This is a genomic window from Halopseudomonas sp. Lyrl_26 (assembly GCF_051948695.1).
GTDB lineage: Bacteria > Pseudomonadota > Gammaproteobacteria > Pseudomonadales > Pseudomonadaceae > Halopseudomonas > Halopseudomonas formosensis.
In genome coordinates, this window is record NZ_JAYJLH010000006.1 from 57,672 (window position 1) to 115,342 (window position 57,671).

A 57,671-nucleotide genomic window follows, 5' to 3' on the forward strand; every position below is an offset into this window, starting at 1 on the left:
TAACCGTGGCCGATGTGCTGCGCGCCACCGAAGGGGTCATGGCCTGCTTCGAGATTGTCGATTCGCGTATCCGCGATTGGCAGATCAGGATCCAGGATACGGTGGCGGATAACGCCTCCTGCGGCCTGTTCGTACTGGGCGACCGGCTGGTCGATCCGCGTGGGCTGGACCTGTACAGCACCGGCATGGTGCTGGAGAAGAATGGCGCCATCGTCGGTACCGGCGCGGGTGCGGCAACCATGGGCTCCCCGGCGATTGCGGTGGCCTGGCTGGCCAATACTCTGGGGCGGTTGGGCATGAGTCTGAAGGCCGGGGAGGTGATTCTGTCCGGTGCCCTGTCGGGCATGGTGCCGGTCGCCGCCGGTGACAACCTCAGCGTGACCATCGCTGGCCTGGGCAGCTGCAGCGTGCGCTTTGCCTGACCCCCTTCGAGGAACACAACCATGAGCAAGAAACTCAAAGCCGCGATCATCGGTTCGGGCAACATCGGCACCGACCTGATGATCAAGATCCTGCGCAATGCGCAACATATCGAGATGTCGGTGATGGTCGGTATCGACCCGGCCTCTGATGGTTTGGCCCGCGCCCAGCGCATGGGCGTGGCGACCACCCATCAGGGTGTGGACGGCCTAGCGCAGATGCCTGAATTTGCCGACATCGATTTCGTCTTCGACGCCACCAGTGCCGGCGCCCATGTGCGCAACGACGCCCTGCTGCGCCAGCTCAGACCCGGCATCCGCATGATCGATCTGACCCCGGCGGCCATTGGCCCGTACTGCGTGCCGGTGGTCAATCTGGAGGAGCACCTCAACCAGACCAACGTCAACATGGTCACCTGCGGCGGGCAGGCGACCATTCCCATGGTCGCGGCCGTCTCCCGGGTAGCGAAAGTGCATTACGGCGAGATCGTGGCATCCATTGCCAGCAAGTCCGCCGGCCCCGGTACCCGGGCCAATATCGATGAGTTCACCGAGACCACCTCCCAGGCCATCGAGGTAATCGGTGGGGCGCAGAAGGGCAAGGCGATCATCATCATGAACCCGGCCGAGCCGCCGATGATCATGCGTGACACCGTGTTCGTGCTGTCGGAGCCGGTGGAGCAGGACAAGGTGGCCGCCTCGGTCGAGGAAATGGCCGCCGCGGTGCAGCGCTATGTGCCTGGCTATCACCTCAAGCAGAAGGTGCAGTTCGATGTCATTCCCGAGTCCGCACCGCTGAACATTCCCGGCGTCGGCCTGCGCAGCGGGCTGAAGACCTCAATCTTCCTCGAAGTGGAAGGGGCCGCCCATTACTTGCCGGCCTACGCCGGCAATCTCGATATCATGACGTCCGCCGCGCTGGCTACGGCCGAGCGCATGGCCCAGTCCATGCTCAATGCTGGAGGTGCCGCATGAGCTTCGATCCGCAACGCAAACTCTATATTTCCGACGTGACCCTGCGCGATGGCAGTCACGCCATCCGCCATCAGTACTCGCTCCAGAACGCTGTGGATATTGCCCGGGCGCTGGATCAGGCCCGGGTGGACTCCATCGAAGTGGCCCACGGTGACGGCCTGCAGGGCTCGACCTTCAACTACGGCTTTGCCGCCCACACCGACCTGGAATACATCGAGGCGGTAGCCGATGTGGTCAAGCACGCGAAGATCGCCACCCTGCTGTTGCCGGGCATCGGCACCGTGCACGACCTCAAGGCAGCCTACGATGCCGGGGCACGGGTAGTGCGCGTGGCCACCCATTGCACCGAGGCGGATGTATCGAAACAGCACATCGAATACGCCCGGGAGCTGGGCATGGACACCGTGGGCTTTCTGATGATGAGCCACATGATTCCGGCGCAGCAGCTGGCCGAGCAGGGCAAGCTGATGGAGAGCTACGGTGCTACCTGCATCTACATGGCCGACTCCGGTGGCGCGATGAACATGCAGGACGTGCGCGACCGCATGCGAGCCTTCAAGGATGTACTCGACCCGGCTACTCACACCGGCATGCACGCCCATCACAACCTGAGCCTGGGCGTGGCCAATTCAATCACCGCCGTGGAAGAGGGCTGTGACCGAGTGGATGCCAGCCTTGCCGGCATGGGCGCCGGTGCCGGTAACGCGCCGCTGGAAGTCTTTATCGCTGCAGCCGAACGCATGGGCTGGAACCACGGTACCGATCTGTACACGCTGATGGACGCGGCCGATGACATCGTCCGCCCGCTGCAGGATCGTCCGGTGCGGGTGGACCGGGAAACCCTGGGACTGGGGTATGCCGGGGTGTATTCCAGTTTCCTGCGCCATGCCGAAGTGGCCGCTGATAAATACGGCCTCAAGGCCCTGGATATCCTCGTCGAGCTGGGCAAGCGCCATATGGTCGGCGGCCAGGAAGACATGATCGTGGACGTGGCGCTGGATCTGCTGGCGGCACGACAAGCCTGACACCTATAACAAATCACTACTGAAACAGGAAAACAATAATGAAGACCCATACCAACGAAGCCACCAGCAAGTTCGTCCAGACTGAAGAGTGGAGATTGCACTATAACGATGCGGGAGAAGGCGAGGTGATCCTGATGATCCATGGCTCCGGTGCCGGTGCCACTGGCTGGGCCAACTTCCACCGCAATATCGATCCGCTGGTGGCGGCGGGCTACCGGGTGGTCCTGATGGACTGCCCGGGCTGGGGCAAATCCGACCCCATCGTTACCGGCGAGCCGCGTTTTGATGTCAACGGTCGCGCCATCAAGCAGCTGATGGACGCGCTGGAGATCGACAAGGCGCACCTGATCGGTAACTCCATGGGTGGCGGCAGCGCACTGTCGTTCGTCAAGGATTACCCCGAGCGTGTTGGCAAGCTGATCCTGATGGGCTCCGGTGGCGTCGGCAAGACCAGTATCTTCACACCCTTGCCAATGGAAGGCATCAAGTTGCTGTTCGATGTTTACAAGAGCCCGAGCCCGGAAAGCCTGCGCAAGATGCTGGACGTGTTCGTCTACGATCCCAGCGCGCTGACCGATGAACTGATCCAGTTGCGCTACGACGCCATGATGGAGAACAGCCACCACTTGGACAACTTCCTGCAGAGCGTTGCCCAGAGTCAGTTCAACATGGGCGATTACACCGATGACCTCCCGAACATCCCCAATAAGACGCTGATCGTCTGGGGGCGTGATGACCGCTTTGTGCCCATCGACTGGAGTCTGAAGCTGCTGAACATGATCCCCAACTCCACGCTGCACGTGTTCAGCCAGTGCGGCCACTGGGCGCAATGGGAACATGCTGACGACTTCAACCGTCTGGTACTGGACTTTATCAAGCACTGATCCCTCATGGCAGGCACCCCAGCGTGGGGTGCTCTGCCATCGATATAACAATGGTTGCGATAAAAGAATCATAAAAAGGGAATGGTGATGTGGTTTCGTCTGATTCTGATACTGTTGCTGGTGTTGCCGAATATCGCCGGAGCGCAACTTGCGCCTGTTCAGTGGTACGACATCCGGATTCAGGCTTTCAGTGTATGCAGTCACCTGCTGGCTTATTACAACCCTAACCAGGAGGGGGTTGATTTACGCCATGCCGAGGTCTACCGCGAGCGACTTGGGGTGTTGAAACAACAGGTAGCTCAAGAGCCGGAACTGTCCCGAATCGTTGCGCAGATGACTGACTCGGTGGATGAGCTGGAAACAGTGCCGGTGCAACAGCCGGAACTGCATCCCGAGTGGCTGACCCTCGTGCTGATGGCCCAGGCTGAACTGGATCAGCAGCTTGCCGAACGGGCGGAGGCAGTCGCGCCTCCTTCATCCGGCATCGCTGTTGTTCAGGAGCTGAAGCTGGATATAGAGCGATTCCTGTTGCTATACCAATCCCGGGCGTTTGGCCTGCTCGGCATGTATGGGATGGTAGTGGATGAGGACACGGTAAAGCAGCTGGATGCAGCCATTCTGCACGGCTTCGACGTGTTGCAGGCGCAGCGTGACGAGCATGAGCCGGAGTTGGCGAGACTGAACAGCTACTACAACTTCATCCGCCCGCATTTGCTGGAACAGCAGCGTGGCTGGGTTCCCGGCAGCGCAGCCTATTATCTGCGGCAGACCAGCGAGGGACTGGCGCATCTCTTGCCCAGTCTGGCGCAAACCGCTGCCAGTACCGTTTATTAGAGAATGAGCATGTCCGATAACCTTCGCATCAGTTGGTTGATGCTATTGGGTGCGCTGACCGCCATCGCCCCCATGTCCACCGATATGTACCTGCCGGCACTACTGGCTATCACCCTGGATCTAGGGCTGCTGCCGGGGCAGGTGGAACTGACCTTTTCTGGCTATTTCATCGGCATGCTGCTGGGCATGCTGTGCTACGGGCCGCTGAGCGACCGCTTTGGGCGTCGCCCGCCGTTATTGTTCGGGCTGGGCTTGTACAGCCTGGCCTCCTTTCTTATTGCCAGCAGCGAGTCGCTGGATAGCCTGGTTCTGCTGCGCTTTCTGCAGGGGCTGGGTGGCTGTGCCGGTGCGGTACTTACCGTGGCCATTGTCCGCGATTTGTGCCAGCCGCTGCAGGCGGCAAGGGTGATGAGCATGATTACCCTGGTGATGGGCATGGCACCGGTTCTGGCGCCCTTGCTAGGTGGCTTCATGATGGAGCTCTGGCATTGGCAGAGCATCTTTCTGCTGCTGACAGCCTTCGGCGGGCTGTGCCTGCTGGGCGTCGCTGTGTCGTTGCCGGAAAGTCTGGCACAGCCGGCCTCTTGCTTGGCGCTGGGGCCGGTTTTTCGTGGTTATCTGGGGTTGCTCAAGGATCGTTCCTTTATCGGATTTTCCCTGTGCCAGGCCTGCACCACAGGGGCAATGTTCGCCTACATTGTCGGCTCGCCCTTTGTATTGATCGGACTGCATGGCATTCCGGCAGCACAGTTCGGCTGGTTCTTCGGCATCAATGCCATCGGCCTGGTGGCTGCCAGTCAGGTGAATCGCTGGCTGCTGCGTCGACACAGTCCAGGCTATTTGCTGGCGCGCATGCTATGGGTGCCCTTACTGGCTGGTATGCTGTTGATGCTGAATCTGGTATCGGGCTACGCCGGCCTTTGGCTGATTTTGCCTGCATTCTTCATTCTGGTTTCCAGCGTCGGTCTTGTGGGTCCCAATGCCACCGCTCTGGCGCTGGCAGAGCAGGGTGAAAGGGTTGGCCTGGCCTCAGCGTTGCACGTCAGTCTGACGTTCGGTATGGGTATGTGCGCCAGTCTGTTGGTGGCGGTGTTGCAGGATGGTAGCGTGCGACCGCTGTCCCTGGTGATCTTCAGCTTTGCCATCGCCGGCCTGCTGGTCTACCCGCGGCTGACCGCCGCGCAACCGGGGACGACGCAGGGCGAGACGGTATGAGCCGTTTCTCTGCAGTTGTTCACTGTAGTGGATAAGGATGGTCAATTGCGACGGGTACTGGTTATGGTTATTTGCCAACCGAGAGTAGCTGACCGCCATCCACGGGGATGCAGGTGCCGGTAACCCAGCGGGCCTTCTCGGAGGCGAGGAACACCGCTACGCTGGTAACCTCCTCGGGACGACCGAAGCGGCCGGAAGGGATGCGGTTCAGGGTGCTGTGATAACGCTCTGGCTGTTCCTGGCGCGCGTTATCCCATACTCCACCAGGAAACTCGATCGAGCCCGGAGCCAAGCAGTTGACGCGGATGCCATGGGGTGCCAGCTTGCTTCACTGCCATCGCCTTGGCATAGCTGATCAGCGCGGCCTTGGCGGTAACATAGGTGGGCGCTCCGGCACCGCGTAAGGCAGCGATGGAAGACAGCAGAATGATGCTACCGCTGCCGGCCTGCTGCATCCAGGGTGTGACCTGTTGCACGGCCTGAACTGAGCTGAGCAGGTCCAGACCGATACTGCGACGCCAGCCTCCCCGGTCAGCTCCGACACCCATGGCCGAGGCGTTGCAGATCAGGATATCGACACTGCCAAAGCGCTCGCGCACCTGATCGAGAAAGTGCTCCAGCGCCGCTTCGTCTGCGATGTCACAGCTATGCGCCATGGCTTCGACGCCGGTTGCCTGCAAGTCCTTCAGGGTTTCATCGAGGGCCGGTTGCGAACGGGCACAGATCGCCTCGCCATGGCGCGACCCAGACCGCGACTGCCGCCGGTAACCACTGCGGTCTTGCCGCGGATCTTCAGTTCCATGAGTCGTTCCTCAGCGTTTGCTGACCACCAGTTTCAGGGCTTTCTTAAATACTTCCAGCTCGCCCTCGCTTAGCTCAGCAAAGATTTCATCCTGCGCTTGGTGCAGCATGTTCCACAGTTCCTGCAACTTGGCGTGGCCGGCACTGGTAACCCAGCGCTGGTTGCCCTTGATGTCCAGATAACCCTTGAGCTGCAGATTCTGCATCGCATCTGCCAGTTCCCGCGCCGGAATGGCAACGGCCTGCTGCAACTCGGCGGCGCTGGCATTGGGGGCGCTGTCGAGTACCAGAAGCAGACGCGATTCGCTGTTACGCATGCCCAGCTTCAGATGTTGCTGGACGAAACGCGGATGGCTGGCGCTGACTGCCTGGATCATCAGGTAGAACAGGTTGTCACCGAGCCGGGTGTGCAACAGATCGGCCGACTCGTTATGTTCGATTACCTCGGGCTTACGGCCGCGCGGATGCGGCAGCACCATGGCGTAACTGCCCTGGTGGTAGGCCAGCGGGGGCTGACTGAAGTCCTCGAAGTGCTCTACCTGACCGATGATCAGCCAGTGATCCCCAGCGTCAATATGCTGGTAGGTCGCGCACTGAAAGTTACCGGCACAGCCGTGGAAGATCGGCGCGCCGCCGACACCTGACAGGTGTTCGATACCTGAAAACTTGTCTTCCTGTGGGCGGGCGAAATGGTTGGACAGCTCAATCTGGTTCGAGGCGAGAATGTTTACCGCAAAATGCTCTGCCTGCTGGAACACGTTCCAGGCGCTGGAGCGCTTGTCGAGACTCCAGAGAATCAACGGCGGATCCAATGAGACCGAGTTGAAGCTGTTAGCGGTTACTCCGACCTTGCGCCCATCGGCGTCGCAGGCGGTGACTATGGTCACGCCACAGGCGAAGTTGCCCAGTGCACGGCGGAGCTGACGAGGATCGAGGGTGGGTTGTACGTTTTCCATGGAGACTCCAGCGGCCCTTGAGTTTCGGGCTGGTGATGGGATTCACAGCCTCATACTGGCAACCGTGTGCAGCAGAGTCATTGGCCATAAATTGAATGGGTTGTTCGGTTGAGTTGACTGCTGCAGCCTGCTCGGTGTTGCTAGGATTGGGCTCCTGATAATGATAAGACCAACAAGGAACAACCCATGAAGATGCCATCTTCCCCCTCGCGCCATGGCCTGCCTGTCGCGCTGCTGCTGACTGTTTGTGGCGTGCAGGCTGATCAGGCTCCAGCCTGCACCGCCGGTGACCACTATCAACCGGTATGCGGCATCGCTCCGCCGGAGGATCTGGAGCTGTCCAGCGATGGTACTCAACTGTTCATGAGCGTGACCCCGGGGCTCGCCGGGCAACACCAGTCACGTCTGCGGGTAATGGATCTGGCCACCCAGCAGGCCACGGATCTGGAGTTGAGCTATGCCGCGCAGGACGGCTGGGGCGAGGCCGCCTGTAACGCTCCCGAGCAGGGCATCGGCGCCCATGGCATACACCTGTCTGAACGCAGCGACGGTCGCCAGCAGTTGCTGGTGGTCAATCACGGCGAACGTGAGGCTATCGAGTTTGTCGAGCTGCAGCCGGGCGAAGATGGCTGGCAGGCAATCTGGCGCGGCTGCGTCGAGAACACCGGCCAGGGCAAGTTCAACGACGTGGCGGCCACCCCCAACGGCGGATTTGTCGCCACCGTGATGTTTGTGTCAGACAGCTTGGCGCCGCCGATACCGCTGGAACAGTTGCTCGATGGTCGAGATACCGGCTATCTGATGCACTGGGCTGAGGGGCAGCCGCTGAGCAAGCTGGAAGGCTCGGACGCGCCGTTTCCCAATGGCGTGCAGATAACCCCGGATGGCAAAAGCGCATGGTTCGCGGCCTGGACCGTCAATCAAATATGGCGCTATGACCTTCAGGCAGCCGCCGTCGATGTCAGGGTGGACACCGGTTACATGGTCGACAACATCAATTGGGCCACCGATGGCCGCCTGCTGGGCGCAGGTGTACCGGACGCTGCGGCTTTCATCAGCTGCTTCCAGCAGCATGTCGAACACTGCCCCATGGGTGTTCGGGTCTCGGCACTGGATACCAACTCACAGGAACATGAGCTGCTGTTCAGCACCGACCCCGGGGTGATGTCCGGCGCGTCGGCAGCTACACAGGTGGGCGATGAGCTGTATGTGGGCACCTTTACCGGCGACCGTCTGTTGCGGGTAAAGATGTCGGGTGCAGAGCAGGACGCGCAGGAGTGATGGAATGCTGAGGATTATGGTGGTATCACTGGCGCTGTGGTGCGGCGCGGCGCTGGCCGAGTCGCGACCGAACATTCTGCTGATCATGGCCGATGACCTCGGGTTCTCGGATCTGGGCAGCTACGGCGGTGAAATCGACACGCCCAATCTGGATGAGCTGGCCGAGCAGGGGCTGCGCATGTCCAGCTTTTATACAGCCCCTACCTGTTCGCCGACCCGGTCCATGGTCATGACCGGTACCGACAACCATCTGGTGGGGCTGGGCACCATGGAGGAAGTGTTGCCCTTTCTGCCGGCGCTGCAGGGCCGGCCGGGTTATGAAGGCCACCTCAATGGGCGTGGTCATTCGCTGGCCGCGCTACTTCGCGAAGCGGGATACAACACCTATCTGAGTGGTAAGTGGCATCTGGGTAGAGCGCCCGAGCAGGATCCCCTGCAATTGGGGTTCGACCGGGCGTTTGCCCTGCTGGATGGCGGGGCCAGTCACTTCCAGCCCGTGCCAGGCAGCCAGGTCCGGGTCGAGAAGCCGACCTACCGGGAAGATGGCAGGACGGTTGAAGTGGAGGGAACATTCTTTTCCTCCGACTTCTATACCGACAAACTGATTGGTTATCTGGAAGAGGGGCGAGCCAGTGGCAAGCCGTTCTTCGCCTGGGCGGCCTACACCGCGCCGCATTGGCCGCTGCACGCCCCGGCGGACTATATCGCCAAGTACCAGGGCCGTTATGACGCCGGCTACGAGGCGATCCGCGAGCAGCGGCTGGCCCGGCTGCGCGACAGTGGTCTGTTTCCGGGCGGTGTCTCGGCAGCGAAGCCGGCGCAAGTGCCCAGCCCATTGTGGGATCAATTGAGTGAGCAGGAACGGGCCCTGCAGGCGCGCAAGATGGAGGTGTACGCCGCCATGGTCGACCATCTGGACATGAACATTGGTCGCCTGCTCGATTACCTCAAACGCAGCAATCAGTACGACAATACGCTGATCCTGTTTGTCTCGGATAACGGTGCGGCCGGGGAAGATCATGCCCGGGGCTATTCGCCGGGGGATGCCCTGACCGATGACTCGCTGGCCAACATCGGCCGACGGGGTTCCAATATCAACTATGGCTTCCGCTGGGCCGAGGTCAGTGCCACGCCTTTCAGTCTGGTCAAGGGTACTACGGGTGAAGGGGGCATCAGCTCACCGGCCATCGTCAAGCTGCCGGCGGCTCTGCAAGGCCTGGCAGCTGGGCAGATCGTGCATGAGACAGGCCGGGTGGACGACCTGTTGCCCACCTTCCTCGACCTGGCCGGCATTGCCGATCCCGGTGACCGCTTTGCCGGAGAGCGCAAGCAACCGATCACCGGTATATCCCTGCTACCTGCCTGGCTGGGGCAATCGCTGCAGCGCAGCAGACCGCTTGCCGGTGAGATGTTCGGCCAGACATACATCCGCATCGACGACTGGAAACTCCGTGCCGCCTCCGTGCCGGACAGCAGCCCCGCAAGCCTGAGCGCACCACGGCAAGGGCAACTGTTCAACCTGAGACAGGATCGAGGCGAAACCCGTGATCTATCCGGCGAGTTTCCGCACAAGGTAGCGGAGCTCAAACAGGCCTGGGAGCAATACGCGCGCTGGGCGGGACTGCCCGAGGCGGATTGAACAGGCCGCCGCCGGATTCGGTTCACGGTTTTCGCTCAGGATGACCGTGCAGTGGCGGGTTAAGGGTACGTACAAGCGGGCCAGAGGCGGCCCGCTTGGTGTCAGGAGTCCAATGTGTCCATCAACACCCGCACCTTGGTCAGGGCTTCCTCATACTCGGCCCCACCATTGGAATCGGCGACTATGCCGCCACCTCCCCAGCAGTACAGACGCTCGTTCTGATGCACCAGGCTGCGGATGGCGATGTTCAGGTCCATCTGGCCTTCGCAGCCGATGTACCCGATGCTGCCGCAGTAGAGGCTGCGCCGTACCGGCTCCAGTTCCTCGATGATCTGCATGGCGCGGATCTTGGGGGCGCCGGTGATGGAGCCGCCGGGGAAGGCGCCGGCAACCAGATCGAGGGCATCCAGGTCGGGCTTCAGGGCGCCGGTGATGCTGCTGACCAGATGGTGCACATTGGGGTAGCTCTCGATGCTGAACAGCTCGGGTACCCGAACGCTGCCGAAGGCGCAGCTGCGGCCCAGGTCGTTGCGCAGCAGATCGACGATCATCAGGTTCTCTGCGCGGTCCTTGGGGCTGTTGCGCAGCTCTTCGGCCAGTCGGCTGTCCGTTTCGGCATCGATGCCCCTGGGGCGGGTGCCCTTGATCGGGCGGGTTTCCACCTGACTGTCGCGGACCTTGAGGAAGCGTTCGGGGGACAGGCTGAGCAGGCTGTAGTCCGGCGCTTCGAGATAGGCGGCAAAGGGGGTGGGGCAGGCCTGGCGCAGCCGTTGGTAGGCGCTCAGGGGGTCGCCCTGGCAGGGTGCGCTGAAACGCTGGGCCAGATTGACCTGGTAGCAGTCTCCGGCGCGGATGTAGTGCTGGATGCGCTCAAAGGACTGCAGATACTGCTGCCGACTCTGCTCGGCGGAGAAGGGCGCTCGCAGGGCGAAATTGCCGGGCCCTGTTGAGGTGTTCTGCAGCCGTTCCAGCAGCTCGCGCTCCCGGGCTGCGGTCAGGCTCGGGTGGCAGACCAGCCAGCGCTGCTGCCGGCGATGGTCTGTGACCAGGCTCCACAGGTAGAGGCCCATGTGCAGGCCGGGCAGCCGTATGTCGGCCAGCGCCTGTGCCGGAATGCGTTCCAGCGCCCGGCCGAAGTCGTAACTGATGAAGCCCAGAGCGCCTGCGCCGAAGGGCAGGCCGGTGCCCGTCGGCCAACTGGCCGGCTCGATTGCCGCCAGCGCCGCGCGCAGGCGCTGGATTGTCGACAACCCCGATTCGTTGTCCGCAGCGCTGATCAACTGAATCGGCCCTGCGGCCAGGATGCTGTAGTGTCCGCGCGGGTCTTCGCTGGCGGCCGAATCCAGCAGCACGGGGTGGCCGAGGTCGCGAATGGCAAGCAGCCCCGGCAGCGGATCAGCCTGCCAGGGCAGTGGGGTCAGACGGTAGGGGAGGGTCATGCGTCGGGGGCGGGTGTGTCCGGTTCGACGGGGGGTTCTTCCACGGGGGCTTCATCCGCGCTGAGGAACACCGGCTTGCCGAAATGCTGCTGGGAAAACGCCATGCGCTCCTCCACGGTTTCGGTGCGGCCGGCCTTCTTCAGTTCGGCAACATGCCGTTCCACAGCGTGGCAGCGGTGGGTCAGGCCGGCATCGTTGGCGATCTGGATGTTCAGGCCGGGACGGGCGTTGAGCTCGAGGATCAGCGGCCCCTTCCTCTCGTCCAGTACCAGATCCACGCCGATATAGCCGAGCCCGGACAGCTCATAACAGGAGGTGGCCAGGCGCATGAAGCCGTCCCAGTCGGGCAGTTGTACGCCAGCTACCTCGTTGGCGGTATCCGGGTGCTTGCTGATCTTGTTGTTCAGCCAGGTGCCCTTGAGGGTGACGCCGGTGGTCAGATCCACGCCCACACCAATCGCCCCCTGGTGCAGGTTGGCCTTGCCGCCGGACTGGCGTGTGGGCAGGCGCAGCATGGCCATGACCGGGTAACCCAGCAGGACGATGATGCGGATGTCCGGCACCCCTTCATAGCTGATGCTCTTGAAGATGGGGTCGGGCTTGACCCGATATTCGATCAGCGCCCGGTCCCGGTGACCGCCCAGCGAGTACAGCCCGGAGATGATGTTGGACAGGTGGTGCTCGATCTCGTCGTGGCTGACGATCTTGCCCGATACCGTGCGATAGCGGCCTTCGTAGCGGTCGCCGATCACCAGGATGCCGTCACCGCCGGCGCCCTGGGCCGGCTTGATGACGAAGTCCTTGTGGTTCTCCACCAGCTGGGTGAACTTGCCGATGTCCTTTTCGGTATCAATGATGCCGTACAGGTCGGGCACGTTGATCTTGGCGGCGATGGCCCGTTCCTTGGTCAGGATCTTGTCATCGACCACCGGATACAGGTGCCGCTTGTTGTACTTGAGCACATAGTCGGCGTTGCGACGGTTGATGCCCATCACGCCGGCTTCGCTCAGGGCCTTCCAGGTTTTCCAGAAAAGCATGCGGCTGCCCTCAACCCTGTTTGGTCAGCGCCTTGAAGCGCATCAGTTCGGTGAGACGGTAGCCGCGGTAGCGACCCATCGCCAGCATGAAGCCCACCAGTACCAGCAGCACGCCGGGGAAGGTGAAGACGAAGTAGGTCAGCTCCGGAATCGTCATCAGCAGGTGCGACAGGGTGGCGGCAATCAGGGTGCCCAGGGCGACCTTGAAGGAGTGGCCACCGCCACGCTCTTCCCAGGTGATGGACAGGCGCTCGATGGTCATGGTCAGGATCACCATCGGGAACAGGGACACCGACAGGGCCCGCTCGATGCCCAGCTTGTGACTGAACAGGCTGATTACCGCAATGATGATGACCACGAAGGTCAGCACGATCGACAGGCGCGGCAGCATCTGCAGTTTGAGATGCTCGAGATAGGAGCGCAGCGACAGACCCAGTGCGGTGATCAGAGTGAACAGCACTATGCCCCAGCCGACCTGGGTCTCACGGAATGCCAGGGCGATCAGGACCGGGGTGAAGGTACCCAGGGTCTGGATGCCGATCAGGTTGCGCAGGACCAGGATCACCAGTACCCCGATCGGGATCATGATCATCACCTGGTAGACCTGCTGGGCCTGCAGCGGCAGGCCGTACAGGGAGTATTCGAGCAGCGCCGAGGGGCTGGCCTCGGTGGTCATCTTGGCCAGGCGCAGGGCGTTCATTTCACTGTTGTTGATGGTGAAGCTGACGGTGCCGGCGCGGCCACCCTCCAGTTGCAGCAGCGGCAGATTGCCGGTCCACCACACCAGACGGTTGTCCGGAATGCCCTGCTGGCCGGTTTCCGGGTGGAAGTACAGCCAGCGCTCGCCGTTGTGGCTGCGCAGCCACAGCTCGGGCTCCTGATTGGTGGAGGGTTCCAGGCGGATGGTGTGTACCAGCTCCAGCGGGATGCGGGCGTTGGACAGCAGCAGATCTATTACCCGCGCCTTGTTCAGCGGGGTGGGCTGGCCGTCCAGCAGCAGCCGTACGTTGTCGTCGGTGATGTCGTTGACGCGGCGGATGGTCTCGCTGATGAAGGTCTCGATATCCGCCGAATGCTGCCGAATCGGGTTGATCAGGGCGTCTGCAGCGATCTGTTCCGGACCGTCCAGGGCGATCGGCTGTCGGGCCGCCGGGGGACGGGACTCGATCGGCTCGGCGCCATAGCGCTTGGTCAGTACCAGACGGTAGTAGAGACTCTGGGTGCCGCTGGCCCGACGGGCGGACCAGGTGACACGGCGGTTGCCGTTCAGCTGGTTGACGCTGACACCATAGTTGTTGGAGATGAAGCTCTCGTTGAGCGTCACGTATTCCTGGTTGAGAGGGGGGATGAACAACTGCGCCTTGACCGGAACGCCGGCGGTGGCTCGGAAATCGACCTTCGCATCCAGACTCCAGATATCGTCGGTTTCGTCCTCGCGGATGGGAATCTCAAGTACCCAGATCTGGTAACCGGTAACCAGCAGACCCAGACTGACCATGATGAAAATCAGTATTTTGAGATGCGTATTGATCGATTGCATGGCGTTCTCAGCGGCAGTTTCAGACTGCTGCTCCATTCCCTGGATCGTTCTGGAACAGGCAGCGATTGGACGGGTGCGATAGTAGCACGGCAAACCGACCGGCACCCAGTGTCCAAAGTTCCCTGCATCAGTGTAGACAGGACTTTGGTCTATTGATGGATTGTTGACAATTCATCGGTCTCGCTGGCAGTATCTCCCTCAGATACGCGGTTTCTGGCGCCGGATTTCTCCGAGGTTGTATACAATTGGCTGGATCTGATACTCACACACCTGCTGCTACACTGTCGGATGGGGCTTTTCAGCGCCTGCAGAAAGCGATAGTGGAAGGGGAGATTGCGCCGGGCAGCCGGATCAGTGAGCAGTTCCTTTCCAGTACCTACGGCATCAGCCGAGGACCGCTGCGCGAGGCGATCCGTCGACTGGAGGGTCGTCGGCTGGTGGTACGGGTGCCCCATGCCGGCGTGCGCGTGGTGTCGCTCAGCTATGAGGAGCTGATCGAGCTGTACCATGTGCGCGAAGCGCTGGAGGGGATGGCCTGCCGTCTGGCGGCGCAGAATATGACCGACGAGGAAATCGTCAATCTGCGCGAGGTGCTGGCGACCCACGAGCGTCATGCCGGTCTGCAGGCCAACCAGTCCTACTATCAGCAGGAGGGCGACCTGGATATCCACTTCGTGATCATCCAGGGCTCCAGGAATCGCACCCTCAGCGACATGCTCTGCGCCGATCTCTATCACCTGGTGCGCATGTACCGTTACCGGTTTTCCTCGGCCCCCAAACGCCCGCAGAAAGCCTTTGCCGAGCACCATCGAATCGTTGAAGCCATCGCCGACCGTGATGGCGAACTCGCGGAAATGCTGATGCGCCGTCATATCAGCGCATCTCGCCGCAACATCGAGCGTCGCATGCTGGAACAGCGCGACGCCATCACATCCTCAGGAGGGAGCAAGCAATGAACAAGACCCCGGGCCAACGTTTCCGTCAGGCACTGGCAGAAGAGAAACCCTTGCAGGTGATCGGCGCCATCAACGCCAACCATGCGCTGCTGGCCAAGCGTGCCGGTTTCAAGGCCATCTACCTGTCCGGCGGCGGTGTGGCTGCCGGCTCGCTGGGTCTGCCTGATCTGGGTATCAACACCCTTGAGGATGTGCTGATCGACGTGCGCCGGATCACCGACGTCTGCGATCTGCCGCTGCTGGTGGACATCGATACCGGTTTCGGTCCCAGCGCCTTCAATATCGAGCGTACCGTCAAGAGTCTGATCAAGGCCGGCGCCGCAGCAGCCCACATCGAGGATCAGGTCGGTGCCAAGCGTTGCGGCCACCGTCCCGGCAAGGAAATCGTCTCCACCGAGGAGATGGTGGACAGGGTCAAGGCTGCCGCTGACGCCAGGACCGATCCCGACTTCTTCCTTATTGCCCGTACCGATGCCATCCAGGCTGAAGGTGTGGAAGCGGCTCTGGAGCGCTGCAAGCGCTATGTCGAGGCGGGCGCTGATGCCATCTTCGCCGAGGCCGCCTACGACCTGCCGACCTACGAGCGCTTCGTCAAGGAACTGAACGTACCGGTGCTGGCCAACATCACCGAGTTCGGCGCCACCCCGCTGTTCACCCGCGAGGAGCTGGCCTCCGTCGGCGTGGCCATTCAACTGTACCCGCTGTCGGCCTTCCGGGCGGCCAACAAGGCGGCGGAGAATGTCTACAACGCCATCCGCACCGAAGGCCATCAGAAGAGCGTGATCGACAGCATGCAGACCCGGGCCGAGCTGTATGACCGCATCGGCTATCACGCCTTCGAGCAGAAGCTGGACGCGCTGTTCGCCGCCGGCAAGAAGTGATTCCCCGCGCCGCCTGAAACAGCAGGCGGCACGTTGAACAAGAAACACCCGGTCGACCCTGCGGCCGGGCACAAGAGGAGAACGTGCGATGAGCGCCAACGAATCGAACAACCCGACTTTCAAGCCGAAGAAGTCCGTCGCCCTGAGCGGCACCGCTGCCGGTAATACCGCCCTGTGTACCGTGGGTCGCAGCGGCAACGATCTGCACTACCGTGGCTACGACATCCTGGATATCGCCACCACCTGCGAGTTCGAGGAAATCGCTCACCTGCTGGTCCACGGCAAACTGCCCACCGTGGCCGAACTGACCGCCTACAAGGCCAAGCTCAAATCCCTGCGCGGCCTGCCCGCCGCGGTGATGACTGCGCTGGAACAGCTGCCGCCTTCGGCGCACCCGATGGACGTGATGCGGACCGGTGTTTCCGTGCTCGGCTGCCTGACCCCGGAGAAGGATGACCACAATCATCCGGGTGCCCGCGACATCGCCGACAAGCTGATGGCCTCGCTGGGCTCCATGCTGCTTTACTGGTACCACTACAGCCACAACGGCAAATGCATTGATGTGGAAACCGACGATGACTCCATCGGCGGCCACTTCCTGCACCTGCTGCACGGCGAGAAGCCCCGCGAGTCCTGGGTCCGCGCCATGCACACCTCGCTGAACCTGTACGCCGAGCACGAATTCAACGCCTCGACCTTCACCAGCCGGGTGATCGCCGGTACCGGTTCGGACATGTATTCCTGCATCGCCGGCGCCATCGGCGCCCTGCGTGGTCCCAAGCACGGCGGTGCCAACGAGGTGGCCTTCGAGATCCAGAAACGCTACGACAATCCGGACGAGGCCGAGGCCGACATCCGCGAGCGGGTAGGGCGCAAGGAAGTGGTCATCGGTTTCGGCCACCCGGTCTACACAGTGTCCGATCCGCGCAACGAGGTGATCAAGAAGGTGGCACTGCAGCTGTCCGATGAACAGAACAACCGGAAGATGTATGACATCGCCGAGCGTCTGGAGAGCGTGATGTGGGAAATCAAGAAGATGTTCCCCAACCTCGACTGGTTCAGCGCGGTCAGCTATCACATGATGGGAGTGCCCACTGCCATGTTCACGCCCCTGTTCGTGATCGCCCGCACCGCCGGCTGGTCCGCTCACGTGATCGAGCAGCGCATCGACGGCAAGATCATCCGCCCCAGCGCCAACTATGTGGGGCCGGAGGATCTGGAGTTCGTACCGCTGAAGGATCGTAAGTAAGTTTCGAGGCATCCCCCTCACCCCACCCCCTCTCCCGCGAGGGGAGAGGGGCTTGAGTCAGTGCATTGGAGCAACCACCTGCACGGACCGCCCCCTCTCCCTTGACGGGAGAGGGTTGGGGAGAGGGTGAGCCACGCGTAACCAGACACAGGCAAAACCATGAACACCCAATACCGTGAAAAACTCCAGGGCACCGACCTGGACTACTACAACGCCCCCGCCGCTGTGGATGCCATCCAGCCCGGCGCCTGGGCGAAATTGCCCTATACCTCCCGGGTGCTGGCCGAGCAGCTGGTGCGCCGTTGCCAGCCGGAAAAGCTGACCGCCTCGCTGGAGCAGCTGATCTACCGCAAGCGCGACCTGGACTTTCCCTGGTATCCGGCGCGGGTCGTCTGCCATGACATTCTCGGTCAGACCGCTCTGGTCGACCTGGCCGGTCTGCGCGATGCCATCGCGGAGAAGGGCGGTGACCCGTCCAAGGTCAACCCCGTGGTGCCGACCCAGCTGATCGTCGACCACTCTCTGGCGGTCGAGCATGCCGGGTTCGAGCCGGATGCCTTCGAGAAGAACCGCGCCATCGAGGATCGCCGCAACGAGGACCGTTTCCACTTCATCGAATGGACCAAGACCGCGTTCAAGAACGTCGACGTGATCCCCGCCGGTAACGGCATCATGCACCAGATCAACCTGGAGAAGATGAGCCCGGTGATCCAGGCCCGTGACGGCGTGGCCTTCCCGGATACCTGTGTGGGCACCGACTCCCATACCCCGCACGTCGACGCCCTGGGTGTGATCGCCATCGGTGTCGGCGGTCTGGAAGCCGAGACCGTGATGCTCGGCCGTCCCTCGATGATGCGTCTGCCCGACATCGTCGGCGTCAAACTGACCGGCAAGCGTCAGCCCGGCATCACTGCCACCGATATCGTGCTGGCCCTGACCGAATTCCTGCGTAGCCAGCGGGTGGTGGGTGCCTATCTGGAGTTCTTTGGCGAAGGCGCTGACAGCCTGTCCATCGGTGACCGCGCGACCATCTCCAACATGTGTCCGGAGTACGGTGCGACTGCGGCGATGTTCTATATCGACGGCCAGACCATCGATTACCTGAAGCTGACCGGCCGCGAGCCGGAGCAGGTGGCCCTGGTCGAGCAGTACGCCAAGCAGCTGGGCCTGTGGAGCAGTGCTCTGAGCAGCGCCGAATACGAGCGGCTGCTGGAGTTCGACTTGTCCAGCGTGGTGCGCAATCTGGCTGGTCCGTCCAACCCGCATCGCCGGCTGCCGACCACAGCGCTGCAGGAGCGGGGCATTGCCGGTGCGGACCTGCTGGAAGCGGCCCGTGCCGAAGAAGCCAAGGGGCTGATGCCCGACGGTGCGGTGATCATCGCTGCCATCACCAGCTGCACCAACACGTCCAACCCGCGTAACGTGGTGGCCGCCGGCCTGGTGGCGAAGAAGGCCAACGAACTGGGGCTGGTACGCAAGCCCTGGGTCAAGACTTCCTTCGCCCCGGGTTCCAAGGTGGCTCGCCTGTATCTGGAAGAGGCCGGCCTGCTGCCCGAACTGGAGAAGCTGGGTTTTGGCATCGTCGCCTATGCCTGCACCACCTGTAACGGCATGTCCGGCGCGCTGGATCCGAAGATCCAGCAGGAGATCATCGACCGCGACCTGTACGCCACCGCCGTGCTGTCCGGTAATCGCAACTTCGACGGTCGTATCCACCCCTATGCCAAGCAGGCGTTCCTGGCGTCACCGCCGCTGGTGGTGGCCTACGCCATTGCCGGTACCGTGCGCTTCGACATCGAGCAGGATGTGCTGGGTCACGACCAGAATGGCAAGCCGATCACCCTCAAGGACCTGTGGCCGAGCGACGAGGAAATCGACGCCATCGTCAACGCCCACGTCAAGCCCGAGCAGTTCAAGCAGGTCTACATCCCCATGTTCGACCTGGGTACCATCAAGGAAGCGGACAGCCCGCTGTACGACTGGCGTCCGATGTCCACCTACATCCGCCGTCCGCCGTACTGGGAAGGTGCGCTGGCCGGTGAACGCACCCTCAAGGGCATGCGCCCCCTGGCGATCCTGCCGGACAACATCACCACCGACCACCTGTCGCCGTCCAACGCGATCCTGCGGGACAGCGCCGCGGGTGAGTACCTGGCGAAGATGGGCCTGCCGGAGGAGGACTTCAACTCCTACGCCACCCACCGTGGCGACCACCTGACCGCCCAGCGAGCCACCTTCGCCAACCCGAAGCTGTTCAACGAGATGGTGCTGAACGAGGACGGCAGCGTACGCCAGGGCTCGCTGGCCCGGGTCGAGCCGGACGGCAAGGTCATGCGCATGTGGGAAGCGATTGAAACCTACATGAACCGCAAGCAGCCGCTGATCATCATCGCCGGCGCCGACTACGGCCAGGGCTCCTCCCGTGACTGGGCGGCCAAGGGCGTGCGCCTGGCGGGCGTGGAAGCCATCGTCGCCGAAGGCTTCGAGCGCATCCACCGCACCAACCTGATCGGCATGGGCGTCCTGCCCCTGGAGTTCAAGCCGGGCACCACCCGCAAGACCCTGGAGCTGGACGGCACCGAGACCTACGACGTCATCGGCCAGCGCGCCCCCGGCGCCGAACTGACCCTGATCGTCAACCGCTGCAACGGCGATCGGCTCGAAGTGCCGGTGACCTGCCGTCTGGACAGCGATGAGGAAGTGACCGTGTACGAGGCGGGTGGGGTGCTGCAGCGGTTTGCCCAGGACTTTCTGGAAGGGAAGGTGTAAGCGGAGCGGTCCTGAAAGGCCTCAAACCGTGACGCACCTCCCGTGCACAGCGGTAGGGGTTCACCTTTCTACCCTTCGGGCATGATTTTCTGCTGTTGATCCGCTGAAGGCTGAGCATCAGAGAATCATCCGGGGGAATGGAAAGTGGACCAGAAACACTTCGCCAGACAGCTGCGCCGCAACATGACCGATGCGGAAAAGCTGCTTTGGCGACACCTGCGCGGCCACCGGCTGGCGGGTCAGAAATTTCGCCGTCAGCAACCGCTGGGCGGCTATGTGGTGGATTTCGTGCACTTCGGTGCGCGGCTGATTGTGGAGGCCGATGGCGGCCAGCACAACGCCAGTGCCGGGGATGTGCAGCGCGACCAATGGCTCAGACGTCAGGGCTTTCGGGTACTGAGGTTCTGGAATAACGAGATACTGCTCAATACTGAAGAGGTGTTGGCGGTGATATTTGAGGCGGTGGGTGGTTCTTCGGTTTCCTCCCCCTCTCCCCCGGCCCCTCTCCCGCGGAGGGGAGAGGGGTGACGTGGCTGGCAGTCGGTGCGGGAATGCCCTCTGCACGGACCGACTCCCTCTCCCCTGGTGGGAGAGGGCTGGGGAGAGGGGGCAGAGCCAGCACCCACACCGCCCAGGAGCACATGATGACCAAAGCCACACAGATCAGAATTCCCGCCACCTACATGCGTGGCGGTACCAGCAAGGGTGTGTTCTTCCGTCTGCAGGACCTGCCCGCGTCCTGTCAGGTGCCTGGCGAGGCCCGGGACCGGCTGTTCATGCGGGTGATCGGCAGTCCCGACCCCTATGCAGCGCATATCGATGGCATGGGGGGGGCGACCTCGAGTACCAGCAAGTGCGTGATCCTGTCCAGAAGCACTCAGCCGGAGCACGATGTGGACTATCTCTACGGCCAGGTGTCCATCGACAGCCCCTTTGTCGACTGGAGCGGCAACTGCGGCAACCTCTCCACCGCGGCCGGTGCCTTCGCCATTCATGCGGGGCTGGTGGATCCGGCGCGTATCCCGGAGAACGGCACCTGTACCGTGCGTATCTGGCAGGCCAATATCCAGAAGACCATCATTGCCCATGTGCCGGTGACTGACGGACAGGTACAGGAGCTGGGCGACTTCGAGCTGGATGGGGTGACCTTCCCGGCAGCGGAGATAGTGCTCGAGTTCATGGACCCGTCGGATGACGGGGAAGAGGGCGGTGCCATGTTCCCCACCGGCAATCTGGTGGACGATCTGGAGGTGCCGGGAATAGGAACGCTGAAGGCGACCATGATTGCGGCGGGCATTCCCACCGTGTTCGTCAATGCCGAGGATATCGGCTACCAGGGTACCGAGCTGCGCGAGGATATCAACGGCAATCCCGAGGCGCTGGCGCGCTTCGAGCAGATCCGGGTGGCAGGTGCCCTGCGCATGGGGCTGATCAAGACGCCGGAGGAGGCGCTCAAGCGTCAGCACACGCCGAAGATCGCCTTTGTCGCGCCGCCGAAGGACTACCGGGCTTCCAGCGGCAAGCAGATCAGCGCAGGCGAGGTGGATCTGCTGGTGCGGGCGCTGTCCATGGGCAAGCTGCACCACGCGATGATGGGCACTTGTGCGGTGGCCATCGGTACCGCGGCGGCGGTACCGGGCACCCTGGTCAACCTGGCCGCCGGTGGCGGGGAGCGCCAGTCGGTGCGTTTCGGGCATCCCTCCGGCACCCTGCGGGTTGGCGCGGAGGCGCGTCAGGTCAACGGCGAGTGGACCGTGACCAAGGCGATCATGAGTCGCAGTGCGCGGATTCTGATGGAAGGCTGGGTACGGGTACCGGCGGATACCATCTGAGGTCGCGCCAGCGAAAAAGCCCCGCCAGGGAGACCCGGCGGGGCTTTTTTAATTGCCCCGTTCAGCTCTTCAGTTCTGCCTCGGTCAGCCCCAGGGCGCGAGCGATCCCGGCGCCGTAGGCCGGGTCTGCCAGTGCGCAGTGGCGGGCGTGGCGGATCATGATGTGGCGTTCCGCGCCCTGCATGGCCCGCGCGGTATTGGCAAACAGACGCTCCTGCTCGTCGGCGGGCAGCAGGCGGAACAGGTCGCCGGGCTGGGTGAAGTAGTCGCTGTCATCGGCGCGGAAGTCATAGCGGTCGGCCGCGCCTTCCAGGGCCAGCGGCGGCTCGCTGAAGTCCGGCTGCTCCTGCCACTCGCCGTAGCTGTTGGGCTCGTAATGCAGGCGGCTGCCCTGATTGCCGTCGACCCGCATCTGGCCGTCACGATGGAAGCTGTGTATTGGGCAGCGCGGTGCGTTCACCGGGATCTGATGGTGGTTCACACCGAGGCGGTAGCGCTGTGCGTCCCCGTAGGAGAACAGCCGGCCCTGCAGCATGCGGTCAGGCGAGAAGCTGATGCCGGGGACCACGTTGGCCGGAGTGAAGGCGGCCTGCTCCACGTCCTGGAAGTAGTTATCCGGATTGCGATTGAGTTCGAAGTAGCCGACCTCGATCAGCGGGTAGTCCTTCTTCGACCAGACCTTGGTCAGATCGAAGGGGTGGAAACGGTAGGTGGCCGCCTCTGCCTCCGGCATGATCTGTACGTACATGGTCCAGCGGGGGAAGTCCTTGCGTTCGATGGCTTCGTAGAGGTCGCGCTGGGAGCTTTCCCGGTCGTTGGCGACGATGGCGGCGGCCTGCTCGTCGGTGAGGTTCCTGATGCCCTGTTGGGTCTTGAAGTGGAATTTGACCCAGTAGCGCCGGTTATCGGCACTGATGAAGCTGTAGGTGTGGGAGCCGAAGCCATGCATGTGACGGTAGCCGTCCGGAATGCCGCGGTCGCTCATCACTATGGTGACCTGGTGCAGGGCTTCCGGCAGACTGGTCCAGAAATCCCAGTTGTTGTTGGCGCTGCGCATGTTGGTGCGCGGGTCGCGCTTGACAGCGTGGTTCAGGTCGGGAAACTTCAGCGGGTCGCGGAAGAAGAACACCGGCGTGTTGTTGCCGACCATGTCCCAGTTGCCCTGCTCGGTGTAGAACTTCAGAGCAAAACCGCGGATGTCGCGCTCCGCGTCCGCCGCACCCCGCTCACCGGCGACGGTGGAGAAGCGGGCGAACAGGGGAGTGCGCTTGCCTATCCGGGAGAATAGCGCGGCCTTGGTGTACCGGGTGATGTCATGGGTGACGACGAACTCGCCGAAGGCGCCCGAGCCCTTGGCGTGCATGCGGCGCTCGGGAATCACCTCGCGGTCGAAATGGGCGAGCTTCTCCAGGAACCACACGTCCTGCAGCAGCATTGGCCCGCGCTTGCCAGCGGTGGCCGAGTCCTGGTTATCACTGACCGGTGCGCCGGCTACGGTTGTCAGTTTTGGCTTATCTGTCATCATCGTTCTCCTTGGACGAGCACCGCCGCACTGGGGTTGTGTGGCAGACCATCAAGCGTAGCGGTAAGTATGGCAGTCGTTATCTTGCTGTCGAATGAAAGCGCTATGATTATCAGACCCGGACTCACCCGAACCTACATTGACTGGAGTCAACGATGAATCTGAATCTCGCAGATAAACGTGCACTGATCGGCGGAGCCAGCCAGGGCCTGGGCGCTGCCTGTGCCTGGCAGTTGGCGAGACAGGGGGCGGAGGTCATAGCCCTGGCCCGCAATGAAGACAAGCTCGCCGAACTGATCAGGCAGTTGCCGACCACCGAGGGCCAGAAGCACAGCTTCATCAAGGCCGACTCGGGGGACCTGCCGCATCTGTCGACCGAGCTGCAGGCCTGTCTTGCCGATGGCGGCCCGATTTCCGTCTGGGTCAACAATACCGGCGGCCCGGCGCCGGGGCCGGCCCATCTGGCGTCGCCTCAGGAATTCGTCCACGCATTCAGCCAGCACCTGCCGGGCAGTCAGGTGATACTGCAGCTGCTGTTGCCGGGCATGCGCGAGCTGGGTTACGGGCGCATCATCAATGTATTGTCCACCTCGGTGAAGACGCCGATTGCCAATCTTGGAGTATCCAACAGCATTCGTGCAGCCATGGCCAACTGGGCCAAGACCCTGTCACGGGAGCTGGCGGCCGACGGTATTACGGTGAATAACGTGCTGCCCGGTCTGACCCGCACGGCACGGCTGGAAAGCCTGATGAGGCATCGCGCCCAGGTGGCTGGCCGGAGCGAGGAGGAGATCGAGAAGGAGATGATGCTGGAGCTGCCGATCCGGCGCTTTGCCGAGCCGGAGGAGTTCGCCAATGCGGTGGGCTTTCTTGCCTCGCCTGCGGCGGCTTATATCAATGGGATCAATCTGCCGGTGGATGGTGGCGCGACCGCCAGTCTCTGACCCTGCAAAGGCAGCCGGCTGATGCCGGCTGCACTCTTTCATTCATCCTCAGTCGTGCAGTTTCTCGCAGGCGATGAGGGTATTCTCCAGCAGGCAGGCCCGGGTCATGGGGCCGACGCCACCGGGGACCGGGGTGATCCATGCGGCCCGTTCCGCCGCGCTTTCGAAGTCCACGTCGCCCTGCAAGCGTCCGTCTTCCATGCGGTTGATGCCCACGTCGATGACGATGGCTCCGGGCTTGATCCACTCGCCCTTGACCAGGCCAGGCTTGCCCACGGCGACCACCACCAGATCCGAGCGGCGTACGTGCTCTTCCAGATCACGGGTGAAGCGGTGTGCGACTGTGGTGGTGCAGCCGGCCAGCAGCAGCTCGAGGGCCATGGGGCGGCCGACGATGTTGGAGGCGCCGACCACGGTGGCGTTCAGTCCGTAGGGGCTGACGCCGGTGCTCTTGAGCAGACGGATGATGCCCAGGGGCGTGCAGGGGCGCAGCAGGGGCACCCGCTGGGCCAGGCGTCCGATGTTATAGGGGTGAAAGCCGTCCACGTCCTTGTCCGGGCGAATGCGCTCGAGCAGCTGGGAGGAGTCCAGGTGGGCGGGCAACGGCAGCTGTACCAGGATGCCGTCCACGGTCGGGTCATCGTTGAGCCGATCGATCAGCGCCAGCAGCTCTTCCTGAGTGGTGTCGGCGGGCAGATCATGGGAGAGGGAGATGAAACCGACCTCTTCACAGTCCTTGCGCTTGTGGGATACGTAGACTTCGGAAGCGGGATCGTTGCCGACCAGAATGACGGCCAGACCCGGGATGCGCAGCCCTTTCTGCTTGCGCTGGTTTACCTTGTCGGCGATTTCACGCCGGAGATTGGCGGCAATCTTCTTGCCATCGATCAATTGGGCTTTCATGACGTTCCTGGGAAGTGCGTGGAATTCGCTGATTGTCGCATGCGACGGGGCCTTGGCAAAAGACCATGGGGCGCCGGATGCTTAAGCTACTCAAATATTTGAAAAAAAAGTGATTCGGGCGTTGACGGCAGGGTGGGGGCTGAGTATTATTCGCCCCGCTTCACAAACACAACGAAGTCGGTTTGGAAGGCGATAAGGCTCCAGCATTTCAGGCCTTCGGGATTGAATATGTGCATACGGCGCCCGTAGCTCAGCTGGATAGAGCACCCGCCTTCTAAGCGGGTGGTCGCAGGTTCGAATCCTGCCGGGCGTGCCAGCATGCATGGTCAGGTCTTCGAAGTTGTGCTGAGGTTGTGATAGTGTAAGCAAGCTGTAATGGTGGGCGTAGCTCAGTTGGTAGAGCACAGGATTGTGGCTCCTGGTGTCGTGGGTTCGATCCCCATCGTCCACCCCATTTTCAGCGAAAACGCCAGGCACTGCCTGGCGTTTTTGTATCTGCACCAGATTGGCGGACGTGGTGGAATTGGTAGACACACCAGATTTAGGTTCTGGCGCCGCGAGGTGTGAGAGTTCGAGTCTCTCCGTCCGCACCATCTGATTCGATTTTTTTCCAGTTGCCCCGTCTCCAACAGACTCTCCCGGGATTGCCTGAGATGTGGTCGCTGTCCGGCTATTTCCTTTTATTTCTCTCCGCTCTGGTCGCTGCGACTCTGCTGCCGCTGCAGTCGGAGCTGGTGCTTGTCAGTCTGCTGGTGGCGGGTCCGGCCAGCGTGCTTGCCCTGCTGGTGGTCGCCACGGCGGGCAATGTCCTCGGCTCGCTGGTGAACTGGTGGCTGGGGCGCTATCTGCTGCGCTGGCAGGGCAGGCGGTGGTTTCCGGTGTCTGCGCCGCAGCTTGAGCGGGCGCGCGGAGCCTATCAGCGCTATGGCTACTGGTCCCTGCTGCTGAGCTGGATGCCCCTTGTTGGCGACCCGCTGACCCTGGTTGCCGGGGTCATGCGCGAGCCGCTGTGGCGCTTCCTGCTGCTGGTGACCCTGGCCAAGGGTGGGCGCTACCTGCTGCTTGCCGCCGCGACCCTGCGCTGGCTCTAGCTCAGCCGCCGGCTGAACAGACGGGTGGCAGCCAGGCCCTGAGGGGTGAAATGCCGGGCCGGGGCCATGAGCTCGATGAGGTGTCGGGTGCGCTCTTCTTCGGGGAGGGTCGCCAGGGTTTTCTGCAGTGCTACTTCCTCGTTCCTGTGGCTGGCCTCCACCAGCGGATCCTGCTGAGAGGGTGAGCCGCGGCGGCCGGTGATGCGCAATTGCTGTTCTTCCAGCCATTCGCCGGCTATCCAGTCGTGCAGCAGCTGCAGTTCATAATCACTGAAGACGCCGAACATCGGCGCGCGATTGCTCTGGATCAGCCGCCAGAAACGGCTATTGGCCGGGTCCTGATGGCGTTTGATCCAGCCTTTCTGTTGCAGCGCATCCAGCAGGGCGGCGATCTGACCGCTGCTGTCGAGCCATTCATTGATGGTGCTGCCGTCGATGCGACAGAAGTCCGAGTGCATGTGCCGCGCTACCCGCGCCTTGTCTTCCAGCACGCGGCAAAGCTCCCGGTCCAGGTTGAACTCGGTGATCACGCTGGTGGAGGAGGCGCCCAGCTCGTTGAGCTGATAGCCCTGACGTACACGGCGCCAGAACGCCTGCTGCCCTTCGCTGGGGAGGTTATCCAGTACCGCTCGGGCTGCCCGTCGTGCATGGCCTGTGGAGGCGTTGTCGATGGTGATATGCAGGCGGAAGTAATGGGCATCGATACCCAGCTCGGTGAGCTCGTAGGTGCTGATCAGCAGGTGCAGGGGAAGTTGCTCGTAGCCGAGATTGAAGCCGATGATTTCCGGCAGGAATTCGCCGGCAAGCTGCCCCAGAGCCAGCTGCAGCGTGCCCTGGAGGAAACGGTCGTCCGGCAGGGATTCCAGGTCCTGGATGTCCTTGCGGGCGATGAGGTCGCGATAGATGAGGACATGGTTCTGATCCGGCTCGCCATCGCCCAGCTCCTCCAGATAGGTGCGCACCAGGTCATGCATGCGCGGGTCGTGCCACTGTTGCAGCACGCCGTACAGCCAGGCGCCATCGACCAGCTTGGTAGGGGCAACGTTGCGCAGGAAATACAGTGCATGGGCGCGATTGGTGAAGAAGCGCCGGGGCTGGCCCTGGCGGCGGGCCTTGATGTATTCCCGGTAGGCCCGGGCGGTGCGGGCGTTGTTCATCAGAATATGGGCCTCGAGCCTGGCGGGACTTTCCGGCAGGTCGGCCAGATGCGGGGCGGTCAGCTGCAGCTGGCTGCGCAGGAAGTGCCGCGCCTCGCTGAGGTGGTGCGTGGGCGCGTGCAGCAGACTCTGGTACAGCGCGCGGATGTCGGTCTTATCGGCTTGGTACTGGGTCAGTGTCTGCATGGTCGTATCCTGTGCGGTGGCTATCTGTTTCGAGCTGCGCGCAGGGGAAAGATTCAAGGAAAAAGCGAGGTGGCGGCTGATAGGGGGTAATCCGGCTTGCGGGGAGAGGTCATCAGCCTCTAGAATGTTCGCCTTTTATTTGATCACTCACATACTCTGTCTGTTCAACGAGGGCTCTACATGCAAGTTTCGGTTGAAACCATCTCCGGTCTTGAGCGCCGCATGACTGTCGGCATTCCTGCCGAGCGCATCGAAAACGAAGTCAACAAGCGCCTGCAGCAGACTGCTCGTCGTGCGCGCATTGATGGTTTCCGTCCGGGCAAGGTGCCGATGAGCGTCATTCGCAAGCGCTTCGGTGCATCCGCACGTCAGGAAGTCATCGGTGAAGTCATCCAGTCTTCCTTCTATGAAGCCATCGTTCAGGAAAAACTGAACCCCGCCGGCGCGCCGAGCGTGGAGCCGAAGGAGCTGAGTGAAGGCAAGGACTTCGAATACATCGCCACTTTCGAGGTTTACCCGGAAGTGACCCTGGGCGACTTCGCCCAGATCTCCGTTGAGCGCATCGAGTCCGAAGTGACCGACGCCGACCTGGACAACATGCTGGAAATCCTGCGCAAGCAGCACACCAGCTACGAAGCCGTGGAGCGCGAAGCTGCCAATGACGATCAGCTGACCATCGACTTCACCGGTCGTATTGATGGTGAAGCCTTCGCCGGCGGTACCGCCAGCAATACCAAGCTGGTGCTGGGTTCCGGTCGCATGATCCCCGGTTTCGAAGACGGTCTGGTCGGTGCCAAGGCCGGTGAAAGCCGCACTGTCAGCGTGACCTTCCCCGAGGATTATCAGAACCTGGATCTGGCCGGCAAGGCCGCCGAGTTCGAAATCATGGTCCACGAAGTCGCCGAGGCCAGGCTGCCCGAGCTGAACGACGAGTTCTTCGCCCGTTTCGGCGTGGAAGAGGGTGGTTTGGAAGGTTTCCGCGCCGAAGTTCGCAAGAACATGGAGCGTGAGCTGCGTCAGGCCATCAAGGGCAAGACCAAGACCCAGGTAATGGACGGTCTGCTCAAGACCAACGAAGTCGAAGTGCCCAAGGCGCTGATCAGCAGCGAGATCGATCGTCTGCGTCAGCAGGCCGTTCAGCAGTTCGGCGGTGCCAACTTCGATCCCAGCCAGCTGCCGGCCGAGCTGTTCGAGGACCAGGCCAGGCGTCGCGTGACCCTGGGTCTGATCGTCGCCGAGATCGTCAAGCAGAACGAGATCAAGCCTGACGAGGACCGCGTCCGCGCCATGGTGGAAGAGCTGGCCTCTGCCTACCAGGAGCCGCAGCAGGTGATCAACTGGTACATGCAGAACGAGCAGCAGCTGGCCGAGATCCAGTCTGTTGTGCTGGAAGAGCAAGTCGTGGATACTGTCCTGCAGAAGGCCAAGGTGACTGAGAAGAAGGTCTCCTATGAAGAGGCCGTTAAGCCGGCCCAGCCTGAGCTGGAAGAGGCGGCAGAAGGCAGCGAAGACGAATAATCGTTGCTGAAGTGATGCAGTGCACTGAGCCAGCCCTAGGGCTGGCTCATGTGTTTATGGAAACCCCGATCATCGGCGCCCCGGGGTTTACGCGACAGGCAAAGTGGAGTGACAGCAGAGCATGATTCATAACAGCTATACCGGTCTTCCGCCGGAAATTAAGGCCGCTGGCGGTCTGGTCCCCATGGTCGTCGAGCAATCGGCCCGGGGTGAGCGTTCCTACGATATCTACTCGCGTCTGCTCAAGGAGCGGGTCATCTTCCTGGTGGGTCAGGTCGAGGACTACATGGCCAACCTGGTTGTGGCGCAGCTGCTGTTCCTGGAGTCGGAGAACCCGGACAAGGACATCCACCTGTACATCAACTCACCGGGCGGGTCGGTGACGGCGGGCATGGCGATCTACGACACCATGCAGTTCATCAAGCCGAACGTCAGCACCCTGTGCATCGGTCAGGCCTGCAGCATGGGCGCCTTCCTGCTGGCCGGCGGTGCCGAGGGCAAACGCTTCGCGCTGCCACATTCGCGGGTGATGATCCACCAGCCGCTGGGCGGATTCCAGGGTCAGGCGTCGGACATCGAGATCCATGCCCGCGAGATCCTGTATATTCGCGAGCGCCTGAACAAGATCCTCGCGCATCACACCGGCCAGCCGCTGGACGTGATTGCCCGGGATACCGATCGTGACCGCTTCATGAGCGCCGCCGAGGCCGCTGAATACGGCCTGATCGACCAGGTGCTGGAGCGCCGTCCCAGCGCCGAGTAAACAATTGCTTCAACCGGCCCCGGCAGAACGGGGCCGACAACTATCCAGTCAGCCTGGCCCCGCCGGTGGGTGAGGTCGGCAGGTTACACTTGCAAAGAGCAGGGGTTGCCCTCATCTTAGGTTGCAAGAGCGTTCCGTAAGCAGGGGTTTTAGATGACAGATATGACTGGCAAGGGTGATGACAACGGCAAGCTGCTGTATTGCTCCTTCTGCGGCAAGAGCCAGCATGAAGTGCGCAAGCTGATTGCCGGCCCTTCCGTATTCATTTGTGACGAGTGTGTCGATCTGTGTAACGACATCATTCGTGAGGAAGTGCAGGAAAGCCAGAGCGATACCGGTGAGCACAAGCTGCCGTCGCCCATGGAAATCTGCGGCATCCTCGACCAGTACGTGATTGGCCAGCAACAGGCCAAGAAAGTGCTGTCGGTAGCGGTCTACAACCACTACAAGCGCCTCAACCAGCGCGATGGAAAGGATGACGTGGAGCTGGGCAAGAGCAATATCCTGGTCATCGGTCCCACCGGTTCCGGCAAGACCCTGCTGGCGGAAACCCTGGCTCGTCTGCTCAATGTGCCCTTCACCATTGCCGACGCGACCACGCTGACCGAGGCCGGTTACGTGGGTGAGGATGTCGAGAACATCATCCAGAAGCTGCTGCAGAAGTGCGATTACGATGTGGAGAAGGCCCAGATGGGTATCGTCTACATTGACGAGATCGACAAGATCTCCCGCAAGTCGGACAACCCGTCCATTACCCGCGACGTATCAGGCGAGGGCGTGCAGCAGGCGTTGCTGAAGCTGATCGAGGGCACTGTTGCCTCGGTTCCGCCCCAGGGTGGGCGCAAGCATCCCCAGCAGGAGTTCCTGCAGGTGGATACGCGCAACATCCTGTTCATCTGCGGCGGCGCCTTCGCTGGTCTGGAGAAGGTCATCCGTGACCGTTCCGAGAAGAGCGGTATCGGCTTCAATGCCAGCGTGCGCAGCAAGGACGATGGCAAGCGGGTAGGCGATACCCTGATGCAGGTCGAACCCGAGGACCTGGTGCGTTTCGGTCTGATCCCCGAGTTCGTGGGTCGTCTGCCGGTCATCGCTACCCTGTCCGAGCTGGACGAGGAGGCGCTGATCCAGATCCTCACCGAGCCGAAGAACTCGCTGACCAAGCAGTATGGTCGCCTGTTCGAGATGGAAGGGGTCGAGCTGGAATTCCGCACCGACGCGCTGAAGGCCATTGCCCAGCGCGCGCTCAAGCGCAAGACCGGCGCCCGCGGCCTGCGCTCGATCCTGGAGAACGTACTGCTGGATACCATGTACGAGATCCCCTCGATCGAGAACGTCAGCAAGGTGGTCATCGACGAGAACGTAATCAGTGGCAACGCCAAGCCGCTGCTGATCTACGAGAGCGCCGAGCAGCCGCCCAAGGCCATGCCGGAAGACTGAGCACTACCCGATGCGCCGCCGCTCCGGCGGCGCATCGACCGTCCGCAGTACCCATCTGATTTTTCCCCCTTGTGCCACCGCCCCGAAGCCCGAAGACCATCCGTTACCCGGCGAAGGCATGCGGAATGCTTTATGCCCACTCATGCCTTGTAATTTTCCGGTGGCGCCCTCATCTTGAACCCATGAAAGATATCAATTCCGGGTGCAGCCAGTGTCTGTACCCCACAGCGAGCGAGCACAAGCCATGACGAGTTCCAGCGTTTTTCCGCTACTGCCACTGCGTGATGTGGTGGTATTCCCCCACATGGTCATTCCCTTGTTCGTTGGTCGCAGCAAATCGATCGAGGCACTGGAAGCCGCCATGCAGGGCGACAAGCAGGTTCTGCTGATGACCCAGCGCAACCCCGCCGTCGATGACCCCGAGGCAGAGGACCTGTACCGCGTAGGCACCCTGGCCACCATACTGCAGCTGCTCAAGTTGCCGGACGGTACCGTCAAGGTGCTGGTGGAGGGTGAACAGCGCGCCCAGGTCGAGCAGCTGGAGGAAGTTGACGGTTATCAGCAGGCCCGCGTCCAGCTGGTCGAGGAGCCGCTGCCGGAGGAGCGAGAGGCCGAGGTACTGGCGCGCACCCTGATGAGCCAGTTCGAGCAGTTCGTCAATCTGGGCAAGAAGGTACCGCCGGAGGCGGTCAGCTCCCTGTCCGGTATAGAGGACGTGCGACGTCTGGTTGACACCATGACTGCCCACCTGAACCTCAAGGTCGAGCAGAAGCAGCAGATCCTGGAAATCGCCTCGGTGCGCGACAGGGTCGAGCATGTACTGGGTGTGCTGGATACCGAGATCGACCTGCTGCAGGTGGAAAAGCGTATCCGCGGCCGGGTCAAGAAGCAGATGGAGCGCAGTCAGCGCGAGTACTATCTGAATGAGCAGATGAAGGCCATCCAGAAGGAGATGGGGGCGTCCGACGACGGCTCCAGCGAGCTGGATGAGCTGCAGAAGCGCATCGAGTCGGCGGGCATGAGCGCGGAGGCTCTGGAGAAGGCCAAGGCCGAGCTGAACAAGCTCAAGATGATGTCGCCGATGTCCGCCGAAGCGACCGTGGTGCGCTCCTATATCGAATGGCTGGCCAATGTGCCCTGGAAGAAGACCACCAAGGTGCGGCATGACCTGGATCACGCCCAGAAGGTGCTGGACAGCGACCACTACGGGCTGGATGAGGTCAAGGAGCGCATTGTCGAGTATCTGGCGGTCCAGAAGCGGGTACGCAAGCTGAAAGGCCCGGTGCTCTGCCTGGTCGGCCCGCCCGGTGTGGGCAAGACCTCCCTCGGCGAGTCCCTGGCCCGTGCCACCAACCGCAAGTTCGTGCGCATGGCCCTGGGTGGCGTGCGTGACGAAGCGGAGATCCGCGGTCACCGTCGTACCTACATCGGTTCGATGCCCGGGAAACTGGTCCAGAAGCTGAGCAAGGTCGGGGTGAAGAACCCGCTGTTCCTGCTCGACGAGATCGACAAGATGGCCCAGGACATGCGGGGCGATCCGGCTTCGGCGTTGCTCGAGGTGCTGGACCCGGAACAGAACCACGCCTTCAGCGACCACTATCTGGAGGTCGATTACGACCTGTCCGAGGTGATGTTCGTCTGCACCGCAAACTCGATGAACATACCGGGCCCGCTGCTGGACCGCATGGAGGTTATCCGCATCCCCGGCTATACCGAAGCCGAGAAGATCAATATCGCCCAGCGGTACCTGGTGCCCAAGCAGCTGAAGAACAATGGGCTGAAGAAGGACGAGCTGGCCTTCACCGAGGAGTCCCTGCGTGACCTGATTCGCTACTACACCCGGGAAGCCGGCGTGCGAGGCCTGGAGCGTCAGATTGCCAAGGTGTGCCGCAAGGTGGTGCGTGAGCACGCCGGTCAGCGCAGTCATCCGAAGGTGTTGGTGGACAGCGAGCTGCTGGAGAAGCACCTGGGTGTACACAAGTTCAAGTACGGGCTGGCCGAGGAAAGTGATCAGATCGGTCAGGTTACCGGCCTGGCCTGGACCCAGGTCGGGGGTGAACTGCTGAGCCTGGAAGCGGCGGTGATGCCCGGCAAGGGCCGCCAGATCAAGACCGGGTCACTGGGCGATGTGATGCAGGAGTCGATCAGTGCGGCCATGACCGTGGTGCGCAGCCGCGCTGCCAGTCTGGGTCTGCCCAGCGACTTCCACGAGCAGCACGACGTGCATATTCACGTGCCCGAAGGGGCCACGCCCAAGGACGGCCCCAGCGCCGGTATCGGCATGTGCACCGCGCTGGTGTCGGCACTGACCAGGATTCCGGTACGCGCCGATGTGGCCATGACCGGTGAGATCACCCTGCGCGGTCAGGTGCTGCCCATTGGCGGGCTCAAGGAAAAACTGCTGGCGGCACATCGCGGTGGAATCAGGACCGTCATCATTCCCCATGACAACCTGAAAGACCTGAAGGAGATTCCCGACAATATCAAGGAGGATATCGAGATCATCCCGGCAAAATGGATTGACGAGGTGCTGCAAGTTGCGTTGCAATACATGCCGAAGCCCTTGCAGGAGGAAGGACAGAAAATGATAGCCAAGGAAGAGCCTCACAAAACTGATGTAAAAGGGCGCATCAGTACGCATTGATGGTAAGCTGGCCGCCAACGGGTGCGGGGCGGTAAACCCCGGCCCAGCGCCACGCTACCGTTACCGCAAGCATTCCTTGACATGGTTTTTAAGCGCTTGTTATAAAGCGTGCTTCGACCAAAGCAGGTATGCTGACTGGCTACAGCGTTGCTAGAACCACAAGCTTACATAACGACTAACTAACTCATTGAGAGATATAAGGGGACTTAGAGTGAACAAGTCTGAACTGATTGATGCCATCGCTGCATCTGCCGATCTTCCCAAAGCTGCTGCCGGTCGTGCTCTGGACGCCGTCATCGAGTCCATTACCGGTGCTCTGAAAGCAGGTGATTCGGTTGTTCTGGTTGGTTTTGGTACCTTCGCCGTCAAAGAGCGTGCTGCTCGTACCGGTCGCAACCCGCAAACTGGTGAGCCGATCGAGATCAGCGCCGCCAAGATTCCGGGCTTCAAGGCTGGCAAGGCACTGAAGGACGCTGTCAACTGATAGCGTCACGTAACTGACAGGACATAACCGCACCCGGCACCATGTGCGGTATGCAACGGACTCCTGGTCAGCATTACAGACACAGAGGTTCAGTCAGTTCCCGAAAGGCGCATCATCAGGTGCGCCTTTTTTATTGCACAGAATAAACAGGCAGGGCATGACCTGCCGCGTTGTCCGGCACGCCGGGTAACCGACCAGAAGAATTTTGGGGGCACGATGCTTCAGAATATGAGGGACAAGGCGCAGAGCTGGGTCGCGAAAGTGATCGTCGGCGTCATTGTTCTGGTTTTCGCGATGACAGGCTGGGAGTCGATCAGCCGCTTCACCAGCAACGAGCAGAAAGCTGCAGAAGTCAATGGTACCGTCATCAGCACCGCCGAGCTGGAGCAGGCCGTGTCCCAGCAGCGTCGTCAGCTGAGCCAGCAGCTGCAGCAGTTGGGTGAGCAGTTCGATCCCGACATGATCGACGAGCAGGTGTTGCGCCGCTCCGTATTGCAGGGGCTGATCGATCGGGCCGTACTGCTGGACGCTGCCCGGGATGCCGATCTGCGCGTCTCCGAGCAGATGATCGACCAGATGCTGCTCAACACGCCGGACTTCCAGGTCAATGGCCAGTTCGACGCCAACCGCTTCGATGTGGTCATCCGCAACATGGGCATGAGTTCGCGCATGGCCTTCCGTGAGCTGGTGCGTCAGGAGCTGATGCTGGCCCAGCTGCGCAACGGCTTCCAGGCTACTGCCTTTGCCACGCCCAGGGAGCGCGAGCAGCTGGCACTGCTGGAGAACCAGAGCCGTGATTTTGCCGTGGTGCGGATGGAGCTGGATCGCGACGCAGTGAGCGTCAGCGACGAACGCATCGAGCAGTTCTACAACGATAATCTGTCTGACTTCATGAGTCCCGAGCAAGTCGTGCTGGAGACACTGACCCTGTCGCGCAGCGACTTCTTCGACGAGGTTGAAGTGGACGAGTCGGCTCTGGAAGCCATGTACCAGCGCGAGATCGGCAATCTGGCCGAGCAGCGTCGGGCCAGCCACATCCTGTTCCAGGTGGATGGTGATGAGGCGGCCGCCCGCGAACAGGCCGAGGCGGTCAAGGCGCGCATTGATGCGGGTGAGGATTTTGCCGAGCTGGCCCGGGAGTTCTCCCAGGATCCCGGTACCCGCAACCGTGGTGGCGATCTGGGTTACGTCGAGCGTGACAGCTTCGATCCGGCCTTCGAGGATGCCCTCTATGCCCTGGCCGAGAATCAGGTGTCCGAGCCGGTACTCAGTGAATTCGGTTATCACCTTATCAAGCTGACCAAGCTGCAGTCCGCCGACGTGCCGACTCTGGAGGAGATGCGGCCGACCCTGGAGCAGGAGCTCAAAAGCGAGCAGGTGGCACGGCGCTTCGTCGAAGCCTCCCAGGAGCTGGCCAATCTTGCCTATGAATCCCCTGACCTGAGCGAGCCGGCCCGTGCGCTGAACGTCGAGCTGGAGACCCATGGCCCGCTTGAGCGCAGCGGTGGCGAGGGCATCACAGCCAACCCGCGGGTGATGGCGGCGGCCTTCAGCGAGGAAGTGCTGCTGGACCGGCGCAACAGCCAGCTGATCGAGCTGGATGCCGATACCGTGGCCGTGGTACGGGTCAAGGAGTACATCGCTTCCGAGCAGCGTTCGCTGGATGAAGTACGCAGCGAGATCGCCGATCGCCTCCAGTACCAGCTGGCGGTGGAACAGGCGGAGCAGCGTGCCGGCGAGCTGGTCGATGGTCTGCGCTCCGGTGATCTGACGGCCGAGGCCCTGGCCGAACAGCTGGGTTCCGAGTGGAACCTGCACGAAGCGGTCGGTCGCAATGATCGGGACGTGCCCCAGGCGCTGCTGCGCCAGGTGTTCACCATGCCGCGCCCGGACGGCGCCCCGGTCTACGGGCATTTCCGTCAGCCGGACGGCAGCCAGTGGATAGTGGAATTGCGCGGCGTATCCATCCCCGAGGAGGCTGCCGCCCAGGCGCAGGAACCGATGTACGGCTACTACATCGCCGGCCAGGCCGGTGAGCAGGACTTCGCCGCGCTGCGTGAAGCGCTGGAAAAGGACGCCGACGTAGAGCGCTACTGAACCCGGCGCAGCCGCCTTGAACGGGGCGGTTCCCAGGAAAGCCGCATGTCCAGCGATGGATATGCGGCTTTTTTGTTCAAGCTGCTTGCCTGTAAATCCGTGCCAAGTCGCTCAGCTGCCGGCAACCCCCCGGACCCGGTGTGTTTTCTGTCATGAAACAAGGGCTTAAGGATACTTCCTGTAAACGGAATCCTTTGCACGCCGCTGGCCGATCAATTACTGTTTCCGCTGCTGCTATTGGGCCATGATGTGCTCTGGCCCCCAACTTACGGGTTTGCATGTTTCCATGACCGATGCTCCGTCCTTGTCTGTCCGCCACAAACGCCTGATCGGTATCCTTCTGCTCATTCTGTTTCTCGGCGGAATCTGGTATCTGCTGTCACGTACGCCGCCCTCTGCGCCGGCTTTTCAGCGGGGCGCCTGGAACCAGGCCACCCCGGTACATGTGGTGCCGGCTGCGCGCGGCAGTCTCGATGTGCAGATCAAGGCCATCGGGACAGTCACTCCGCTGCACTCTGTGGTAGTGCGCAGCAGGGTCGATGGTGAGCTGCTGCGGGTGCACTTCAACGAAGGCAGCGAGGTGGAGCAGGGCGCGCTGCTGGCGGAAATCGACCCGGCCCCCTACCGGGCCCGCCTGGCCCAGGCCGAAGGGCAGGCCCAGCAGATTCAGGCTCAGCTGGCCAACGCCCGGGCCGATCTGGAGCTCTACGAGGGGCTCTGGGAACAGGACTCCATCGCCCGGCAGCAGCTGACCAGTCAGCGCGCGCTGGTTGAGGAGCTGCAGGGCAGTCTCAAGGCCAATACCGCTCAGGTCGAGGATGCGCGGCTGCAGTTGTCCTGGACCCGCATCGTGGCCCCCATTGCCGGCCGCCTGGGTCTGCGACGCATCGATCCCGGCAATCAGGTCAGCAGTGGTGATACCGAGGGGCTGGTGACCATCACCCAGATGCGCCCCATCGCTGTGGAGTTCAGCGTCCCGGAGCCGGATGTCCCGGCCCTGCGTCGGGCGATGGCAGCTGACGGCGAGCTGGCAGTGCAGGCCCTGGACCGTGATGGCCGCAATCTGCTGGCCAGCGGCCGCCTGCAGACCCTCGACAGCCAGATCGATCTGGGCACGGGTACCCTCAGAGCCAAGGCGGTGTTCGCCAACGAGGATACTGCGCTGTTCCCCAACCAGTTCGTCAATGTCAGCCTCAAGCTGCAGACCCTCAGCTCGGTGATCACCATCCCCTCGGATGCGGTGCAGTTCGGCTCACGCGGCACCTATGTGTATCTGGTCAACCCGGAGGAGAACCGTGCCTATTCCCGGGTCATCACCCTCGGGGCCAGTGCCGACGGCCGGGTAGCCGTGGTCGAGGGGCTGGACGAGGGGGATCTGGTGGTACTGGAGGGGCTGGACCGCCTGCGCGATGGGCGCGAAGTGGTCATCAGCGAGCGGGACGGAGAGTGATGAACTTCGACCCTGCTGACAGCATGCCGGCATGAACAGCCTGTCCCGCCCCTTCATCCTCCGGCCGGTAGCCACCTCGCTGCTGATGCTGGCCTTTCTGATCACCGGGCTGATCGCCTGGCGGCTGCTGCCGGTGGCGGCATTGCCCCAGGTGGACTATCCCATCATTCAGGTATTCACCTTCCAGCCCGGGGCCGGGCCCAAGGTCACATCGCGCACCATTACCGCGCCTCTGGAACGGCATCTGGGGCAGATACCCGGGCTCAAGCAGATGTCCTCCACCAGCTCCGCCGGAGCCTCGGTGATCACCCTGCAGTTTGCCCTGGAGGTGGATCTGGGCGTGGCCGAGCAGGAGGTGCAGGCGGCGATCAACACAGCCGACAGCCTGCTGCCCAATGATCTGCCGGCCCCGCCGATCTACCGCAAGGTGAACCCGGCCGACGCCCCCATACTGACGCTGGCGATCACCTCGGATACGCTGCCACTGCCGGTGGTTCACGACCTGGTGGATACCCGCATGGCGCAGAAGCTGGCCCAGTTGTCCGGTGTCGGCATGGTCAGCCTGGCCGGCGGCCAGCGCCCGGCATTGCGGGTGCAGGTCAATCCCGGAGCGCTGGCGGCCCGGGGCATGAGCCTGGAAGATGTGCGGGCGGCGATTGCCGCGACCAACGTCAACCAGCCCAAGGGCAGCTTCGACGGCCCGCACCGCACCACCATGCTGGATGCCAACGACCAGATCCGCTCGGTGGATGACTACCGCAACCTGATTCTGGCCTGGGAGGAGGGCGCGGCGCTGCGCCTGGGCGATGTGGCACAGATCATCGATGGTGCCGAGGACCGCTTCCTCGCAGCCTGGGCCGATACCCACCCGGCGGTGCTGCTCAACGTGCAGCGTCAGCCCGGGGCCAATGTCATCGAGGTCGCCGATCGGGTGCAGGCGCTGCTGCCGCAGCTGACTGCGACCCTGCCGGCGGCGGTGGATGTCATGGTGCTGACCGACCGCACCCAGAGCATCCGCGCCTCGGTGCGGGATGTCCAGCATGAGCTGCTGTTTGCCATCGGCCTGGTGGTGCTGGTGACCTTCGTGTTTCTGCGCAGCGTACCGGCGACCATCATCCCCGGCATCGCCGTGCCCCTGTCGCTGGTGGGTACCTTCGGCTTCATGTACCTGATGGGTTATTCGATCAACAACCTGACCCTGATGGCCCTGACCATCGCCACGGGGTTCGTCGTGGACGATGCCATCGTCATGCTGGAGAACATCGCCAGGCACCGCGAGCAGGGCGCCTCGCCGTTGCAGGCGGCGCTGAGGGGGGCGGCGCAGATCGGTTTCACGCTCATTTCCCTGACACTGTCCCTGATCGCGGTATTGATTCCCCTGCTGTTCATGGGCGATCTGGTCGGTCGACTGTTCCACGAGTTCGCCGTCACCCTTGCGGTGGCCATCGCCATTTCTCTGGTGGTATCCCTGACCCTGACGCCGATGATGTGCGCGCGCATGCTGACCTCGACCTCGACCTCGACAGCGGATGCAGAGGAGCACGGGGCCGGCTTCATGGGGCGGGTGATCCGCCGTTACGGCCGGATGCTCGACTGGGCGCTGGACCGTCAACCGCTGATGCTGCTGGTGATGCTGGCCACCATAGGACTGACGGTGCTGCTCTATGTCCTGGTTCCCAAGGGCTTCTTTCCCGCTCAGGACAGCGGCGTGATCCAGGTGGTCACCGAGGCGCCCCAGGATATTTCCTTTGCCGCCATGGGCGAGCGGCAGCAGTTGCTGGCCGAGGCGCTGCTGGCCGATGAGGCTGTGGTCAGCCTGTCATCCTTCATCGGGGTAGACGGCACCAATCCCAGTCTCAACAGCGGCCGCATGTTCATCAACCTGCCGCCGCACAGCGAGCGCAGCGAGTCGGTGTTCACCGTGATAGACCGGCTGCGGGACCGGGCCACCGAGGTCGAGGGCATCCAGGCCTGGTTCCAGCCGGTGCAGGAACTCAGTATCGAGGACCGGGTGGCCCGTACCCAGTACCAATTCACCCTCACCAGTCTGGACAGCGAGACCCTGGGGGAATGGGTGCCCAGGGTGATCGAGCAGTTGCGCGAGCTGCCGGAGCTGACCGACGTGGCGGCGGATCTGCAGCACCGTGGTCAGGAGCTGTATCTGGAGATCGACCGGGACGCAGCGGCGCGGCTGGGTGTGAGCGTGTCCACCGTTGCCCAGGTGCTGCAGAACGCCTTCGGCCAGCGCCAGATCTCGACCCTGTTCACCCAGTCCAACCAGTACCGGGTGGTACTGGAGATGGACCCGGCGCTGGCTGCCGGACCAGACGCCCTGCGCAGTATCCATGTGCCTGCGCCCGGTGGTCAGATACCCCTGGCCAGTCTCGCCCGCCTGCATCAGCGGGCGACGCCGCTGATGGTCAATCACCAGGGGCAGTTCCCGGTCGCCACCGTGTCCTTCAACCTCGCTGCGGGCGCCTCCCTGGGGCAGGCGGTGGACGCCATCGAGCAGGTTCGGCAGCAGCTGCAGCTGCCGGAGGATATCGAGATCCGCTTCCAGGGCGCGGCGCAGGCCTTCCAGGCGTCACTGGCCAACAGCCTGTGGCTGATCCTGGCGGCGATCCTGACCATGTACATAGTGCTGGGGGTGCTCTACGAGAGCACCATTCACCCGCTGACCATTCTGTCTACCTTGCCCTCGGCCACCGTTGGCGCGCTGCTGGCCCTGCTGCTCACCGGCCGGGCGCTGGACATGATTGCCGTGGTCGGGGTGGTGCTGCTGATCGGGCTGGTGAAGAAGAACGGCATCATGATGGTCGACTTCGCCCTGGAGGCCCAGCGGGTCCAGGGCATGGCGCCCCGTGACGCCATCCACCGCGCCGCCATGCTGCGTTTCCGCCCCATCCTGATGACCACCCTGGCGGCTCTGTTCGGCGCGCTGCCACTGATGCTGGCCAGCGGTTCAGGGGCCGAGCTGCGCCAGCCGCTGGGTCTGGTGATGGTGGGCGGATTGCTGGTAAGTCAGGTGCTTACGCTGTTCACCACGCCCGTGGTCTATCTGCTGTTCGACCGCTTCAGTCGGCGTCCCGGGCTGGCGCCGGACGTGCGGGTGCAGGTCGGATGAACCCGGCCAGCCTGTTCGTCAGTCGACCTGTGGCCAGCTGTCTGCTGGCCCTGGCGCTGCTGGCCTGCGGGCTGCTGTGCTGGCGGTTGCTGCCGGTGGCGCCCTTGCCCGAGGTGGATTTTCCAGTGATCACGGTCAATGCCAGCCTGCCGGGCGCGAGCCCGGAAAGCATGGCCGCCACCGTGGCCACACCCCTGGAGCGGGCCCTGGGTGCCATATCAGGCGTGGTGGCCATCACCTCCAGCAGCAATCAGGGCAGTACCCAGATCATGCTGCAGTTCGAGCTGGACAGGGACATCGACGAGGCGGCCAGGGAGGTGCAGGCGGCCATCAACTCGGTGCGCGGCGAGCTGCCTGCGGGCATGCCCGGCAACCCCCAGTACCGCAAGGTCAACCCGTCCCAGGCGCCGATCATGGCGCTGGCGCTGAGCTCGCCCAATCTCGCCTCCAGTGCCCTCTATGATGCGGCCTCCACCATCCTGGCGCAGAAGCTGGCGCAGATTGCCGGGGTAGGGGAGGTCAGTGTCTCCGGGGCCTCGCTGCCGGCGGTGCGGGTGCAGCTGGATCCCGGGGCGCTGCTGCACAACGGCATCGCGCTGGATGAAGTCCGCAACGCCATCACCCAGAGCACCGCCCTGTATCCGTTGGGATTCGTCGAGGAGCAGGCCCATCGCTGGCGGCTGGGCATCAGCGATTCGCTGCGCACCGCCGAGGAATACCGCAATCTGGTCATCCGTCACCGCGATGGCGCCGTGGTCCGTCTGGGTGACCTGGCCACCGTGACCGACTCGGTGGAAAACCGTTACACCAGCGGCTTTCACAACCACGATCCGGCGGTAATCCTGATGATCAGCCGCCAGAGCGGGGCCAATATTGTTCGCACCATAGATGCCATCCATGCGCAGTTGCCGCACCTGCAGGCCCTGATGCCGGCTGACAGCGAGCTGGCGGTGGTCATGGATCGCTCGCCGGTGATCCGTGCGACCCTCAACGAGGCGCAGTTCACCCTGATGCTGGCCTCGCTGCTGGTGGTACTGGTGGTCTGGCTGTTCCTCGGCAGTGCGCGCACCGCCCTGATTCCGTCAGTGGCCCTGCCGGTATCCCTGGTCGGCAGCTTCGTGGTGATGTACCTGTACGGCTTCTCGCTGAACAACCTGTCGCTGATGGCGCTGATAGTTGCCGCCGGGCTGGTGGTGGACGATGCCATAGTGGTGCTGGAGAACGTCGAGCGGCATATCGAAGGCGGTCTGCCGCCGCTGCGTGCCGCCCTTCGGGGAGCCGGCGAGGTGGGATTTACCCTGCTGGCAATGAACCTGGCGCTGGTTGTAGTGTTCGTGTCCATCCTGTTCATGGGCGGGGTGGTGGAACGTCTGTTCCGGGAGTTCTCCATCACCCTGGCGGCGGCCATGCTGATCTCCCTGCTGGTCTCCCTGACGGTGACCCCGAGCCTCTGCGCGCTCTGGCTCAAGGGGCGGCAGGAGCAGTCGCCGGGTCGTCTGGCCCGCTATACCGCCAGCCTGTTCGACGGCCTGCAGGATGGCTATCGCAGCAGCCTGGACTGGAGTCTGCGCCACGGCGTGCTGGTGTTGCTGGCGCTGGCGGCGGTGGTTGCCGGCAACGCCTGGCTGTACGTGAACATCACCAAGGAAACCCTGCCACAGCAGGACACCGGGCAGATTCGCGGGTTCGTGCGCGGGGATGACGGCTTCTCCTTCCAGGTCATGCAGCCGAAGATAGATGCTTTTCGCCAGCACATCCTGGCCGACCCGGCGGTACAGGATCTGACCGGCACCAGCGGCGGCGCCGGTGGCACCACCAACGCCCAGCTGTCGATCAATCTCAAGCCGCTGGAGGAGCGCGGCGTATCGGCCCAGCAGGTGATCGAACGCCTGCGCAACGGTACCCCGCAGATCCCGGGGGCGATGATGTTCCTCATGGTCGATCAGGATATCTACCTGGGTTCACCCTTCCGTCGCAGCGAGCATGAGGTGGTGCTGCGCTCGGACTCGCTGGATGCACTCAAGCTGTGGTCACGACGGGTGTCGGAAGCCATGCAGGCAATGCCGGAACTGGTGGATGTGGACGCGGCCGGCGGTGAGGAAACCCGCCAGGTGGTACTGGATATCGATCGGGAGGCTGCTCGGCGTCTGGGCGTGGACATGGCCACCATTGCCTCGGTGCTGAACAACTCCTTCTCCCAGCGCCAGGTCGCTACCCTCTACGACGAGCTGAACCAGTATCGGGTAGTCATGGAGCTGGACCCGCGATTCACCAGTGATCCGGCCGTGCTGGAGCAGGTCGAGGTAGTCACCGCCGAGGGTAGCCGGGTTCCGCTGTCGACCTTCGCCAGCTGGGGCTACGGCATGGCCAGTGACCGGGTACGGCACGACGGCCAGTTCGCCTCGGTCGGCGTCGGCTATGCTCTGGCTCCGGGGGTGACTGCCTATGAGGCGGAGCGGGCCATCGAGCGGATGCTCGCCGAGATCATGCTGCCGGCCTCGGTGCATACGGTGCCCGCGTCCGCCGGCCGCCCGGATTTCAGCGTCAACCTCAATCAGCCCTGGCTGCTGCTGTGGGTGGTGCTGGCGGTGTACCTGGTGCTGGGTGTGCTCTATGAAAGCACCCTGCACCCGCTGACCATTCTCTCCACGCTGCCCTCGGCCGGGGTCGGTGCGCTGCTGGCACTGCAACTGAGCGGAACCAACTTCAGTCTGATCGCGCTGCTCGGACTCTTTCTGCTGATCGGCGTGGTGATGAAGAACGCGATCATGATGATCGACTTTGCCCTGGTGGGGCAGCGCCGGGACGGTCTGTCCCCGCAGGCGGCCATCCGTCAGGCCGCACTGCTGCGCCTGCGCCCCATTCTGATGACCAACCTGGCCGGGTTGCTCGGCGCCGTCCCGCTGGTGCTCGGGTTCGGTGAAGGCGCCGAAATGCGCCGACCCCTGGGCATCGCCATCATCGGCGGTCTGGCGGTCAGCCAGCTGCTGACCCTGTATACCACGCCGGTGATCTACCTCTATCTCGAGCGCCTGCGTCAGCGGGTGCTGCGCCGCCGGAATACCCCGGCCGATCCTGTGAATGCATCGCCATGAAGATCCCTATTTCCACACTGTCACTCTCCGCCTGCCTGCTGCTGTCGGCCTGCACCCTGGGGCCGGATCATGTGCCGCCGGATACCATAGATACCACCCAGCTTCGCTACCAGGACGGCTGGCAGCCGGTGCCGGCGGACAGCTGGGCGGCCAGTGGCAGCTGGTGGACGGCTTTTGATGACGAGGCACTCAGCCAGCTGGTCGAACAGAGCCTGAAGGCAAACCAGACCCTGGCCCAGGCCGAAGCGCGCTACCGTGCCGCCGAAGCGCAGTGGCGCCAGAGCCGGGGCGCGCGGGTGCCCGAGCTGGGCGCGGGGCTGGGCGCCACGCGCAGCGGCGGCAGCGACCGCTCCACTGCCAGTCAGTACGATGCCCGGCTGCAGGTCGGTTGGGCGCCGGATCTGTGGGGGCGGGTAAGACGCACCATCGAGGCGGATCAGGCCGGCATGCAGGCCAGCGCCGCGGATCTGGCGGCCGTGCGACTGGCGCTCCAGGTGGCGGTAGCCGAGTCCTATATCAACCTGCGCGCGCTTGACCGGCAGCAGGAGATACTGCGCGAAACCCTGGCCGGCTACGAGCGCTCCGCCAGCCTGACCCGCAACCAGTATCAGGCGGGTATAGTCGCCCGTTCGGATGTGATCCAGGCGGAAACCCAGCTGCAGTCCCTGCGCACCGACCTGTATGACCTGCAGGCAGCGCGGGCCCGGGAACAGAATGCCCTGGCGGCACTGCTCGGCGTGGCACCGGTACAGCTGAGCCTGGCCGAGCAGGGCACACTGCCTGCCGTGCCGACGCTGCCGCGCAGTCTGCCGGCCACGCTCATCGCCCGGCGCCCTGATGTGGTGGCGGCAGAGCGCCAGGTGGCCGCCGCCAACGCACGCATCGGCGTGGCCCGCACCGCCTGGTTGCCGGATGTCACTCTGGATCTCTGGGGTGGCGTGCAGAGCGGAAGTTTCAGTGGCCTGTTCGATGCCCCGGCGCGGGTGTGGTCACTGGGCCCGAGCCTGGCCCAGGCCCTGCTGGACGGTGGCCAGCGCAGCGCTGCCCTGGAACTGGCCGTGGCCCGGCACGAAGAGCAGGCTGCCTTCTATCGGCAGACGGTGATCGACAGCCTGCGGGAGTTGGAAGATGTGCTGGCGACCCTGCAGATCCTCGGCGAGAAGGCCGAACAGCAGGCGGCGTTGTTGCAGCTGGCGGAGGAGAACGAGCGGGTGGCGAACAACCGTTACCGGGCCGGACAGGTGTCTTTCCTGGAAGTGGTAACGGCGCAGAACATCACCCTGGCTGCTCGTCGGGTGGCGGTGGATATCCATGCCCAGCGGCTGGCCGCCACTGTGCAGCTGGCGGCAATTATCGGCGGAGGGTGGGATCTGGAGGATCCGGTGATTCAGTCGGTGCTGGGGGAGTAGGGCCGTTTTCCCGGCCAGGGGCAGAACGGAGGGGCGTGCTGTGCACGCCGTTCGCAGCGGGGCGCTGCTCCTACAGGTCGGGGGAGACGGGTAGGGGTGGACGGGGAGGGTAGAGCGGGGGCGGGGATTAGTGTGGGAGCCCCGGCCCCCGGGGCGAATGGCGGGCGCCAGCCCGCCCCGGGGTCAGGATCACTCCTGATCGATGCTGCCCATGGCGGTGGTATTGAAGCCACCGTCCACATACAGGATCTCGCCGGAGATGCCGGAGGCCAGGTCGGAGCAGAGGAAGGCACCGGCGTTGCCGACTTCCTCGATGGTGACGTTGCGGCGCAGCGGGGTGCGGGCTTCGTTGTAGGCCAGCATCTTACGGAAGCTCTTGATGCCGGAGGCGGCCAGGGTGCGGATCGGGCCGGCGGAGATGGCGTTGACGCGGATGCCGTCCGGGCCGAGGCTGGTGGCCAGGTAGCGTACACCGGCTTCCAGGCTGGCCTTGGCCATGCCCATGACGTTGTAGTTGGGCATGGTGCGTACCGCGCCCAGATAGCTCAGGGTCAGCAGGTTGCCGTTGCGCTTCTTCAGGGCTTCACGGCCGGCCTTGGCCAGGGCGACGAAGCTGTAGGCGCTGATGTCGTGGGCGATCTTGAAGCCTTCGCGGGTGGTCACTTCGGTGAAGTCGCCATCCAGCTGGTCACCGGGGGCGAAACCGACCGAGTGAACGATGCAGTCGATGCCCTCGGGCCACTTCTTCTCCAGCTCGGCGAATACCTGCTCGATCTGGGCATCGTCGGCCACGTCACAGGGAAAGCACATGTCTGCGCTGGAACCCCAGCCGGCGGCGAATTCTTGCACACGGCCCTTGAGCTTGTCGTTCTGGTAAGTGAAGGCCAGCTCGGCACCTTCGCGGTGCATGGCTGCGGCGATGCCCGAGGCAATGGACAGCTTGCTGGCTACACCAACGATGAGTACGCGCTTTCCGCTAAGAAATCCCATGTTCTTTTCCTGTTTCTCTGGGCCTCACAACGAGGCCGTTCTTTCGGATACCGGGTTGGCGAAGGCTGCCTCGAGCAACTGACGGGTATAGTCATGTTGCGGTGAGGCGAATATCTGCTCCGCCGGCCCCTGTTCTACAATTTCACCCTGGCGAATGACCATCAGCTGGTGACTGAGGGCCCTGACCACCGCCAGGTCGTGGCTGATAAACAGATAGCTCAGATTGTGCCTGCGCTGCAGGTCCCGCAGCAGCTCCACCACCTGGCTCTGCACAGTACGATCCAGTGCCGAGGTCGGCTCGTCCAGCAGGATCAGCGACGGCTTGAGCACCAGTGCCCGGGCGATCGCGATCCGCTGGCGCTGCCCGCCGGAAAACTCGTGCGGATAGCGATGCCGGCTGTCCGGATCCAGTCCCACTTCACGCAGGGCGTTGATCACCATCTGCTCCCGTTCGGCGGCGGTGCCGATGCGGTGCAGCTCCAGCCCTTCGCTGATGATCTGCTCCACCGACATGCGCGGACTCAGACTGCCGAAGGGGTCCTGGAACACCACCTGGAACTGGCGCCGGGCAGGGCGTACCGCCTTCTGGCCCAGTCCATCCAGGCGCTGACCGTTGCATTCTATCAGGCCCTGGCTCTCGACCAGACGCAGCAGCGCCAGGCCCAGGGTGGTCTTGCCGGAACCACTTTCGCCGACGATACCCAGGGTCTGCCCCGACTGCAGGGTAAAGCTGGCATCGGTCACTGCCTTGATGTGACCCACGGTGCGCTTGAACACGCCCTTGCGGACCGGGAACCAGACCCGCAGCTGCTCGGCGCGCATCACCACGGGCGCATCCGGTTGCACTTCCACCGGGGTGCCGGACGGGTCGGCGGCAATCAGCTGACGGGTGTACCCATGCTGCGGATTGGCGAACAGTTCGGCACAATCATTCTCTTCGACGACCTCACCGCGGTACATGACACATACTCGGTGAGCAATTTTGCGTACCAGGTTCAGATCGTGACTGATCAGTAACAGCGCCATGCCCAGCTTCTGCTGCAGCGACTGCAGCAGTTCGAGGATCTTCTGCTGCACCGTCACGTCCAGGGCGGTGGTCGGCTCGTCGGCAATCAGCAGCTCCGGCTCGTTGGCCAGCCCCATGGCGATCATCACCCGCTGCCGCTGACCACCGGACAGCTCGTGGGGGTAGGCCCCCAGGCGCTTGCCCGGCTCGGGGATGCCGACCAGCTCCAGCAGCTCCAGCGTGCGGGCGCGGGCAGCCTTCTTGTCCAGCCCCTTGTGCAGGAACAGCACCTCGCTGATCTGCCGCTCGATGGTGTGCAGCGGGTTCAGCGAACTCATCGGCTCCTGGAAGATCATCGAGATACGGTTGCCGCGCACCTTGCGCAGCTGCTTCTCGCTCATCGCCAGCAGGTCCTTGCCCTGATAGAGAATGCGCCCACTGGGGTGGCGGGCCTGGGAGTAGGGCAGCAGGCGCAGGATGGAGTGGGCGGTCACCGACTTTCCCGAACCGCTCTCGCCGACCAGCGCCAGGGTCTGCCCGGGCTGGATATCGAAGCTCACGCCACGTACTGCCAGGGTTTCCTCGCGCTCGGTGCGGAAGGCCACACTGAGGTTGTCGATCCGTATCAATGGCTCGGTCATGTCATTTCCTCGGGTCGAAGGCATCGCGCAGGGCTTCGCCGATGAATACCAGCAGCGACAGCATCACCGACAGCACGACGAAGGCGGTGATGCCCAGCCAGGGCGCCTGCAGATTGGCCTTGCCCTGGGCGATCAGCTCACCCAGTGAGGGCGAGCCGGGCGGGAGACCGAAGCCCAGAAAGTCGAGCGAGGTCAGGGTGATCACCCCGCCGGTGAGAATGAAGGGGAAGAAGGTCAGGGTGGCGACCATGGCGTTGGGCAGTATGTGGCGGAACATGATGGTACCGTTGCCGGCGCCCAGGGCGCGGGCCGCGCGCACGTACTCCAGGTTGCGCCCGCGGAGGAATTCGGCGCGCACCACATCCACCAGTGCCATCCAGGAGAACAGCAGCATGATACCCAGCAGCCACCAGAAGTTGGGCTGCACGAAGCTGGCCAGGATGATCAGCAGGTAGAGCACCGGCAGTCCCGACCAGACCTCGATGAAACGCTGCCCGAACAGGTCGATGCGCCCGCCGTAGAAGCCCTGGATGGCCCCGGCCACCACCCCGATGATGGAGCTGAGGATGGTCAGGGTCAGGGCAAAGAGTACCGAGATGCGGAAGCCGTAGATCACCCGGGCCAGCACGTCCCGTGCCTGATCGTCGGTACCCAGCCAGTTGTCCGCCGAGGGCGGCGCCGGTGCCGGAACCTGCAGATCGTAGTTGATGGTGCCGTAGCTGTAGGGAATCGGCGGCCACAGCATCCAGCCACCGGCCTCCTCGATCAGCTCGCGCACATAGGGGCTGCGGTAGTCGGCCTCGATGGGAAACTCGCCGCCGAACTCGGTTTCGGCATAGCGCTTGAACACCGGGAAGTACAGCTCGTCCTGGTAGCCGACCACCAGCGGCTTGTCGTTGGCGATCAGCTCGGCACCCAGGCTGAGGACGAACAGCACCAGGAAGATGTGCAGCGACCACCAGCCGCGGCGGTTGGCGCGGAAGCGGGCAAAGCGGCGCTGGTTGATCGGAGACAACCTGAAACGTGACATGCTCAACCCTCCCGGCTTTCGAAGTCGATGCGCGGATCGACCAGGGTATAGGCGATGTCACCGATCAGCTTCACCACCAGCCCGAGCAGGGTGAAGATGTACAGGGTGCCGAACATCAGCGGGTAGTCCCGGTTGATGGCCGCCTCGAAGCCGAGCAGGCCAAGGCCGTCGAGGGAGAAGATCACCTCGATCAGCAGGGCACCGGTGAAGAATACGCTGATCAGGGCTGCCGGGAAGCCGGCGATGATCAGCAGCATGGCGTTGCGGAACACGTGGCCGTAGAGCACGCGGTTTTCCGACAGGCCCTTGGCGCGGGCAGTGACCACGTACTGCTTGCCGATCTCGTCGAGGAAGCAGTTCTTGGTCAGCATGGTCAGGGTGGCGAAGCTGCCGATGACCATGGCGGTGATCGGCAGTACCAGGTGCCAGAGGTAGTCGGTGATCTTGCCCCAGGTGCTCAACTCCTCCCAGTTGTTGGACGTCAGCCCGCGCAGGGGGAACCAGTCGAAGTAGCTGCCACCGGCAAACAGCACTATCAGCAGAATGGCCAGCAGGAAGCCGGGAATGGCGTAGCCGACGATGATCAGCGAGCTGGTCCAGACATCGAAGGCCGAGCCGTGGCGGATGGCCTTGCGGATGCCCAGGGGGATGGAGATCAGATAGGTTAGCAGGGTGGTCCACAGGCCGAGGGAAATCGACACCGGCATCTTCTCGATGATCAGGTCGATGACGCTGGCATCACGGAAGAAGCTGTCGCCGAAATCGAAGGTCAGGTAGCCCTTGATCATGAGCCAGAAGCGCTCATGGGCCGGCTTGTCGAAGCCGTACATGCGCTCGATCTCGGCGATGATCTCCGGATCTAGCCCCTGGGCGCCGCGGTAGCTGCTGCCGCTGGCGACCTCCGCGTGCATGCTGCCGGAAATACGGCTGGTGGCGCCCTCGAAGCCCTCGAGATTGGCGATCATCTGTTCCACGGGGCCGCCGGGGGCGGCCTGGATGATCAGGAAGTTGATCAGCAGGATGCCGAACAGGGTGGGAATGATCAGCAGCAGACGCCGAATGATGTAGGCCAGCATGGCTCAGGGCTCCTGCTCGGGTTCGGGCAGCAGCACCGTGGCGGGCTGGGTGCCTTCCTCGGTAGCCCACCAGGTGTAGAGGCCCAGGTCGTATTTCGGCGGCTGCTCGGGGTGGGCAAACTTGTTCCAGTAGGCCACCCGGTACACGCTCGTGTGGTAGTTGGGAATCAGGTAGTGGCCGGCCCGAAGTACTCGGTCCAGCGCACGGGTGTAAGTGATCAGCTCGGCCCGGGAGTCGGCCTGGATCAGGCCTTCCACCAGCTGGTCGATGGCCGGATCACGCAGCCCCATGAGATTGCGGCTGCCTGGATTGTCGGCGCTGGAGGAGTGCCAGTACTCGCGCTGTTCGTTGCCCGGCGAGTTGGACTGGGCAAAGCTGGTGACCACCATGTCGAAGTCGCGGGAACGCAGGCGATTGACGTACTGGGACACATCGATGCGGCGCAGTTGCATGTCGATGCCCAGCGAGGCCAGGTTGCGCTTGAAGGGCAGCAGCACCCGCTCGAAATCCGCCTGGATGAGCAGGAACTCGAAGCTCAGCTGCTCGCCATCGGCATTGACCAGTTGATCATTCTCGATCCGCCAGCCGGCCTCCTGCAGCAGTTCGTAGGCCTGGCGGCGCTGATCGCGGATGTTGCCACTGCCATCGGTGACCGGAGGGACATAGGCCGGGCCGAACACCTCGGCGGGCAGCTGCTCGCGCAGGGGCTCCAGCAGGGCCAGCTCGTCTTCACCGGGCAGGCCTTCGGCGCCCAGTTCCGAGTTGCCGAAGAAGCTGGAGCTGCGCTCATAGGCGCCATGGAACAGGCGGCTGTTGGCCCATTCGAAGTCGAACAGCAGGGCGATGGCCTTGCGCACCCGCACGTCCTGGAAATACGGTTTGCGCAGATTGAACACGAAGCCCTGCATGCCCCGGGTATTCAGGTTGGGGATCTCTTCCCTGATGATGCGTCCGTCGCTGAGCGCCGGGCTGTCATAGCCAGTGCTCCAGTTCTTGGCGCTGAACTCCTCGTTGAAATCGAACTGGCCGGCCTTGAAGGCCTCCAGGGCCACGCCCAGATCGCGGTAGTAGTCGACGACGATGCGATCGAAATTGTAGAAGCCGCGGCGGACCGGCAGATCCGCTGCCCAGTAGTCGGTGACCCGCTCGAAGGTCACGGTGCGCCCGGGGCGGACCTGGCCGATGCGGTAGGGGCCGCTGCCCAGGGGCGGTTCCAGTCCGGTACGGCTGAAGTCGCGTTCGGCCCAGTAATGTTCCGGCAGCACCGGCAACTGACCGATCACCAGCGGCAGCTCGCGGTTGCGAGCGTGGGTGAAATGAAAGATGACGCTGTGCTCCTCCTCGGCCACCACCTCCTTTACATCGCCGTAATAGGCCTTGTAGAAGGGCGCGCCTTTCTCCAGCAGGGTGTTGAAGGTGAAGACCACATCGCTGGCGGTAATCGGCTGGCCATCATGGAAGCGGGCCTCGGGGCGCAGGTGGAAGCGCACCCAGGTATTGTCCTCGGCCTGCTCCATGCTGTGGGCGATCAGGCCATACTCGGTAAAGGGTTCATCCAGCGAATGGACCGTCAGGGTGTCGTAGATCAGTCCCAGCTGGTCGGCGGCGGTACCGCGGCTGATGAAGCCGTTGAAGGAGTCGAAACTGCCGAAGGCGGAAAGGCGCAGGGTGCCGCGCTTGGGGGCTTCGGGATTGACATAGTCGAAGTGCTGGAAGTCGGCGGGATATTTCGGCGGTTCGCCGTACAGGGTCAGGGCGTGGCTGCCGTTGGCGGCGCTGGCGGTGCAGGCCAGTGACAGGAGCAGGCAGCCCAGAGCGGTTGTCAGCTTATCGAGCATCAGATGACCTTGTTATCGTTCGGATCAATCCATCCACCAGGTCCGGATGGCCAGCGAATAGGGTGGCGTTGCTGGTGATCGCAGATAACTGCGATGGGCAACGCGGTGGTAGTCAATATACCAGTTCGGAATCATGTAGTGCTCCCACAATAACACCCTGTCCAGTGCACGGGCGGCAGCGACCTGGCGGTTGCGGGTGCGGGCGTTGAGCAGCTCGTCCCCCAGTGCGTCGACCACCGGGTTGTCGATCCCGGCATAGTTGCGGCTGCCCTTGACGTTGCGCTGGGAGGAATGGAAGTAGGTGTACTGTTCATGCCCCGGCGACAGGCTCTGGGGCAGGGTGGTGAGAATCATGTCGAAATCGAACTGATCCAGCCGGGCCTTGTACTGGGCCCGATCCACGGTGCGCACCCGCAGTTCTATGCCGAGGCGCGCGAGATTGGTACGCCAGGGCAGGAGAATGCGCTCCAGACTCGGGTTGACCAGCAGCACCTCGAACACCAGCGGGCGCCCCGCTTCGTTCTGCAGCCTGCCGTTGCTGAGCTTCCAGCCGGCCCGGTTGAACAGCGCCACCGCCTCGCGCAGGGTTTCCCGGGGAATGCCCCGGCCATCGGTCACCGGCAGGGTGAAGGGCTGCAGGAAGAGCTCCGGCGGCAGGTGCTGGCGGAATGGCTCCAGAAACAGGAACTCCTGGCCGGCGGGCAGCCCGGTGGCGCTGAACGGACTGTTGGGGAAGTAGCTCAGGGACCGTCGATAGGCTTCATGGAAGAGCACGCGGTTGGACCATTCGAAGTCGAACAGCATGCCCAGCGCCTGCCGCACCTCCCGCCGGTCGAAGGGCGCGCGCCGGGTATTGAAGAACAGGCCCTGGGTGGAGGCGGGGATTTCGTGCTGGATGGCCCGCTTGAGCACCGCCCCGCTGGTCACCGCCGGGAAGTCGTAGGCGTTGGCCCAGTTGCTGGCCTTGTGTTCCAGATAGATATCGAACTCGCCGGCCTTGAAGGCTTCGAAGGCGACGTTGTTGTCGCGGTAGAACTCGACCTCCATGCGGTCGACATTGTACTTGCCCCGGTTGATCGGAAGATCCCGTCCCCAGTAGTTCCTGACCCGTTCGAATACCAGACGGCGGCCGGGCGCTACCTCGCTGATGCGGTAGGGGCCGCTGTTGAGCGCCGGCTCGAAGGTGGTTTCGCCGAAGGGGCGATCGCGCCAGTAATGTTCCGGCAGCACAGGCAACTCGCCCAGATGCAGGATCAGCAGCGGGTTGTCTGCCTGCTTGAAGATGAAGCGGATGCGATGGGGGCCGAGCAGATCGTAGCGGGCCACGTCCTGCAGCATGGCCCGGTAATTGGGGTGACCCTGTTCGCGCAGCAACCGGTAGCTGAAGGCAACGTCGTGGGCGGTGATGGAGCGGCCGTCATGGAAACGCGCCTCGGGCCTGAGGTTGAACACCACCCAGCTGCGGTCGTCGGGAAACTCCAGGCTCTCGGCGATCAGGCCGTAGGCGGAGAAGGGCTCGTCGCCCGAAGGGTCATAGATGCCGCTGCCGACCATCAGCGGCTCGTTCAGTTCGCTGATGCCGTACTGGTAGAAGTTGCCGGTAGCGATAGGGCTGGTGCCCTTGAGCGTGTAGGGATTCAGGGTGTCGAAGGTGCCGCTGCCCATGACCCGCAGGGTGCCGCCCTTGGGCGCCTCGGGGTTGACGTAATCCAGATGGCTGAAGTCCTCGGCGTACCTGGGCAGGCCGAACACGGAGTAACCGTGCTGACGATAGATGGCCGCGTCCACCAGCCCCGACAGGCTGGCTGTCAGCAGCAGGACGAGCAGGAGAAGCAATGGGCGGATCGGGGATCGTGTAAGCATGGTCTGCGCGTACGCTACCATTGTGCGAGCACAAGCGAAAGCGGGTGGGATGCCAGCATGTCAGTTGCCATCCCGGGTTCGGCTGATCAGGGCAGATGCAGCGTCAGTTGCTGGCCGGGCTTGAGCAGAGTATCCACCCCGTTCCAGGCGCGCAGCTGCTTGACCTCGACATTGAACCGGCGGGCGATGCTATAGAGCGAATCACCCGACTGTACGGTGTAGGTGCGTGGCCGATTGCTTCTCGGCGCGCTGCCGGTCGGGGTGTTACCGGCAAGCTGGGTAGCACCGGCGCTGGGGATGATCAGTTGCTGACCGACATTGATCAGGTTGCTCTGCAGGTTGTTGGCCTGACGCAGTGCTTCCACGCTGGAGCCGTGCTGACGGGCAATGGCCGACAGGTTGTCACCGCGTCGCACCGTGTAGCGACTGAAGGGCACGCGCTCGCGGTCGGGCAAACGAGCCAGTGCGGCGCTGAACTGCTCGGCCTGAGCTGCGGGTACGAGCAACTGGTACGGCTGGCGCGGTGTGGCAACCCGGTGCTTGAACGCCGGGTTCAGGTAGCGCATTTCGTCCGCGCTGATACTCGCCAGTTCGGCTGCCTTGAGCAGATCCAGCGGGCGGCGGATGGTGATCTGGGCAAAATAGGGCTCATCGTTCAGATCGGGCAGGCTGATGCCGAACTGCTCCGGCGTGCTGACAATCTGCGCCAGGGCCAGCAGCCGCGGCACGTAATCCATGGTCTCGCTGGGCAGCTGCAGGTTCCAGTAGTCAGCCGGCAGACCCAGCTCCTGGTTGCGCTTCACGGCCCGGCCGATGCAGCCCTCGCCGCAGTTGTAGGCCGCGACCGCCAGCAGCCAGTCGCCGTCGAACATGTTGTTCAGTCGGGTCAGATAATCCAGTGCGGCATTGGTCGAGGCGGTAATGTCCCGACGGCCGTCATAGATGTCGTCCTGGTGCAGCGAAAAGACCCGTCCGGTCGAAGGGATGAACTGCCAGATGCCAGCGGCCTGGGAGCGCGAGTAGACCATGGGGTTGTAGCCGCTCTCGACGAAGGGCAGCAGTGCCAGCTCCAGCGGCATGCCGCGCTTGTCCAGCTCTTCCACGACATAATGCAGATAGCGTCTGGCGCGCTCGGAAGTGACTTCGAAATAGCGGGCCTGGGACGCATAGTGCAGCCGCTGCTTGTCTACCCGCGGACTGTCGAGCAGGGTCGGGTCGAGCTGGAAGCCGTCGCGGATGCGGGTCCACAGGGTATAGGGTTCATCGGCCTTGCGGATGCTGCGCCAGTTGCCGAGGCGATTGGGTCTGTGATCACTGCTGGCGGCGGGGGCGGAACTGATTCGAGGTGCTGCGGACTGGTCGGTGCGGTTGGTGGTGGTCTGGCAGCCGACAAGCACCAGGAGCCACAGCGTCAGGAGTCCATTTCTGAGAACGTTGGGCGTAACAGTCATGGGGCCATCCTTTGAAATTTGCCCGATTCTAGGGAGTCACTTCCCGAGGGTCAACCGAGCTGGCAGAGGCCATCTGTCGCACGTGGCGCCGCGCCATGATGCAGCCGCGCCAGAGCGGCCTGCCGCCGGTTGGCTGAACTATGTCAGAATATGTCCTTCCATGCACGTATTGCGGCAAATGTCTCGGCACCGGGGCTGACCTCGGCGCCGGCCTGGCGGCTGGCGGCCTCGACTACTGCCGGCTCCGCACAGCGCAGGAAGGGATTGGTCCGCTTCTCCAGGGCCAGCGTGGTGGGCAGGGTGTTCTGACCATCCCGGCGCAGGTCTTCCACCACCTCCAGGCGTATGCGGATGTCGGGGTTTTCCGGTTCCACCGCCTGGGCAAAGCGCAGGTTGGCCTGGGTATATTCATGGGTGCAATATGTGGTGGTGTCGTCCGGCAGGGCGGCCAGACGCTGGAGCGAGTCGTGCATCTGCTCCGGGGTACCTTCGAAAACCCGTCCGCAGCCCCCGGCAAACAGGGTGTCGCCACTGAGCAGCCAGGGGTCCTGCGGGTCATCGCAGAAGAAGGCGATATGATCCAGAGTATGGCCTGGCACTGCGATGACGCGAATGCTCTGGCCGGCCAGGTTGATCTGATCGCCGTCGGCGAGTGTCCGGTCGATACCGTCGATGGTCGGGTTGTCCGGCCCGAGAACCCTGCACTGGGTGGCTGCCTTGAGCGACAGTACCCCGCCGGTATGGTCCCGGTGGTGATGGGTCAGCAAAATTGTGCTCAGCTGGTATTCGGGGTGGCGGCCGAGCCAGCTTATCACCGGTCGGGCGTCACCCGGGTCGACAGCCGTCACCTTGAAAGAGGTGTCATCTGTCAGCAGCCAGATGTAATTGTCCTGAAAGGCGGGAAGGGCAATGAAGGTCGGCATGACAGGCTCGCTTTCCGGAATCGTAGTTGCAGCTATCTTATAGGAGGTTGGCGTGCCCAGGCCAACCCGGAGGCCCCATGGAGATTCCCGAACAATCCCGTTCCATCAGTCAGGAAGATCTGCTCAGGCTCATCTGTGTCGCTCGGCAGTGGCTCGACAGCGCTCCCGGCCAGATGCTGCTCAGCAGCGAGCGCTGCATAGTGCAGCAGGAGCTGCAGAAATGCTTCGGTCAGCACCTGGTGCAGTATGGCCTGCTGCCGGAGCTGCTGGATGAGCAGCATTCGGTGTTGCGCAACCACTGGCGCCTGGACCTTCAGGTCGGTCCGGACTGCCTGCCGGTGGACGAAACCAGCTGGCCCTTCGCTCCCCACTCACTGGACGTGGTATTGCTGCACCACGGCCTGGATTTCTGCTTGTCGCCACGCAGTCTGCTGCGTGAAGCCAGTCAGGCGGTGCGTGCCGGCGGGCATCTGCTGGTGTTCGGCTTCAACCCATGGAGCTGCTGGGGACTCAACCATTTCGCCGGTCGGGACTGGTTCAGCGAGGCCGGATTCATCAGTCCGGCACGGCTGACGGACTGGCTGGAACTGCTGGGTTTTGCGGTGGAGAAAAGAGTCGATGGATGTTATCGTCCGCCGCTGAATTCAAGCGCCTGGCTGGAGCGTTTCAGCTGGCTGGACACCTGGGGCCAGCGTCACCAGCTGCCGGGGGGCGGCTTCTATTTCCTGCGTGCCCGCAGGCAGACCCTCGGTGCCATACCCCGCCGGCAGCGGACCATCGCCTTTCCGGCCCTGGGTCTGCCGCCGCTGGTCGCAGGAAACCGCCGGGCGCACAAACGGGACAAGACATGACGCATGTAATCGAGATATTTACCGACGGCGCCTGCAAGGGCAATCCCGGCCCGGGCGGCTGGGGCGTATTGCTGCGTCTGGGCGAACATCAGAAGACCCTGTTCGGCGGCGAGCCGCAGACCACCAATAACCGCATGGAGCTGATGGCGGCCATCCGCGGTCTGCAGGCCCTGAAGAAGGCCCCGGCCAATGTCCGGCTGACCACCGACTCGCAGTATGTGATGAAGGGTGTCTGCGAATGGATGCCCAACTGGAAGAAGCGCGGCTGGAAAACCGCTGGCCGCCAGCCGGTGAAGAATGCCGATCTCTGGCGTCAGCTGGATGGGCTGGTCAGTCAGCACCATGTGCAGTGGCAGTGGGTCAAGGGCCACAGTGGTCATCCGGAAAACGAGCTGGCCGACCAGCTGGCCAACCGGGGAGTGGAAGAGGTCATGATGAAGGGGAG

At 63.0% G+C, this 57,671-nt stretch carries 44 protein-coding genes, 3 tRNA genes and 1 pseudogene (2 of these 48 cut by a window edge); 31 read left to right on the forward strand and 17 right to left on the reverse strand.

Features of this window, described 5'->3' with window-relative positions; genetic code table 11:
• The 6 genes from dmpE to VF673_RS09715 all read left to right on the forward strand — a co-directional run.
• Positions 1-422 carry the 3' portion of a 2-oxopent-4-enoate hydratase gene (gene dmpE / locus VF673_RS09690; protein WP_440291785.1) on the forward strand. 364 nt of this gene lie to the left of the window's left edge, so the window shows 422 of its 786 coding nt (coding positions 365-786); the start codon falls outside the window, past its left edge; it ends in the stop codon at positions 420-422.
• A 21-nt stretch (positions 423-443) separates the two neighbouring features.
• Positions 444-1,394, forward strand: coding sequence for an acetaldehyde dehydrogenase (acetylating) (locus VF673_RS09695; protein ID WP_440291786.1), 951 nt, complete (start codon positions 444-446; stop codon positions 1,392-1,394).
• Positions 1,391-2,419 carry a 4-hydroxy-2-oxovalerate aldolase gene (gene dmpG, locus VF673_RS09700; RefSeq protein ID WP_440291787.1) on the forward strand — a complete coding sequence of 343 codons (1,029 nt, stop codon included), beginning with the start codon at positions 1,391-1,393 and terminating at the stop codon, positions 2,417-2,419. Before VF673_RS09695 ends, dmpG begins: the two co-directional genes overlap by 4 nt.
• Before the next feature lie 38 nt (positions 2,420-2,457).
• Positions 2,458-3,303, forward strand: a complete 846-nt coding sequence (locus VF673_RS09705; RefSeq protein WP_440291788.1) for an alpha/beta fold hydrolase — start codon at positions 2,458-2,460, stop codon at positions 3,301-3,303.
• Between the two features lie 114 nt (positions 3,304-3,417).
• Entirely contained in the window at positions 3,418-4,137 is a 720-nt protein-coding gene (locus VF673_RS09710) for a hypothetical protein (RefSeq protein ID WP_440291789.1), read from the forward strand.
• A gap of 9 nt (positions 4,138-4,146) precedes the next feature.
• Entirely contained in the window at positions 4,147-5,352 is a 1,206-nt protein-coding gene (locus tag VF673_RS09715) for a multidrug effflux MFS transporter (protein ID WP_440291790.1), read from the forward strand.
• 67 nt (positions 5,353-5,419) lie between these two features.
• Here VF673_RS09715 and VF673_RS09720 read toward each other — a convergent pair whose 3' ends face one another.
• The 3 genes from VF673_RS09720 to VF673_RS09730 form a co-directional block, all read right to left on the reverse strand.
• Entirely contained in the window at positions 5,420-5,644 is a 225-nt protein-coding gene (locus tag VF673_RS09720; RefSeq protein WP_440291791.1) for an SDR family oxidoreductase, read from the reverse strand.
• Complete coding sequence (locus VF673_RS09725; protein WP_440291792.1) at positions 5,601-6,032, reverse strand: SDR family NAD(P)-dependent oxidoreductase; 432 nt, start codon at positions 6,030-6,032, stop codon at positions 5,601-5,603. Before VF673_RS09725 ends, VF673_RS09720 begins: the two co-directional genes overlap by 44 nt.
• Before the next feature lie 132 nt (positions 6,033-6,164).
• Entirely contained in the window at positions 6,165-7,109 is a 945-nt protein-coding gene (locus VF673_RS09730; protein WP_440291793.1) for a p-hydroxyphenylacetate 3-hydroxylase reductase component, read from the reverse strand.
• A gap of 186 nt (positions 7,110-7,295) precedes the next feature.
• Here VF673_RS09730 and VF673_RS09735 point away from each other — a divergent pair, with 186 nt between their 5' ends.
• Both VF673_RS09735 and VF673_RS09740 read left to right on the forward strand, forming a co-directional pair.
• The gene (locus VF673_RS09735; protein WP_440291794.1) at positions 7,296-8,390 is read left to right on the forward strand and encodes an SMP-30/gluconolactonase/LRE family protein; all 1,095 of its coding nucleotides are present in this window, start codon (positions 7,296-7,298) and stop codon (positions 8,388-8,390) included.
• Positions 8,391-8,394: 4 nt separating this feature from the next.
• Positions 8,395-10,029 (forward strand): arylsulfatase, encoded by a 1,635-nt coding sequence (locus VF673_RS09740; protein WP_440291795.1) that lies wholly within the window; start codon positions 8,395-8,397, stop codon positions 10,027-10,029.
• A gap of 101 nt (positions 10,030-10,130) precedes the next feature.
• Here the strand turns inward: VF673_RS09740 and pabB are convergent, their stop codons facing one another.
• The 3 genes and pseudogenes from pabB to rloB form a co-directional block, all read right to left on the reverse strand.
• Positions 10,131-11,468 carry an aminodeoxychorismate synthase component I gene (gene pabB / locus VF673_RS09745; protein ID WP_440291796.1) on the reverse strand — a complete coding sequence of 446 codons (1,338 nt, stop codon included), beginning with the start codon at positions 11,466-11,468 and terminating at the stop codon, positions 10,131-10,133.
• 77 nt (positions 11,469-11,545) lie between these two features.
• A pseudogene (locus VF673_RS09750) lies at positions 11,546-12,505 on the reverse strand (alpha-L-glutamate ligase-like protein); the annotation flags it as partial.
• Between the two features lie 10 nt (positions 12,506-12,515).
• Positions 12,516-14,045, reverse strand: coding sequence for an osmotic stress tolerance membrane protein RloB (gene rloB, locus VF673_RS09755; protein ID WP_320331309.1), 1,530 nt, complete (start codon positions 14,043-14,045; stop codon positions 12,516-12,518).
• Positions 14,046-14,284: 239 nt separating this feature from the next.
• Here rloB and VF673_RS09760 point away from each other — a divergent pair, with 239 nt between their 5' ends.
• From VF673_RS09760 to prpF, 6 genes are all read left to right on the forward strand, one after another.
• Positions 14,285-15,001, forward strand: coding sequence for a GntR family transcriptional regulator (locus tag VF673_RS09760; RefSeq protein WP_440291854.1), 717 nt, complete (start codon positions 14,285-14,287; stop codon positions 14,999-15,001).
• Positions 14,998-15,882: a methylisocitrate lyase gene (gene prpB / locus VF673_RS09765; protein WP_090537070.1), complete on the forward strand. Its 885-nt coding sequence runs from the start codon at positions 14,998-15,000 to the stop codon at positions 15,880-15,882. The genes VF673_RS09760 and prpB overlap by 4 nt, the downstream gene beginning before the upstream one ends.
• An 88-nt stretch (positions 15,883-15,970) precedes the next feature.
• Positions 15,971-17,131, forward strand: a complete 1,161-nt coding sequence (gene prpC / locus VF673_RS09770) for a bifunctional 2-methylcitrate synthase/citrate synthase (protein ID WP_090537068.1) — start codon at positions 15,971-15,973, stop codon at positions 17,129-17,131.
• A 159-nt stretch (positions 17,132-17,290) separates the two neighbouring features.
• The gene (acnD, locus tag VF673_RS09775; protein WP_440291797.1) at positions 17,291-19,900 is read left to right on the forward strand and encodes a Fe/S-dependent 2-methylisocitrate dehydratase AcnD; all 2,610 of its coding nucleotides are present in this window, start codon (positions 17,291-17,293) and stop codon (positions 19,898-19,900) included.
• A 144-nt stretch (positions 19,901-20,044) separates the two neighbouring features.
• On the forward strand, positions 20,045-20,428 hold the full coding sequence (locus VF673_RS09780; RefSeq protein WP_440291798.1) for an endonuclease domain-containing protein: 384 nt from the start codon (positions 20,045-20,047) through the stop codon (positions 20,426-20,428).
• A gap of 116 nt (positions 20,429-20,544) precedes the next feature.
• Positions 20,545-21,732, forward strand: a complete 1,188-nt coding sequence (gene prpF, locus VF673_RS09785) for a 2-methylaconitate cis-trans isomerase PrpF (protein ID WP_440291799.1) — start codon at positions 20,545-20,547, stop codon at positions 21,730-21,732.
• Positions 21,733-21,793: 61 nt separating this feature from the next.
• On the opposite strand, the gene VF673_RS09790 is transcribed toward prpF, so the two are convergent.
• A complete protein-coding gene (locus VF673_RS09790; RefSeq protein ID WP_440291800.1) occupies positions 21,794-23,254 on the reverse strand; it encodes a catalase in 1,461 nt (486 codons plus the stop codon).
• A 155-nt stretch (positions 23,255-23,409) separates the two neighbouring features.
• Between VF673_RS09790 and VF673_RS09795 the strand changes: the two genes are divergently transcribed.
• Positions 23,410-24,198 carry an SDR family oxidoreductase gene (locus VF673_RS09795; RefSeq protein WP_440291801.1) on the forward strand — a complete coding sequence of 263 codons (789 nt, stop codon included), beginning with the start codon at positions 23,410-23,412 and terminating at the stop codon, positions 24,196-24,198.
• A gap of 48 nt (positions 24,199-24,246) precedes the next feature.
• Here VF673_RS09795 and folD read toward each other — a convergent pair whose 3' ends face one another.
• A complete protein-coding gene (folD, locus tag VF673_RS09800) occupies positions 24,247-25,101 on the reverse strand; it encodes a bifunctional methylenetetrahydrofolate dehydrogenase/methenyltetrahydrofolate cyclohydrolase FolD (RefSeq protein WP_440291802.1) in 855 nt (284 codons plus the stop codon).
• A 239-nt stretch (positions 25,102-25,340) separates the two neighbouring features.
• On the opposite strand from folD, the gene VF673_RS09805 reads away from it, so the two are divergent.
• The 4 genes from VF673_RS09805 to VF673_RS09820 all read left to right on the forward strand — a co-directional run bounded on the left by VF673_RS09805 (position 25,341) and on the right by VF673_RS09820 (position 26,192).
• Positions 25,341-25,417, forward strand: a tRNA-Arg gene (locus VF673_RS09805).
• Between the two features lie 62 nt (positions 25,418-25,479).
• Positions 25,480-25,555: transfer RNA gene (locus tag VF673_RS09810), tRNA-His, on the forward strand.
• 54 nt (positions 25,556-25,609) lie between these two features.
• A tRNA-Leu gene (locus VF673_RS09815) sits at positions 25,610-25,694 on the forward strand.
• A gap of 60 nt (positions 25,695-25,754) precedes the next feature.
• Positions 25,755-26,192 carry a YqaA family protein gene (locus VF673_RS09820; RefSeq protein ID WP_440291803.1) on the forward strand — a complete coding sequence of 146 codons (438 nt, stop codon included), beginning with the start codon at positions 25,755-25,757 and terminating at the stop codon, positions 26,190-26,192.
• Here VF673_RS09820 and VF673_RS09825 read toward each other — a convergent pair.
• Positions 26,189-27,535: an iron-containing redox enzyme family protein gene (locus VF673_RS09825; protein ID WP_440291804.1), complete on the reverse strand. Its 1,347-nt coding sequence runs from the start codon at positions 27,533-27,535 to the stop codon at positions 26,189-26,191. The two genes, VF673_RS09820 and VF673_RS09825, sit on opposite strands and share 4 nt — an antisense overlap.
• Positions 27,536-27,715: 180 nt before the next feature.
• Between VF673_RS09825 and tig the strand changes: the two genes are divergently transcribed.
• From tig to VF673_RS09875, 10 genes are all read left to right on the forward strand, one after another.
• Positions 27,716-29,053: a trigger factor gene (tig, locus tag VF673_RS09830; protein ID WP_440291805.1), complete on the forward strand. Its 1,338-nt coding sequence runs from the start codon at positions 27,716-27,718 to the stop codon at positions 29,051-29,053.
• Between the two features lie 121 nt (positions 29,054-29,174).
• Positions 29,175-29,816 carry an ATP-dependent Clp endopeptidase proteolytic subunit ClpP gene (gene clpP, locus VF673_RS09835; protein WP_440291806.1) on the forward strand — a complete coding sequence of 214 codons (642 nt, stop codon included), beginning with the start codon at positions 29,175-29,177 and terminating at the stop codon, positions 29,814-29,816.
• A 153-nt stretch (positions 29,817-29,969) separates the two neighbouring features.
• The gene (clpX, locus tag VF673_RS09840; RefSeq protein ID WP_273126239.1) at positions 29,970-31,253 is read left to right on the forward strand and encodes an ATP-dependent Clp protease ATP-binding subunit ClpX; all 1,284 of its coding nucleotides are present in this window, start codon (positions 29,970-29,972) and stop codon (positions 31,251-31,253) included.
• A gap of 244 nt (positions 31,254-31,497) precedes the next feature.
• Positions 31,498-33,897: an endopeptidase La gene (gene lon / locus VF673_RS09845; protein WP_440291807.1), complete on the forward strand. Its 2,400-nt coding sequence runs from the start codon at positions 31,498-31,500 to the stop codon at positions 33,895-33,897.
• A 211-nt stretch (positions 33,898-34,108) separates the two neighbouring features.
• A complete protein-coding gene (locus tag VF673_RS09850) occupies positions 34,109-34,381 on the forward strand; it encodes an HU family DNA-binding protein (RefSeq protein ID WP_090537044.1) in 273 nt (90 codons plus the stop codon).
• A gap of 216 nt (positions 34,382-34,597) precedes the next feature.
• Positions 34,598-36,478: a SurA N-terminal domain-containing protein gene (locus VF673_RS09855; protein ID WP_440291808.1), complete on the forward strand. Its 1,881-nt coding sequence runs from the start codon at positions 34,598-34,600 to the stop codon at positions 36,476-36,478.
• Between the two features lie 286 nt (positions 36,479-36,764).
• On the forward strand, positions 36,765-37,928 hold the full coding sequence (locus tag VF673_RS09860) for an efflux RND transporter periplasmic adaptor subunit (RefSeq protein WP_440291809.1): 1,164 nt from the start codon (positions 36,765-36,767) through the stop codon (positions 37,926-37,928).
• A gap of 31 nt (positions 37,929-37,959) precedes the next feature.
• On the forward strand, positions 37,960-41,052 hold the full coding sequence (locus tag VF673_RS09865) for a multidrug efflux RND transporter permease subunit (protein ID WP_440291810.1): 3,093 nt from the start codon (positions 37,960-37,962) through the stop codon (positions 41,050-41,052).
• Positions 41,049-44,147 carry an efflux RND transporter permease subunit gene (locus VF673_RS09870; protein ID WP_440291811.1) on the forward strand — a complete coding sequence of 1,033 codons (3,099 nt, stop codon included), beginning with the start codon at positions 41,049-41,051 and terminating at the stop codon, positions 44,145-44,147. Before VF673_RS09865 ends, VF673_RS09870 begins: the two co-directional genes overlap by 4 nt.
• Positions 44,144-45,556, forward strand: coding sequence for an efflux transporter outer membrane subunit (locus tag VF673_RS09875; protein ID WP_440291812.1), 1,413 nt, complete (start codon positions 44,144-44,146; stop codon positions 45,554-45,556). Before VF673_RS09870 ends, VF673_RS09875 begins: the two co-directional genes overlap by 4 nt.
• A gap of 189 nt (positions 45,557-45,745) precedes the next feature.
• Here the strand turns inward: VF673_RS09875 and fabI are convergent, their stop codons facing one another.
• The 8 genes from fabI to gloB all read right to left on the reverse strand — a co-directional run bounded on the left by fabI (position 45,746) and on the right by gloB (position 56,375).
• Positions 45,746-46,546: an enoyl-ACP reductase FabI gene (gene fabI, locus VF673_RS09880; protein ID WP_440291813.1), complete on the reverse strand. Its 801-nt coding sequence runs from the start codon at positions 46,544-46,546 to the stop codon at positions 45,746-45,748.
• Positions 46,547-46,570: 24 nt separating this feature from the next.
• Entirely contained in the window at positions 46,571-48,193 is a 1,623-nt protein-coding gene (locus VF673_RS09885; RefSeq protein WP_440291814.1) for an ABC transporter ATP-binding protein, read from the reverse strand.
• Position 48,194: 1 nt separating this feature from the next.
• Complete coding sequence (locus tag VF673_RS09890; RefSeq protein ID WP_440291815.1) at positions 48,195-49,223, reverse strand: ABC transporter permease; 1,029 nt, start codon at positions 49,221-49,223, stop codon at positions 48,195-48,197.
• A gap of 2 nt (positions 49,224-49,225) precedes the next feature.
• Entirely contained in the window at positions 49,226-50,299 is a 1,074-nt protein-coding gene (locus VF673_RS09895) for a microcin C ABC transporter permease YejB (RefSeq protein WP_273123008.1), read from the reverse strand.
• Positions 50,300-50,302: 3 nt separating this feature from the next.
• Complete coding sequence (locus VF673_RS09900; RefSeq protein WP_440291816.1) at positions 50,303-52,138, reverse strand: extracellular solute-binding protein; 1,836 nt, start codon at positions 52,136-52,138, stop codon at positions 50,303-50,305.
• A 24-nt stretch (positions 52,139-52,162) separates the two neighbouring features.
• On the reverse strand, positions 52,163-54,001 hold the full coding sequence (locus VF673_RS09905) for an extracellular solute-binding protein (protein ID WP_440291817.1): 1,839 nt from the start codon (positions 53,999-54,001) through the stop codon (positions 52,163-52,165).
• Between the two features lie 86 nt (positions 54,002-54,087).
• Positions 54,088-55,452 (reverse strand): LysM peptidoglycan-binding domain-containing protein, encoded by a 1,365-nt coding sequence (locus tag VF673_RS09910; RefSeq protein ID WP_440291818.1) that lies wholly within the window; start codon positions 55,450-55,452, stop codon positions 54,088-54,090.
• A gap of 143 nt (positions 55,453-55,595) precedes the next feature.
• A complete protein-coding gene (gene gloB / locus VF673_RS09915; RefSeq protein ID WP_440291819.1) occupies positions 55,596-56,375 on the reverse strand; it encodes a hydroxyacylglutathione hydrolase in 780 nt (259 codons plus the stop codon).
• Between the two features lie 77 nt (positions 56,376-56,452).
• Between gloB and VF673_RS09920 the strand changes: the two genes are divergently transcribed.
• Entirely contained in the window at positions 56,453-57,226 is a 774-nt protein-coding gene (locus tag VF673_RS09920; protein ID WP_440291820.1) for a class I SAM-dependent methyltransferase, read from the forward strand.
• Positions 57,223-57,671, forward strand: the 5' portion of a protein-coding gene (gene rnhA, locus VF673_RS09925) for a ribonuclease HI (RefSeq protein WP_440291821.1). The gene runs 16 nt beyond the window's last position; only the first 449 of its 465 coding nucleotides appear in the window; it begins with the start codon at positions 57,223-57,225; its stop codon lies off the right edge, out of view. Before VF673_RS09920 ends, rnhA begins: the two co-directional genes overlap by 4 nt.

Bases quoted from the DNA above. Each gene is read 5' to 3' on its own strand.
- VF673_RS09695 (WP_440291786.1), top strand. From the start codon at position 444: ATGAGCAAGAAACTCAAAGCCGCGATCATCGGTTCGGGCAACATCGGC.
- dmpG (WP_440291787.1), top strand. From the start codon at position 1,391: ATGAGCTTCGATCCGCAACGCAAACTCTATATTTCCGACGTGACCCTG.
- VF673_RS09705 (WP_440291788.1), top strand. From the start codon at position 2,458: ATGAAGACCCATACCAACGAAGCCACCAGCAAGTTCGTCCAGACTGAA.
- VF673_RS09715 (WP_440291790.1), top strand. From the start codon at position 4,147: ATGTCCGATAACCTTCGCATCAGTTGGTTGATGCTATTGGGTGCGCTG.
- VF673_RS09730 (WP_440291793.1), bottom strand. From the start codon at position 7,109: ATGGAAAACGTACAACCCACCCTCGATCCTCGTCAGCTCCGCCGTGCA.
- VF673_RS09735 (WP_440291794.1), top strand. From the start codon at position 7,296: ATGAAGATGCCATCTTCCCCCTCGCGCCATGGCCTGCCTGTCGCGCTG.
- VF673_RS09740 (WP_440291795.1), top strand. From the start codon at position 8,395: ATGCTGAGGATTATGGTGGTATCACTGGCGCTGTGGTGCGGCGCGGCG.
- pabB (WP_440291796.1), bottom strand. From the start codon at position 11,468: ATGACCCTCCCCTACCGTCTGACCCCACTGCCCTGGCAGGCTGATCCG.
- rloB (WP_320331309.1), bottom strand. From the start codon at position 14,045: ATGCAATCGATCAATACGCATCTCAAAATACTGATTTTCATCATGGTC.
- prpB (WP_090537070.1), top strand. From the start codon at position 14,998: ATGAACAAGACCCCGGGCCAACGTTTCCGTCAGGCACTGGCAGAAGAG.
- prpC (WP_090537068.1), top strand. From the start codon at position 15,971: ATGAGCGCCAACGAATCGAACAACCCGACTTTCAAGCCGAAGAAGTCC.
- acnD (WP_440291797.1), top strand. From the start codon at position 17,291: ATGAACACCCAATACCGTGAAAAACTCCAGGGCACCGACCTGGACTAC.
- prpF (WP_440291799.1), top strand. From the start codon at position 20,545: ATGACCAAAGCCACACAGATCAGAATTCCCGCCACCTACATGCGTGGC.
- VF673_RS09790 (WP_440291800.1), bottom strand. From the start codon at position 23,254: ATGACAGATAAGCCAAAACTGACAACCGTAGCCGGCGCACCGGTCAGT.
- VF673_RS09795 (WP_440291801.1), top strand. From the start codon at position 23,410: ATGAATCTGAATCTCGCAGATAAACGTGCACTGATCGGCGGAGCCAGC.
- folD (WP_440291802.1), bottom strand. From the start codon at position 25,101: ATGAAAGCCCAATTGATCGATGGCAAGAAGATTGCCGCCAATCTCCGG.
- VF673_RS09820 (WP_440291803.1), top strand. From the start codon at position 25,755: ATGTGGTCGCTGTCCGGCTATTTCCTTTTATTTCTCTCCGCTCTGGTC.
- VF673_RS09825 (WP_440291804.1), bottom strand. From the start codon at position 27,535: ATGCAGACACTGACCCAGTACCAAGCCGATAAGACCGACATCCGCGCG.
- tig (WP_440291805.1), top strand. From the start codon at position 27,716: ATGCAAGTTTCGGTTGAAACCATCTCCGGTCTTGAGCGCCGCATGACT.
- clpP (WP_440291806.1), top strand. From the start codon at position 29,175: ATGATTCATAACAGCTATACCGGTCTTCCGCCGGAAATTAAGGCCGCT.
- clpX (WP_273126239.1), top strand. From the start codon at position 29,970: ATGACAGATATGACTGGCAAGGGTGATGACAACGGCAAGCTGCTGTAT.
- lon (WP_440291807.1), top strand. From the start codon at position 31,498: ATGACGAGTTCCAGCGTTTTTCCGCTACTGCCACTGCGTGATGTGGTG.
- VF673_RS09855 (WP_440291808.1), top strand. From the start codon at position 34,598: ATGCTTCAGAATATGAGGGACAAGGCGCAGAGCTGGGTCGCGAAAGTG.
- VF673_RS09860 (WP_440291809.1), top strand. From the start codon at position 36,765: ATGACCGATGCTCCGTCCTTGTCTGTCCGCCACAAACGCCTGATCGGT.
- VF673_RS09865 (WP_440291810.1), top strand. From the start codon at position 37,960: ATGAACAGCCTGTCCCGCCCCTTCATCCTCCGGCCGGTAGCCACCTCG.
- VF673_RS09870 (WP_440291811.1), top strand. From the start codon at position 41,049: ATGAACCCGGCCAGCCTGTTCGTCAGTCGACCTGTGGCCAGCTGTCTG.
- VF673_RS09875 (WP_440291812.1), top strand. From the start codon at position 44,144: ATGAAGATCCCTATTTCCACACTGTCACTCTCCGCCTGCCTGCTGCTG.
- fabI (WP_440291813.1), bottom strand. From the start codon at position 46,546: ATGGGATTTCTTAGCGGAAAGCGCGTACTCATCGTTGGTGTAGCCAGC.
- VF673_RS09885 (WP_440291814.1), bottom strand. From the start codon at position 48,193: ATGACCGAGCCATTGATACGGATCGACAACCTCAGTGTGGCCTTCCGC.
- VF673_RS09890 (WP_440291815.1), bottom strand. From the start codon at position 49,223: ATGTCACGTTTCAGGTTGTCTCCGATCAACCAGCGCCGCTTTGCCCGC.
- VF673_RS09895 (WP_273123008.1), bottom strand. From the start codon at position 50,299: ATGCTGGCCTACATCATTCGGCGTCTGCTGCTGATCATTCCCACCCTG.
- VF673_RS09900 (WP_440291816.1), bottom strand. From the start codon at position 52,138: ATGCTCGATAAGCTGACAACCGCTCTGGGCTGCCTGCTCCTGTCACTG.
- VF673_RS09905 (WP_440291817.1), bottom strand. From the start codon at position 54,001: ATGCTTACACGATCCCCGATCCGCCCATTGCTTCTCCTGCTCGTCCTG.
- VF673_RS09910 (WP_440291818.1), bottom strand. From the start codon at position 55,452: ATGACTGTTACGCCCAACGTTCTCAGAAATGGACTCCTGACGCTGTGG.
- gloB (WP_440291819.1), bottom strand. From the start codon at position 56,375: ATGCCGACCTTCATTGCCCTTCCCGCCTTTCAGGACAATTACATCTGG.
- VF673_RS09920 (WP_440291820.1), top strand. From the start codon at position 56,453: ATGGAGATTCCCGAACAATCCCGTTCCATCAGTCAGGAAGATCTGCTC.